The 55,601-nt window shown below is 66.0% G+C and carries 55 protein-coding genes and 1 pseudogene (1 of these 56 cut by a window edge); 15 read left to right on the forward strand and 41 right to left on the reverse strand.

What is annotated here, in order from left to right; genetic code table 11:
* Positions 1-393 (reverse strand): c-type cytochrome (locus tag F3K02_RS01720; RefSeq protein WP_425485554.1); only part of this gene is annotated, 393 nt, incomplete at its 3' end.
* A 60-nt stretch (positions 394-453) separates the two neighbouring features.
* Between F3K02_RS01720 and F3K02_RS01725 the strand changes: the two genes are divergently transcribed.
* On the forward strand, positions 454-693 hold the full coding sequence (locus tag F3K02_RS01725) for a cysteine-rich CWC family protein (protein ID WP_177132609.1): 240 nt from the start codon (positions 454-456) through the stop codon (positions 691-693).
* Positions 693-917 carry a hypothetical protein gene (locus F3K02_RS01730; RefSeq protein WP_177132612.1) on the forward strand — a complete coding sequence of 75 codons (225 nt, stop codon included), beginning with the start codon at positions 693-695 and terminating at the stop codon, positions 915-917. Before F3K02_RS01725 ends, F3K02_RS01730 begins: the two co-directional genes overlap by 1 nt.
* A gap of 112 nt (positions 918-1,029) precedes the next feature.
* Here the strand turns inward: F3K02_RS01730 and F3K02_RS01735 are convergent, their stop codons facing one another.
* The 4 genes from F3K02_RS01735 to F3K02_RS01750 form a co-directional block, all read right to left on the reverse strand.
* Complete coding sequence (locus tag F3K02_RS01735) at positions 1,030-1,368, reverse strand: hypothetical protein (RefSeq protein ID WP_177132614.1); 339 nt, start codon at positions 1,366-1,368, stop codon at positions 1,030-1,032.
* Complete coding sequence (locus tag F3K02_RS01740; protein ID WP_177132616.1) at positions 1,365-2,864, reverse strand: DegQ family serine endoprotease; 1,500 nt, start codon at positions 2,862-2,864, stop codon at positions 1,365-1,367. The genes F3K02_RS01735 and F3K02_RS01740 overlap by 4 nt, the downstream gene beginning before the upstream one ends.
* A 513-nt stretch (positions 2,865-3,377) precedes the next feature.
* On the reverse strand, positions 3,378-4,715 hold the full coding sequence (locus F3K02_RS01745) for an ATP-binding protein (RefSeq protein ID WP_177132618.1): 1,338 nt from the start codon (positions 4,713-4,715) through the stop codon (positions 3,378-3,380).
* Positions 4,716-4,842: 127 nt separating this feature from the next.
* Positions 4,843-5,502 (reverse strand): response regulator, encoded by a 660-nt coding sequence (locus F3K02_RS01750; protein WP_177132620.1) that lies wholly within the window; start codon positions 5,500-5,502, stop codon positions 4,843-4,845.
* Between the two features lie 148 nt (positions 5,503-5,650).
* Between F3K02_RS01750 and F3K02_RS01755 the strand changes: the two genes are divergently transcribed.
* The 3 genes from F3K02_RS01755 to F3K02_RS01765 all read left to right on the forward strand — a co-directional run bounded on the left by F3K02_RS01755 (position 5,651) and on the right by F3K02_RS01765 (position 8,482).
* Entirely contained in the window at positions 5,651-7,144 is a 1,494-nt protein-coding gene (locus tag F3K02_RS01755; RefSeq protein ID WP_177132622.1) for a DHA2 family efflux MFS transporter permease subunit, read from the forward strand.
* 232 nt (positions 7,145-7,376) lie between these two features.
* Positions 7,377-8,153, forward strand: coding sequence for a class II glutamine amidotransferase (locus F3K02_RS01760; protein ID WP_177132624.1), 777 nt, complete (start codon positions 7,377-7,379; stop codon positions 8,151-8,153).
* Positions 8,150-8,482 carry a DMT family transporter gene (locus F3K02_RS01765; protein WP_177132627.1) on the forward strand — a complete coding sequence of 111 codons (333 nt, stop codon included), beginning with the start codon at positions 8,150-8,152 and terminating at the stop codon, positions 8,480-8,482. Before F3K02_RS01760 ends, F3K02_RS01765 begins: the two co-directional genes overlap by 4 nt.
* 28 nt (positions 8,483-8,510) lie before the next feature.
* Here F3K02_RS01765 and F3K02_RS01770 read toward each other — a convergent pair whose 3' ends face one another.
* From F3K02_RS01770 to F3K02_RS01800, 7 genes are all read right to left on the reverse strand, one after another.
* Positions 8,511-9,086 carry a hypothetical protein gene (locus F3K02_RS01770; RefSeq protein WP_177132629.1) on the reverse strand — a complete coding sequence of 192 codons (576 nt, stop codon included), beginning with the start codon at positions 9,084-9,086 and terminating at the stop codon, positions 8,511-8,513.
* Positions 9,087-9,290: 204 nt separating this feature from the next.
* Positions 9,291-9,578, reverse strand: coding sequence for a VF530 family protein (locus F3K02_RS27375; protein ID WP_343066948.1), 288 nt, complete (start codon positions 9,576-9,578; stop codon positions 9,291-9,293).
* Positions 9,579-9,673: 95 nt separating this feature from the next.
* Positions 9,674-10,618 (reverse strand): glutathione synthase, encoded by a 945-nt coding sequence (gene gshB / locus F3K02_RS01780; RefSeq protein ID WP_177132633.1) that lies wholly within the window; start codon positions 10,616-10,618, stop codon positions 9,674-9,676.
* Positions 10,615-11,802 (reverse strand): benzoate/H(+) symporter BenE family transporter, encoded by a 1,188-nt coding sequence (locus tag F3K02_RS01785; RefSeq protein ID WP_177132635.1) that lies wholly within the window; start codon positions 11,800-11,802, stop codon positions 10,615-10,617. The genes gshB and F3K02_RS01785 overlap by 4 nt, the downstream gene beginning before the upstream one ends.
* A gap of 156 nt (positions 11,803-11,958) precedes the next feature.
* A complete protein-coding gene (locus F3K02_RS01790; RefSeq protein ID WP_177132637.1) occupies positions 11,959-13,827 on the reverse strand; it encodes a KUP/HAK/KT family potassium transporter in 1,869 nt (622 codons plus the stop codon).
* A 286-nt stretch (positions 13,828-14,113) separates the two neighbouring features.
* Positions 14,114-15,406 carry a glutamate--cysteine ligase gene (gene gshA / locus F3K02_RS01795; RefSeq protein WP_177132640.1) on the reverse strand — a complete coding sequence of 431 codons (1,293 nt, stop codon included), beginning with the start codon at positions 15,404-15,406 and terminating at the stop codon, positions 14,114-14,116.
* A 104-nt stretch (positions 15,407-15,510) separates the two neighbouring features.
* On the reverse strand, positions 15,511-16,791 hold the full coding sequence (locus F3K02_RS01800) for a glutamate-5-semialdehyde dehydrogenase (RefSeq protein ID WP_177132642.1): 1,281 nt from the start codon (positions 16,789-16,791) through the stop codon (positions 15,511-15,513).
* Positions 16,792-16,927: 136 nt separating this feature from the next.
* Between F3K02_RS01800 and F3K02_RS01805 the strand changes: the two genes are divergently transcribed.
* Complete coding sequence (locus F3K02_RS01805) at positions 16,928-18,055, forward strand: DUF2855 family protein (RefSeq protein WP_177132644.1); 1,128 nt, start codon at positions 16,928-16,930, stop codon at positions 18,053-18,055.
* Between the two features lie 32 nt (positions 18,056-18,087).
* On the opposite strand, the gene F3K02_RS01810 is transcribed toward F3K02_RS01805, so the two are convergent.
* From F3K02_RS01810 to F3K02_RS01840, 7 genes and pseudogenes are all read right to left on the reverse strand, one after another.
* Positions 18,088-18,558 (reverse strand): CreA family protein, encoded by a 471-nt coding sequence (locus F3K02_RS01810; protein WP_177132646.1) that lies wholly within the window; start codon positions 18,556-18,558, stop codon positions 18,088-18,090.
* A gap of 141 nt (positions 18,559-18,699) precedes the next feature.
* The gene (locus F3K02_RS01815) at positions 18,700-20,154 is read right to left on the reverse strand and encodes an aldehyde dehydrogenase (RefSeq protein WP_177132648.1); all 1,455 of its coding nucleotides are present in this window, start codon (positions 20,152-20,154) and stop codon (positions 18,700-18,702) included.
* 31 nt (positions 20,155-20,185) lie between these two features.
* Positions 20,186-20,887: pseudogene (locus F3K02_RS01820) on the reverse strand (ABC transporter ATP-binding protein); the annotation flags it as partial.
* A 110-nt stretch (positions 20,888-20,997) separates the two neighbouring features.
* Complete coding sequence (locus F3K02_RS01825; RefSeq protein ID WP_177132651.1) at positions 20,998-21,810, reverse strand: ABC transporter ATP-binding protein; 813 nt, start codon at positions 21,808-21,810, stop codon at positions 20,998-21,000.
* A complete protein-coding gene (locus F3K02_RS01830) occupies positions 21,800-22,828 on the reverse strand; it encodes a branched-chain amino acid ABC transporter permease (RefSeq protein ID WP_177132653.1) in 1,029 nt (342 codons plus the stop codon). The genes F3K02_RS01825 and F3K02_RS01830 overlap by 11 nt, the downstream gene beginning before the upstream one ends.
* Entirely contained in the window at positions 22,825-23,727 is a 903-nt protein-coding gene (locus tag F3K02_RS01835) for a branched-chain amino acid ABC transporter permease (protein ID WP_177132655.1), read from the reverse strand. Before F3K02_RS01835 ends, F3K02_RS01830 begins: the two co-directional genes overlap by 4 nt.
* Before the next feature lie 113 nt (positions 23,728-23,840).
* Entirely contained in the window at positions 23,841-25,037 is a 1,197-nt protein-coding gene (locus F3K02_RS01840) for an amino acid ABC transporter substrate-binding protein (protein ID WP_177132657.1), read from the reverse strand.
* Positions 25,038-25,227: 190 nt separating this feature from the next.
* Here F3K02_RS01840 and F3K02_RS01845 point away from each other — a divergent pair, with 190 nt between their 5' ends.
* On the forward strand, positions 25,228-26,214 hold the full coding sequence (locus tag F3K02_RS01845; RefSeq protein WP_177132659.1) for an AraC-like ligand-binding domain-containing protein: 987 nt from the start codon (positions 25,228-25,230) through the stop codon (positions 26,212-26,214).
* 68 nt (positions 26,215-26,282) lie between these two features.
* Here the strand turns inward: F3K02_RS01845 and holA are convergent, their stop codons facing one another.
* The 7 genes from holA to F3K02_RS01880 all read right to left on the reverse strand — a co-directional run bounded on the left by holA (position 26,283) and on the right by F3K02_RS01880 (position 33,571).
* Positions 26,283-27,335 (reverse strand): DNA polymerase III subunit delta, encoded by a 1,053-nt coding sequence (holA, locus tag F3K02_RS01850; RefSeq protein WP_177132661.1) that lies wholly within the window; start codon positions 27,333-27,335, stop codon positions 26,283-26,285.
* Positions 27,336-27,342: 7 nt separating this feature from the next.
* Positions 27,343-27,909 (reverse strand): LPS-assembly lipoprotein LptE, encoded by a 567-nt coding sequence (locus F3K02_RS01855; protein WP_246309062.1) that lies wholly within the window; start codon positions 27,907-27,909, stop codon positions 27,343-27,345.
* A gap of 38 nt (positions 27,910-27,947) precedes the next feature.
* On the reverse strand, positions 27,948-30,626 hold the full coding sequence (gene leuS / locus F3K02_RS01860) for a leucine--tRNA ligase (protein WP_177132663.1): 2,679 nt from the start codon (positions 30,624-30,626) through the stop codon (positions 27,948-27,950).
* A 141-nt stretch (positions 30,627-30,767) separates the two neighbouring features.
* Positions 30,768-31,217 (reverse strand): ExbD/TolR family protein, encoded by a 450-nt coding sequence (locus F3K02_RS01865; protein ID WP_177132666.1) that lies wholly within the window; start codon positions 31,215-31,217, stop codon positions 30,768-30,770.
* A 55-nt stretch (positions 31,218-31,272) separates the two neighbouring features.
* Entirely contained in the window at positions 31,273-31,932 is a 660-nt protein-coding gene (locus F3K02_RS01870; RefSeq protein ID WP_177132668.1) for a MotA/TolQ/ExbB proton channel family protein, read from the reverse strand.
* Between the two features lie 26 nt (positions 31,933-31,958).
* Positions 31,959-32,780 (reverse strand): 4-hydroxy-tetrahydrodipicolinate reductase, encoded by an 822-nt coding sequence (dapB, locus tag F3K02_RS01875; protein WP_177132670.1) that lies wholly within the window; start codon positions 32,778-32,780, stop codon positions 31,959-31,961.
* Positions 32,777-33,571 carry an outer membrane protein assembly factor BamE gene (locus F3K02_RS01880; RefSeq protein ID WP_343066940.1) on the reverse strand — a complete coding sequence of 265 codons (795 nt, stop codon included), beginning with the start codon at positions 33,569-33,571 and terminating at the stop codon, positions 32,777-32,779. Before F3K02_RS01880 ends, dapB begins: the two co-directional genes overlap by 4 nt.
* Here F3K02_RS01880 and fur point away from each other — a divergent pair.
* Entirely contained in the window at positions 33,570-34,010 is a 441-nt protein-coding gene (gene fur / locus F3K02_RS01885; RefSeq protein ID WP_177132672.1) for a ferric iron uptake transcriptional regulator, read from the forward strand. The two genes, F3K02_RS01880 and fur, sit on opposite strands and share 2 nt — an antisense overlap.
* 62 nt (positions 34,011-34,072) lie before the next feature.
* On the opposite strand, the gene hprK is transcribed toward fur, so the two are convergent.
* The 4 genes from hprK to F3K02_RS01905 all read right to left on the reverse strand — a co-directional run bounded on the left by hprK (position 34,073) and on the right by F3K02_RS01905 (position 37,367).
* Complete coding sequence (gene hprK / locus F3K02_RS01890) at positions 34,073-35,023, reverse strand: HPr(Ser) kinase/phosphatase (protein WP_177132675.1); 951 nt, start codon at positions 35,021-35,023, stop codon at positions 34,073-34,075.
* On the reverse strand, positions 35,020-35,490 hold the full coding sequence (locus tag F3K02_RS01895) for a PTS sugar transporter subunit IIA (protein WP_177132677.1): 471 nt from the start codon (positions 35,488-35,490) through the stop codon (positions 35,020-35,022). The genes hprK and F3K02_RS01895 overlap by 4 nt, the downstream gene beginning before the upstream one ends.
* 141 nt (positions 35,491-35,631) lie before the next feature.
* Entirely contained in the window at positions 35,632-35,961 is a 330-nt protein-coding gene (hpf, locus tag F3K02_RS01900; RefSeq protein ID WP_177132680.1) for a ribosome hibernation-promoting factor, HPF/YfiA family, read from the reverse strand.
* Between the two features lie 152 nt (positions 35,962-36,113).
* Positions 36,114-37,367, reverse strand: coding sequence for an MFS transporter (locus F3K02_RS01905; RefSeq protein ID WP_177132682.1), 1,254 nt, complete (start codon positions 37,365-37,367; stop codon positions 36,114-36,116).
* A gap of 67 nt (positions 37,368-37,434) precedes the next feature.
* Between F3K02_RS01905 and F3K02_RS01910 the strand changes: the two genes are divergently transcribed.
* Together F3K02_RS01910 and corA are read left to right on the forward strand one after the other, a co-directional pair.
* Complete coding sequence (locus F3K02_RS01910; RefSeq protein ID WP_343066941.1) at positions 37,435-38,703, forward strand: patatin-like phospholipase family protein; 1,269 nt, start codon at positions 37,435-37,437, stop codon at positions 38,701-38,703.
* A 205-nt stretch (positions 38,704-38,908) separates the two neighbouring features.
* Entirely contained in the window at positions 38,909-39,895 is a 987-nt protein-coding gene (gene corA / locus F3K02_RS01915; protein ID WP_177132688.1) for a magnesium/cobalt transporter CorA, read from the forward strand.
* A 160-nt stretch (positions 39,896-40,055) separates the two neighbouring features.
* On the opposite strand, the gene F3K02_RS01920 is transcribed toward corA, so the two are convergent.
* The 5 genes from F3K02_RS01920 to F3K02_RS01940 all read right to left on the reverse strand — a co-directional run bounded on the left by F3K02_RS01920 (position 40,056) and on the right by F3K02_RS01940 (position 46,834).
* Positions 40,056-40,805: a 5'-methylthioadenosine/adenosylhomocysteine nucleosidase gene (locus F3K02_RS01920; RefSeq protein ID WP_177132690.1), complete on the reverse strand. Its 750-nt coding sequence runs from the start codon at positions 40,803-40,805 to the stop codon at positions 40,056-40,058.
* 64 nt (positions 40,806-40,869) lie between these two features.
* Positions 40,870-42,558, reverse strand: a complete 1,689-nt coding sequence (locus F3K02_RS01925; RefSeq protein ID WP_177132692.1) for a long-chain-fatty-acid--CoA ligase — start codon at positions 42,556-42,558, stop codon at positions 40,870-40,872.
* Positions 42,559-42,773: 215 nt separating this feature from the next.
* Complete coding sequence (pntB, locus tag F3K02_RS01930) at positions 42,774-44,195, reverse strand: Re/Si-specific NAD(P)(+) transhydrogenase subunit beta (protein WP_177132694.1); 1,422 nt, start codon at positions 44,193-44,195, stop codon at positions 42,774-42,776.
* Positions 44,196-44,209: 14 nt separating this feature from the next.
* A complete protein-coding gene (locus F3K02_RS01935; RefSeq protein WP_177132696.1) occupies positions 44,210-45,820 on the reverse strand; it encodes a Re/Si-specific NAD(P)(+) transhydrogenase subunit alpha in 1,611 nt (536 codons plus the stop codon).
* Between the two features lie 261 nt (positions 45,821-46,081).
* A complete protein-coding gene (locus tag F3K02_RS01940; protein ID WP_177132699.1) occupies positions 46,082-46,834 on the reverse strand; it encodes a hypothetical protein in 753 nt (250 codons plus the stop codon).
* 271 nt (positions 46,835-47,105) lie between these two features.
* On the opposite strand from F3K02_RS01940, the gene F3K02_RS01945 reads away from it, so the two are divergent.
* From F3K02_RS01945 to F3K02_RS01955, 3 genes are all read left to right on the forward strand, one after another.
* A complete protein-coding gene (locus tag F3K02_RS01945; protein ID WP_177132701.1) occupies positions 47,106-47,591 on the forward strand; it encodes an NUDIX hydrolase in 486 nt (161 codons plus the stop codon).
* Positions 47,592-47,664: 73 nt separating this feature from the next.
* On the forward strand, positions 47,665-48,165 hold the full coding sequence (locus F3K02_RS01950) for a pyridoxamine 5'-phosphate oxidase family protein (protein WP_343066943.1): 501 nt from the start codon (positions 47,665-47,667) through the stop codon (positions 48,163-48,165).
* Between the two features lie 61 nt (positions 48,166-48,226).
* Positions 48,227-49,576, forward strand: coding sequence for a GAF domain-containing protein (locus tag F3K02_RS01955; protein ID WP_177132703.1), 1,350 nt, complete (start codon positions 48,227-48,229; stop codon positions 49,574-49,576).
* 18 nt (positions 49,577-49,594) lie between these two features.
* Here the strand turns inward: F3K02_RS01955 and F3K02_RS01960 are convergent, their stop codons facing one another.
* The 4 genes from F3K02_RS01960 to F3K02_RS01975 form a co-directional block, all read right to left on the reverse strand.
* On the reverse strand, positions 49,595-50,338 hold the full coding sequence (locus tag F3K02_RS01960) for a hemerythrin domain-containing protein (protein WP_177132705.1): 744 nt from the start codon (positions 50,336-50,338) through the stop codon (positions 49,595-49,597).
* Positions 50,339-50,497: 159 nt separating this feature from the next.
* Complete coding sequence (gene arfB, locus F3K02_RS01965; protein ID WP_177132707.1) at positions 50,498-50,902, reverse strand: alternative ribosome rescue aminoacyl-tRNA hydrolase ArfB; 405 nt, start codon at positions 50,900-50,902, stop codon at positions 50,498-50,500.
* Between the two features lie 170 nt (positions 50,903-51,072).
* On the reverse strand, positions 51,073-51,612 hold the full coding sequence (locus tag F3K02_RS01970) for a cytochrome b/b6 domain-containing protein (RefSeq protein WP_177132709.1): 540 nt from the start codon (positions 51,610-51,612) through the stop codon (positions 51,073-51,075).
* A 30-nt stretch (positions 51,613-51,642) separates the two neighbouring features.
* The gene (locus F3K02_RS01975; RefSeq protein ID WP_177132712.1) at positions 51,643-51,900 is read right to left on the reverse strand and encodes a PepSY domain-containing protein; all 258 of its coding nucleotides are present in this window, start codon (positions 51,898-51,900) and stop codon (positions 51,643-51,645) included.
* Between the two features lie 562 nt (positions 51,901-52,462).
* Between F3K02_RS01975 and F3K02_RS01980 the strand changes: the two genes are divergently transcribed.
* The gene (locus F3K02_RS01980) at positions 52,463-53,896 is read left to right on the forward strand and encodes an ethylbenzene dehydrogenase-related protein (RefSeq protein ID WP_177132714.1); all 1,434 of its coding nucleotides are present in this window, start codon (positions 52,463-52,465) and stop codon (positions 53,894-53,896) included.
* A 2-nt stretch (positions 53,897-53,898) separates the two neighbouring features.
* Positions 53,899-54,447: a DUF2231 domain-containing protein gene (locus tag F3K02_RS01985; protein ID WP_177132716.1), complete on the forward strand. Its 549-nt coding sequence runs from the start codon at positions 53,899-53,901 to the stop codon at positions 54,445-54,447.
* 36 nt (positions 54,448-54,483) lie between these two features.
* Here F3K02_RS01985 and F3K02_RS01990 read toward each other — a convergent pair whose 3' ends face one another.
* Both F3K02_RS01990 and F3K02_RS01995 read right to left on the reverse strand, forming a co-directional pair.
* Complete coding sequence (locus tag F3K02_RS01990; protein ID WP_177132718.1) at positions 54,484-55,338, reverse strand: ABC transporter permease; 855 nt, start codon at positions 55,336-55,338, stop codon at positions 54,484-54,486.
* Positions 55,335-55,601 carry the 3' portion of an ABC transporter permease gene (locus tag F3K02_RS01995; RefSeq protein WP_177132720.1) on the reverse strand. 606 nt of this gene lie beyond the right edge of the window, so 267 of the gene's 873 nt are visible here — the last part of the coding sequence; its start codon lies beyond the right edge, outside the window; the stop codon is at positions 55,335-55,337. Before F3K02_RS01995 ends, F3K02_RS01990 begins: the two co-directional genes overlap by 4 nt.

Raw genomic sequence — 55,601 nt, forward strand, 5'->3', positions numbered from 1 at the left:
CACCAGGGCTTCGCCCCGCGCCAGTTCGGCCGGCGGCGCGGAGGCTGGCTGCGGCGGCGGGTAAGGCAGATCCAGACCGGCGAAGTGGCCCGCGATGTCGCGCAGGTAGGCGTCATTCAGGTGGTCGAGCAGGTAGCTCATGCCGGCGTTGTTGCGCCGGCCCTCGCGAAAGTGCAGCAACTGGTGGTACAGGTATTCCGCCGGCTTGCCGGCGATGCGAGGAAAGTAGCCTGCGTTGGTGGCACGGCCCTCCTGGCCGTGGCACAGGGTGCAGGCCATCACGCGCTGGGCCAGGGTGTCGGGCACCGCGCGCAGCGGTTCGGCGGCGATCGCGGCGCCGTGCCAGAGCAGTGACGCGAGGACGAGGGAAATGGGGCTTCGAAGGAGGGGCATGGGCGCTATGAAAGTACCACAGCCATTCGGTCGGTACACTGATCAGATCGCGCCATTTCCATGCAGACCACCGCCTTGTCCATCGACCCGACCCGTTGCCCGCTGTGTGGCGGCGACAACCGCTGCGCGATGGAGGTCGAAAAGGCCACGGGCGAACCCCAGCCGCCGTGCTGGTGTGTCACCGCAACCTTCACGCCCGACCTGCTGGCGCGCTTGCCCGCAGAGGCGCAGGGTCAGGCCTGCATCTGCGCACGCTGCCTTGCCCGCTTCAACGCCAACACCCAAGAAAGCACCCCCTGATGGCCTGGCTCGACCGCTTCCCCCTGGGTCTTCTGATCGCCGTCGCGCTCTGGCTGACGGTGGCACCCATCGTTCCGGAGCCGCACCTGATCGAGAAGCTGCGCATGCTCAGCGAGGGCACGCTGGTAAAGCCCATCGACATCTTCGACCTGCTGCTGCACAGCGTGCCGCTGGTGCTGCTGGCGGTGCGCCTGTGGCGTGACGCCAGGCGCGGCCGAGGCTGAACGACAACGCTCGCAAGCAGCGGCTCGGCACAGGGCACCGCCGGGCCGGCTTTGCCGGACGGCCAGTGCCGTCCCCTTGAGGGGGTCGCGCGCAGCGCGGCGGGGGTGGTCACTAATTCACGACAAACGCCAGCACCAGGGCGCCCAGGGCCAGCAGGCCCAGCGCGCCGATGAACACGTTTTCGCCCAGCGCCTCGAAACGTGAGCCCCCGTCGTGCACGCGCATCGAGGCGAACGAGAGCACCGCGCTGACGAGGAACACCAGCGCGTCCACCGCCAGCAGCTTGTCAACCACCACCCGCCCGGCGCTGAAGGGGCTCAGCAGGCTGATGTAGAGCGCCGTCAGGCAGACCCCGATCATGGTGGCCGAGGTCGGCAGGATGTGGGCCGACAGCCCGCTCTGGCGCCGAGGCCCGCCAACGCTCGCCTCGGCGTGCGGCGCGGCACTCATCCGAGGCGCACCGGCACGAAGATGGTGTCGCCGTCGCGCCGGATCAGCAGCGCCACCGACTTGGCCGACTTCGCCACCGCGGCCCGGACCTGGTCCACGCTCTGCACCGGCGTGCCGTTGACCGCCATCAGCAGGTCACCCGGCTGCACGCCGGCGAGCGCCGCCGGCCCGCCCACGTCCTCCACCACCAAGCCTGTGCTCACGCCCGACTGGCGTTTTTCCTGCGGCTGCAGCGGACGAAGCGCCAGACCAAGCTTGCCCTGGCCCACGCCATCAGGGGCCTGGGCCACCTGGGCCTTCTTGTCGCTCGCGTCACCCAGCTTCGCGGTCAGCGTCTCAGTCTGGCCCTGGCGCCAGACCTCCAGTGTCATCTGGCTGCCCGGGGCGGATTGACCGATCAGCGCCGGCAGGTCGCCCGAGGCCACGATGCGCTGGCCGTTCGCCTGGCGGATCACGTCGCCCGGCTTCAGCCCCGCCTTGTCGGCCGGGCCACCGGCCTCCACGCTGGAAACCAGCGCACCTTCGGGCTTGTCGAGCTGGAAGGAGTCGGCCAGGGTCTGGTTCACCTCCTGCACCGACACACCCAGGCGCGCGTGGCTGGCCTTGCCGGTGGCCACGATCTGGTCCTTGACCTGCGTGGCCAGCTCGATGGGGATGGCGAACGACAGGCCCTGGTAGCCACCGGACTGGCTGTAGATCTGCGAGTTGATGCCCACCACCTCGCCGCGGCTGTTGAACAGCGGCCCACCCGAATTGCCCGGGTTGACCGCCACGTCGGTCTGGATGAACGGCACGAAGCTGTCGTCGGGCAGCGAGCGGCCCTTGGCGCTGACCACGCCGGCGCTCACGCTGTTCTCGAAGCCGAAGGGCGAGCCGATGGCCAGCACCCACTCGCCCACCTTGAGGTCGCGCGCGCTGCCCAGTGGCACGGTGGGCAGGTCTTTGGCATCGATCTTCAGCACGGCCACATCGGTCTTCGGGTCCGAACCCAGCACCCTGGCCTTGAACTCGCGCCGGTCGGTGAGCTTGACGATCACTTCGCTGGCGTCGCGCACCACGTGGGCGTTGGTGAGGATCAGGCCGTCGGCACTGACCACGAAGCCCGAGCCCTGGCCACGCACCGGCTGCGAGCGCTCAGGACGGCCGCCGCCCTGGCCCTGGAAGCGGCGGAAGAATTCAAAGAACGGATCGTCGGGGTCGATGCCGGGTGGCAGGCCACGCGCCGCGGCGACCTCTTCGCCCTCGGCGGAGGTGTGGCGCACGCCGCTGACACTGATGTTGACCACGGCCGGCCCGTAGCGGTCGGTGATTTTTGAGAAATCGGGCGTGCCCTGCAGGATGAGCGGCTGCGCGGTGCTGCCGGCCACCGTGGCGCTGACAGGCGCCTCGGCCCGCGCGGAGCCACCGGCCACGTAGGTGGCGCCGGCGCCACCCAGCAGACCGGCGGTGAGCAGAGCCAGAACGAGGCGGGTGGGGGAGAGAGTTCGGGTGTTCATGTGTGCTCCTTGTGAAGCCATGGGTTGGACAAGGGTTCACTGTCGAAGCAAACACTTAGACCGGGCTTAAAGACCACTGCGGGCGGGGTCCTGGCCGATCACTGTGGGTGGAACACCCGTTTCGTTCGCGGCACCTCGCGTGCCAAGGCGTGGGTTCTCCACCGGTAGAGAGCCACTTCATTTCTTGCTGCGGCAGGTGCTGTCCGGTGGGGGCGATTTCCGGGGCGGCTGTGACCGCCAGACTGGGGCCGGGCGCGCCAGTGCGCGCATCGTTTCTGACTCGCGGCCATTGTCTGAGCGGAGAGAGCGCAGCGAACGCAGCGAGTTTGGCCGCGCTGGCCCCAGGCTGGTGGACGCAGCGAAGTCGGCGCATCGCGCCGACCGCCCCGGTATGAGCCCCCGCCGGGCAGCGCCTGCCGCAGCCGCGAGGTGCTGCCTCTTCGGGACGCGCACCAGCGAACACGCCCGTCAGAAGAAGAGAAGCACCTCAAAAGGCCGGCCCCAAAGCCCCACTCACCCCATGGCACCCGGCGGGAAAACCACCCGCACGCGCAGGCCTCCCAACGTGGGCGAGGCATCCAGGTGCAGCGTGGCGCCGTGCAGATCGGCCACCGCCTTGACGATGGCCAGCCCCAGGCCACTGCCCGCCGAGGCCGCCTCCGGCACACGGTAGAAGCGGTCCAGCACACGCCCGCGTTCGGCCTCGGGAATGCCCGGACCGCTGTCTTCCACGCTGAGCTCCAGTGTGCCCGCGCCGGCGCGCAAGGCCACATCGACTTGGCCACCCGCCGGGGTGTACTTGACCGCGTTCTCCAGCAGGTTGCGCACGAGGATGCGCAAGGCCTCGGCGTGGCCGCTCACCCGTGCAGCGTCGGCCTGGGCGAGGCCGAGGTCGATGCTGCGCACCTGGGCCGCAGGCGCCATGTCGGCCACGGCCAGACGCACCAGCTGGTCCAGCGCCACCGGCTCGGGCCGCACGCCCGACGCCGCGCTGGCCTGCTGGCGCGCCAGCACCAGCAGTTGCTCGATCAGCCGCGTGGCGCGGTCGATGCCCGAGCCCAGACGCTCCATCGCGCGCTCGCGCGTGGCGTCATCGGGCGCGCGCTGCAGGCCCTGCACCTGCAGCTTGAGCGCGGCCAGCGGCGAGCGCAGCTCGTGCGCGGCGTCGGCCACGAAGCGCTGCTGCGCGTCAAAGGCCTGCGCCACGCGCCGCAGCAGGCCGTTGAACTCGTGCACCAGCGGGCGCACCTCGTCGGGCAGGTCGGTTTCGGTGAGCTCGGTCAGGTCGTCGGCCTGGCGCTGTGCCACCTGGCGCTGCGCGCGCGCCACCGGCGCCAGCGAGGTGCTGACCACCCAGCCCACCAGCAGCATGAGCAGCGGCGCCAGCAGCAGGATCGGCACCGCCGTGCGCAGCGCGAGCGAGCCGGCCATGCGCTGGCGCACCGCCAGGTCCTGCGCCACCTGGATCACGAAGCTGCGCGCCTGCACCGAAAACACGCGGTAGCGCGTGCCGTGCGCGAGCACGTCGGTGAAGCCCAGCACCGCGCGCTGCGGCAGCTCGGCGCGCGCGGCCGACTCGAACACCAGCTCGCCATCGAGCGTCCAGATCTGCAGCACGAAGTCGAAGTCCTGCCCCTCGGCGGGCACGGGGATCACCCCGGTGACGAGGCCCTGTGGCAGGCCGGCGCGCAACGACAGCGCGGTCTGCTGCATGTGGTAGTCGAAAATCTCGTCGGTCTCGGCGCGCGCAGCCCGCCAGGCCAGCCCCGCCTGCAACAGCGCGGTGGCCAGGATGGCCAGCAGCACGAACACCAGCAGCCGGGCGCGCAAGGATGAGAGGTAACGCTTCACGTCAGCACTCCCCGCCCGAGCGCCGGTACGACGTTGCTTGGCCCAGGGATGCCGTGGAACCGGCTCCGCCGGGCCACAGGCACCTTCCCCCCAGCGGGGGGAAGCCGCGAAGCGGCGCAGGGGGGATTCATATCTTCTTCACCATGTAGCCCACGCCGCGCACGTTCTGGATCAGTTCGGCCCCGAGCTTCTTGCGCAGACCGTGGATGTAGACCTCCACCGCGTTGGAGCTGACCTCGTCCTTCCAGCCGTAGAGTTTTTCCTCCAGCTGCGCGCGTGAGAGCACCAGACCGGGCCGCGCCAGCAGGGGTTCGAGCACCGCCCATTCGCGCGCCGACAGCACCACCGGCTGGCCATGCACGGACACCTCGCGCGTGGCCGGGTCGATGCTCACGCCATGGTGCTCGTACACCGGCTCGGCGCGCCCGGCGGCGCGGCGCAGCAGGGCGCGGATGCGCGCGAGCAGTTCGTCCATGTCGTAGGGCTTGAGCACGTAGTCGTCGGCCCCGGCGTCCAGCCCCTCGATGCGCTGCTGCACCGAATCGCGGGCGGTGGCGATCAGCACCGGCAGGCGGTTCTTGCGCGCGCGCAGCGCCCGCAGCACCGACAGGCCATCGCGCCGGGGCAGGCCCAGGTCAAGCAGCAGCAGGTCGTAGGTTTGGGTGCACAACGCCGTGTCGGCCAGCTCGCCATCTTTCACCCAGTCCACCGCGTAGTGTTCGGCGCGCAGCAGATCGAGCACGGACTCGCCGATCATGGTGTCGTCTTCAACCAGCAGCAGCCGCATGGAGGGTTCCTTCGGAGGTCCGGGGCCGAACGGCCCACACGGTCATTCTGCCAGCGCTCCCCGCGCCAGACTTAGGCGAAACTGAGGCCGCACCCGGTGCCGGGGATTGCGCGGGCGGTTATCGTTGCGGCGTCCCATCCTCCCCGCCATGACACAGCCCACCGACCACTCCATCACCGCACTGCGCGAGCGCTACGGCGCGCGCTACCGCTGGTTGCTGCTGCTCTCGGTGATGGTGGGCACCATGGCGTCGATCATGTCGTCCACCATCATCAACGTGGCGATCCCCGACATGAGCCAGCACTTCACGCTCGGCCAGGAGCGCGCGCAGTGGGTCACCTCGGGCTTCATGGCCGCCATGACGGTGTCGATGCTCACCACGCCCTGGCTGCTGGCGCGCTACGGCTACCGGCGCACGTACTCGGGCTGCATGTGGCTGCTGATGGCCGGCGGCGTGGCCGGCGGTTTTGCCCATCACTTCCCGCTGGTGCTGGCGGCGCGTGTGGCCGAGGGCCTGGCGGCGGGCGTGGTGCAACCCATTCCCGCGATCATCATCCTGCGGGCTTTCGAGCCGAACGAACAGGGCCGCGCCAGCGGCATCTTCGGCATGGGCGTGGTGCTGGCGCCGGCCATCGGCCCCAGCATCGGCGGCCTGCTGGTGGACGGCTTCGGCTGGCGCTCGATCTTCTTCATGGTGGTGCCGTTCTGCATCGCGTCGCTCTGGCTGGCGCAACGCTTCGTGCCCGGCACGGCACCGGGGGGTGGCGCTGCCAACTCCCAGGGTGCCGGGCTTGACTGGCGCGGCCTGCTGCTCGCCACAGTGGGCACGCTGTGCCTGCTCAACGGCCTGGTCGACCTGCAGGGCGGCACGGTCGCCAGCGCCGCCGGCCTGCTCGGTGGCGCGGCGCTGGCGCTGCTGTTGTTCGTGTGGCTGCAGCGGCGCACGCTCAAGCGCCGGCTGCGGCGGCCCGACGAAGGCACCGACCCGCTGATGAACCTCTCGCTGTTTGCCGACCGCCGCTTCGCCATGGGCAGCATCGTGGCCTTCATCTACGGCATCGCACTGTTCGGCTCCACCTACCTGCTGCCGGTCTACATGCAGATGGGGCTGGGGCTCTCGCCGTCCTACGTGGGCAGCATCCTGCTGCCGGCGGGCCTGGTGCTGGCGGTCACCATCGCCATCGTCGGGCGCCTCGCCGACCGCCAGCCCACGCACCGGCTGGTCACCATCGGGCTGGTGTTGCTGGCGGCCTCGTTCGCGCTCATGTTCACAATCGACCTGCGCCGCCCCAGCCACATCATTCCGCTGCTGGTGACCTGGGCGATCCTGGGCCGCATCGGGCTCGGTTTCATCCTGCCCTCGCTCAACATCGGCGCCATGCGCGGCCTGGAGCGCACCCACATCCCGCAGGGGTCGAGCGTGATCAACTTCCTGCGCATGCTGGGCGGCGCCGCGGGCGTCAGCCTGTGCGGCATCGTGCTCGAATGGCGCGTCGCCGCCCACGGCTTCCGGCTCGACACAGCCAACCCCAGCCCGGAGCGGCTGGCCGCGTTTGACGAGACCTTTGGGCTGCTCGCCGCGATCTGCGCCCTGGCGATCGTCGCCGCATGGCGGCTGCGTACGGAGCGCACGACAGACTGAACCCTGAACACGCGGTGGACCTGCGTGCCTCGACGCAAGCGGCCCCGCCCCATCGCGGGCAGACCGCCGCACAATACAGGCTTCACCACCAAAATGCCTCCGACCGAGGCGCAGCGCCGGAGCGGGGGTTCCCCAATCCAGCACGCACCGTGGAACCGGCTTCGCCGGGCCACTGGTGCGGTCCCCCCTTCCAGGGGGGAAGCCGCGCAGCGGCGCAGGGGGGTCACTCCAGATGTGCCAACTGCTCGGACTCAACTGCGCCACCCCCACAGATGCCTCGTTCAGCTTCACCGGTTTCTGCCAGCGCGGTGGCAACACGGGAGAACACGCCGACGGCTGGGGCATTGCCTTCTTTGAGGGTCGTGGCCTGCGGCTGTTTGTGGACCACCAGAGTGCGGCCCGGTCGCCGATGGCGGAGTTTCTGCAGAAGTACCCGCTCAAGAGCAAGAACATCATCGCCCACGTGCGCAAGGCCACCATCGGCGAAGTGGCGCTGGAAAATGCCCACCCCTTCACACGCGAACTCTGGGGACGGCACTGGGTGTTTGCCCACAACGGCGACCTGAAGGACTATTTCCCCCCGCTGCACAGCCACTTCCGTCCCATCGGCAGCACCGACAGCGAGCGCGCGTTTTGCTGGCTGATGCAGGAACTGTCCAAATCCCACGCCAGCCTGCCCAGCACCGAAGAGCTCACGCTCACGCTGCGCGAGCTCGTGCCCCAGGTGCGCCACTTCGGCAGCTTCAACTTTCTGCTCTCCAACGGCGAAGCGCTGTGGGCGCACTGCAGCACCAAGCTGCACTACCTCGTGCGCCAGCACCCATTCGCGCTGGCCACCCTGATGGACCATGACTGGACCGTCAACTTCGCCGATCTCAACCATCCCGGTGACCGCGCCGCCGTGATCGTCACCACGCCCCTCACCCACAACGAGACCTGGACCGCCTTCGAGCCCGACGAGCTCAAGGTGTTCGTGGACGGTCTGCCCGTGCTGGAGAAGACCGCTTGAACGCCTGGCTGACACTGGGGATCGCGATCGTGGCCGAGGTCATCGGCACGACCGCGCTCAAGGCCAGCGAAGGGTTCACGCGGCTCGGTCCTTCGGCCATCGTGGTGGCGGGTTATGCGGTGGCGTTCTACTGCCTATCGCTGGTGCTCAAGACCATCCCGGTGGGCGTGACCTATGCCATCTGGTCGGGCCTGGGCATCGTGCTCATCACGCTGGTGGCCTATGTGGTCTATGGGCAGAAGATCGACCTGGCCGGCCTGCTCGGCATGGGCCTGATCATCGCGGGCGTGGCCGTGCTCAACATCTTCTCAAAAACCGCCGCGCATTGAAGCCTGCGCGCGGTGCGCTCTCAGCCCGTCAGAGCACCTTGAACAGCTTCTCGCGCAGCTCCGGCAGGCGCTTGGCGCCCATGCCGTGGTTGGACATGCTGCTCGCCCAAGCGTGATAGACCACGCGCAGCTGCTCGGTGGTCCCGGCATGGAAGATGTCCTCCACCAGCGAAATGCGCGTGTTCTGGCCAATGATGGAGTTGACGGAGTTGATCATGAAGTTGCGCGCCATCTCGTTGTCTTTGGCGCTGCGTGATCCGGCGCTCGGCAGGCCCGGTATCTCGCTGGACGACGACTCGACCCCCTCATTTGTCGCCGTCGACGTTGCCGCCGCTGCAGGGGCAGCCGCGGCCTGCGAGGCCATGGGTTTGGTGCGCGCCTGCGCCTCGACGCAATCCAGTGTCAGCAACTGACCCAGGATCTCTTCAATGTCGCCGTTGCCGCTCAGAAAAGGGGCGAGTTCGCTGCCCGAGCGTTTGCCATCGACCAGCACGAGGATGCGGCGCACCAGCGGCGACAGGCCGAGCGATCGGGTCTGGATTTCCTGTTGCCCAACGGCCGTCTTGGCATAGACAGCGGTGGTCAGATCAAAGGTTTCGGGCATGGAACGTGTGGTGTGTCGGTATGGGCAGGGCTCCCTGAACACCCGCTTTTACTGCACCCGTTCGCGCGCAACAAGGCGGGAATGCCATGACATCGCACGAAAGCACTTCTTTTGACTGACAAATCCGGACCCGAAGTCCGGTGCCAACGGGGCACCCGTGGTGCAGGCACGACACGCGCCCGTTCAAGGTGTGTTGCTATGCAATTAGGTGCGGCCCCGTGCACCGCCGGCCCGCCGCTCTTCGCGCAGCATGAAAAGGTACAGGCCTTCGACCTTCTCGCGCGCCCACGGTGTCTTGCGCAGGAAGCGCAGGCTGGAACCCACGCTCGGGTCCACGTTGAAGCAGCGCACCGGGATGCGCTGGCCCAATTCTTCCCAGCCGTAGTGGTCGGCCAGCGCGGTGACTATTGTTTCCAGCGTCAGGCCGTGCAGCGGGTTGCGCGCCTGGAATGCATCGGCGCCCCCAAGCGTCTTCCCGCTTTGCGCGGGAATCCGGGGCTCCGCCGCTTCGCGGGTCGCTGCCCCCCGAGGGGGCTGGCCTTGCTTGGGGCGGCCCGGCGCTGCGGCCGCGGCGTCGTCTTCTTCCGTCATCTCAGCGCAGCCTCCAGCGCATCGACGAACATCGCCGGCACGTCGAACCCGGTCTGGTCGGTGATCTCCTGGAAGCAGGTCGGGCTGGTGACGTTGATCTCGGTCACGCTGTTGCCGATCATGTCCAGCCCCACCAGCAGCAGGCCGCGCGCGGCCAGCACGGGCGCGATGGCTTCGGCCACGGCGCGGTTCTCGTCCGACAGCGGCTGGGCCACGCCCTTGCCGCCGGCCGCGAGGTTGCCGCGCACCTCGTTGCCTTGGGGAATGCGCGCCAGCACGAAGGGCGCCACCTGCCCGCCGATCAGCAGCAGGCGCTTGTCACCCAGTGCGATCTCGGGCAGGTAGGCCTGCGCCATCACGCTCGTGGCCCCGCCCTCGTTGAGGGTTTCCACGATCGACCCCAGGTTCATGCCATCGGCACCGACGCGGAAAATGCCCGCGCCGCCCATGCCGTCGAGCGGCTTCAGGATGATGTCGCGGTGCTCGGCGTGGAACGCCCGCAGTTCGTTCGCGTTGCGCGTCACCAGGGTCGGCGGCGCGAAGGTCGCGAACTCCATCAAGGCGAGTTTTTCAGGGTGATCGCGCAGCGCACGCGGGCTGTTGAACACCTTCGCGCCTTCGCGCTCGGCCTGTTCGAGCAGGTGCGTGGTGTAGAAGAACTCGCTGTCAAACGGCGGGTCCTTGCGCATGAGCACGGCATCAAAGCTGTGCACAGGCTCCAGCGCCTCGCTGGTCACGGTGTACCAGTCGTCGGCGTGGTTGTTGAGCTGCAGATGGCGCACCTGCGCGATCACGGACTGGCCGCTGCGCCAGCTCATGAAGCGCGGCTCGGTGCTGGCCACGCGGTGACCGCGCTTTTGCAGCTCGCGCATCATGGCAAAGGTGGTGTCCTTGTAGATCTTGAAGGACTCGATGGGATCGGCAACGAAGAGGATGTTCATGGCGTGTCGGTTTTCTGAGCCCTGTACTGTTGCACAAACAGCGCGAGCGCGCCGGCGACCACGCCCCAGAAGGCCGAGCCGATGCCGGCAATGACCACACCGCTGAGTGTGACAAGGAAGGTGATGAGCGCGGCTTCGCGGTGGCTGTCGTCGCGCAGAGCGGCGTGCAGGCCGCCGCCGATGCTGCCCAGCAGCGCCAGACCGGCGATCGCCAGCACCAGCTCTTTGGGGAACGCGATCAGCAGACCGGTGACGGCCGCGCCGAACAGGCCGATCAGCACGTAGATGGCGCCGCAGGCCACCGCCGCGGTGTAGCGCTTCTTCTTGTCCGGGTGCGCCTCTTCGCCCATGCAGATGGCGGCGGTGATGGCGCTCAGGTTGAGCGCGAAGGCACCGAAGGGCGCGAGCACCAGCGTGACCACGCCGGTCATGGTGATGATCTTCGAGATCGGCATGTCGTAGCCCGCCGCGCGGATGGCCACCATCCCCGGCAGGTTTTGCGAGGCCATGGTGACGATGAACAGCGGCAGCGCCAGGCTCACGAAAGCGCTGAGGGTGAACTCGGGCGCGGTGAACACCGGCCTGGCCCATTCCAGCGTCAGCGCGCCCGCGTTGAACTGGCCCCGGACCAGCACATACACCACCGCCACGCCCAGCGAGAGCGGCACCGCATAACGCGGCAGCAGGCGCCGGCCCAGCAGGTAGGCCAGCAGCATGAGCAACACCAGCGGCAGCGCGGTCTGCGCCGCCGCAAACGCCTGCAGGCCAAATCGCGCCAGCACACCGGCCAGCAGCGCCGAGGCGAGGGCCATGGGGATGCGGTTCATGATGCGCTCGAACCAGCCGGTGGCGCCCGCGAGCGCGATCAGCACGGCGGAGGCCATGAAGGCGCCGACAGCCTGCGGCATGGTGAAGCCTCCCGCCAGCCCGGCCGTGGCCAGCACGGCCGCGCCGGGCGTGCTCCAGGCCACCATCACCGGCTGCTTCCAGAGGAGCGAGGGAATGGCCGAACACAGCCCCATGCCCAGGCCGAGCGCCCACATCCAGGAGGTGATGAGTTCGGGCGTGGCGCCGAAGGCCTGTGCGGCCTGGAAAACGATGGCCACCGAACTGGTGAAACCCACCAGCACCGCCACGAAACCGGCCGTGGCGGCCGAGAGGTTGAGATCACGGAAGAACGACATGCGGCAATTGTGCAGGGCCAGCAGCAACCGCTGGACAACACCGGACACTCCGGAGCAAGTGACCGAGCCCAGGATGCGGTGGAACCGGCTTCGCCGGGCCACTCGCATCGCCCCCCAGTGGGGGGTGACGCGCCCTGAGGCGCGGCGCAGGGGGCGTCAAATCTCGATCTTGGACCCCAGCTCAATCACCGCATTGCTCGGCAAATTGAGAAACTCGGCCGCAGCGCCCGCGTTGTGGTGCATCTGGGCGAAGATCTTTTCGCGCCAGGGCGCCATGCCGCTGCCCAGTGTGGGCACAACCAGGTCGCGCGAGAGAAAGTAGCTGGTGGTCATGGGCTCCAGCTCGCAGCCTCGGGCACTCATGAGCCGCAGCGCCTTGGGCACATCCGGGTCGTCCTTGAAACCGTAGTGGATCACCACTTGCCAGCAGTCGTGCCCCAGCGGCTCGACTTCCAGCCGCTTGTCCAGAGCGATCCAGGGCACCTCGTGGCTGCGCACGGTGACGAACAGGTTCTGCACGTGCAGCACCTTGTTGTGCTTGAGGTTGTGCAGCAGCGCGTTGGGCACGGTGCCGGTATCGGCCGTCAGGAACACGGCCGTGCCTTCCACCCGCAACGGCGGGGCCATGAACACCGCTTCAAGGAAACTGTCGAGGTCCAGCGATTCGGCCTGCTGCTTGGCCGCCATCAGGGCGCGACCCTGCTTCCAGGTCATCATGAGCGCGAACACCACGCCGCCGATCAGCAGCGGGAACCAGCCGCCGGCGAACAGCTTGAGCAGGTTGGAGCTGAAAAAGGCCAGATCGACCACGAAGAAGAAGCCGGTCGCCAGCAGGCACAGCCACAGCGGGTACTTCCAGCCGTAGCGGATGACGAAGAAGGTCAGCACGGTGGTGATCAGCATGTCCAGCGTCACGGCGATGCCGTAGGCCGCGGCGAGGTTGGTCGACGACTTGAACATCACCACCGCGAGCACGATGGCGGCAAACAGGCCCCAGTTGACGACGGGCAGGTAGATCTGGCCGGTGTCGTGCACGCTGGTGTGATGCAGGTTCAGGCGCGGCAGGTAGCCGAGCTGCACCGCCTGCTTGGTCACGCTGAAGGCGCCAGAGATCAGCGCCTGGGAGGCGATCACCGTGGCCATGGTGGCCAGCCCCACCAGGGGCAGCAGCGCCCAGTCGGGCGCCATGTTGAAGAACGGGTTTTTCACCGCTTCGGGGTCGGCCAGCAGCAGCGCGCCCTGGCCGAAGTAGTTCAGCGTCAGGCAGGGCATGACGATGGCGAACCAGGCCACGCGGATCGGCTTCTTGCCGAAGTGCCCCAGGTCGGCGTAGAGCGCTTCGCCGCCGGTCACGCACAGCACCACCGCGCCGAGGATGATGAAGGTGGTGCCCGGCTGCTGCCAAATGAAACGCAGCGCGTGGTGCGGGCTCAGCGCCGCGAGGATTTCGGGGTGGCCGACGATGTGCGACACGCCGAGCACCGCGATCGACACGAACCACAACACGGTGATCGGGCCGAAGAACTTGCCGATGCCACCGGTGCCGCGCTTCTGCACGAAGAACAGGCCGAACAGCACCACCAGGGTGATCGGCACCACGTACTGCTTGAAAGCCGGGGAGACCACCTCCAGGCCCTCGACCGCCGAGAGCACCGAGATCGCTGGCGTGATCACGCCATCGCCATAAAACAGCGAGGTGCCGAAAATGCCGATGACCAGCAGCCATTTGCGCAGCTCCGGTTTGTCCTTCACCGCCTGCGACGCCAGCGCCAGCATGGCGATCAGGCCGCCCTCGCCCGCGTTGTCGGCCCGCAGCACCAGCACCACGTATTTCAGCGAGACGATGACCGTCAGGGTCCAGAAGACGATCGACAGCACACCGTAGACGTTTTCGTGTGTGAACGGAACGTGGCCCGACCCGAAGATTTCCTTGATGGCGTACAGCACGCTGGTGCCGATATCGCCATACACCACACCAATGGCCCCCAAGGTGAGCGCGGTGAGCGAAGATTTGTTGCTGGACACAAAAATACCCGGGACTTGTCGGCCCGGGTTTGGCTGTCAATATGGGGGCGATTCTGCGCTCAGGGCCAACGCGCCGCCAGTAGGGGGGATCGCTGAAAGGGCCATGGCGTGAAGAATGTTGCAACGCAGCAACCCCAACGGCGAGATGGGGGTCACCCAGAACGCAGCGGAACCCAACCTCAGTCGGAGCGACGTACCTGTCACCAGGATGCGGTGGAACCGGCTTCGCCGGGCCACTCGCATCGCCCCTTGGGGGGTGACGCGCCGCAGGCGCGGCGCAGAGGGGTCACTCGTATATTTCAGCGTTCGGGTCGGTGGCTTCCAGCTCGTAACTCGCGGCCAGCATGGCCAGGCGACCGATCACGCCGTACATGTAGAAGCGGTTGGGAACGCTGGCGCCCGGCTTCACACCCGGTTGCGGCAGCTGCGCGCTCTGCTCGAAGGCCAGCGGCACGAAGCTGGAGCCCGGTGCGTTGAGGTTTTCGTCCACACCCCGTTGCGCGTGCACGCGGTAGAAGCCGCCCACCACATAGCGGTCCATCATGTAGACCACCGGCTCGGCCACCGCCGCGTTGATGCGCTCGTTGGTGAGCACGCCCTCCTGGATGATGACCTCGTGAACCGGCTGGCCGGCCTGCACCGTCGCCATGCGCTCGCGTGTTCCCACCGACAGGGCATCGATGTCCTTCGCATCGCGCACGGTGAGGATGCCCATGCCGCCGGTGCCGTTGTCGGCCTTGACCACGACAAACGGTTTTTCGTTGATGCCGTATTCCTTGTATTTGCGGCGGATCTTGCCGAGCAGCGCGTCGGCATTGGTGCGCAGGCATTCCAGTCCGTGCTCTTCGGCAAAATTGACCTGGCCACACTGGTTGAACATCGGGTTGATGAGCCAGTGGTCCATGCCCAGCAGCTTGCCGAAGCGCTTGGACACCTCTTCATACGCCTTGAAGTGGTTGCTCTTGCGGCGCGTGCCCCAGCCCGCGTGCAGCGGCGGCAACAGGTACTGCTCGTGCAGGTCTTCCAGGATGCCGGGCACACCGGCGCTCAGGTCGTTGTTGAGCAGGATGGTGCAGGGGTCAAAATGTTTGAGGCCCAGGCGGCGCTTGCTGCGGATCAGCGGCTCCAGCGTGACCGACTCACCACCCGGCAGGTCGATCGTGGTGGGTGCCTTGATGTCGTTGGACAGCGAACCCAGGCGCACATTGAGGCCGGCCTGGTAGAAGATGCGCTGCAGTTGCCGCAGGTTGCTCAGGTAAAACACATCGGTGCTGTTCTCGGGCACCAGCAGCAGGTTCTTGGCCTCGGGACAGATCTTTTCGATCGCGGCCATGGCGGCCTGCACCGCCAGCGGCAACATCTCGGGCGTGAGGTGGTTCCAGCCGCCGGGGTAGAGGTTGGTGTCCACCGGCGCGAGCTTGAAGCCGGCGTTGCGCACGTCCACCGAGGTGTAGAACGGCGGCGTGTGCTCCATCCACTCCAGCCGGAACCAGCGCTCAATCACGGGCGTGGATTCCAGGATGCGCTGTTCCAGTTCGTTGATCGGACCGGTCAGGGCGGTGACGAGGTGGGGAACCATGAGAAAACCTTTTGCAGGGAAGGGGACGGCCAAACCATTGTAGGGACCGGCCAAGACAGCCAAAGGACAGAAGTGGGGCCGGGGGCCCGGCTTGCAAGCCCCGCTCAGCTGCGAACTTCGCCTTCGCCCAGCACAACGTACTTCAGGGACGTGAGCCCTTCGACGCCGACCGGCCCACGGGCGTGGAACTTGTCGGTGCTGATGCCGATTTCGGCGCCCAGGCCGTACTCGAAACCGTCGGCGAAGCGGGTGCTCGCATTCACCATGACGCTGGCCGAATCGACCTCACGCAGGAAACGCTGGGCGTGCATGTGGTCGGTGGTGAGGATAGCGTCGGTGTGGTGGCTGCTGTAGCGGTTGATGTGGGCGATGGCTTCGTCCAGGCCATCGACGATCTTCACGCTGATGACCGGCGCCAGGTATTCCTCGCTCCAGTCGGCCTCGCTGGCGGCCGTCACGGCAGCGCCCGGCACGGCCGCCAGGATCGCCATCGCCTCGGCGCAGCCGCGCATCTCCACCCCCTTGGCGGCGTACACGGCGCCGATTTTCGGCAGGAAGTCCGCCACCACGCCACGTGCCACCAGCAGGCTTTCGGTCGCGTTGCAGGGGCTGTACTTCTGCGTCTTGGCGTTGTCGGCCACCTTGACCGCCATGGCGATGTCACACGGCTGATCCACATAGGTGTGGCAGTTGCCGTCCAGGTGCTTGATGACCGGCACCTTGGCCTCGGCGCTGATGCGTTCGATCAGCCCCTTGCCGCCACGCGGGATGATCACGTCCACATACTGCGGCATGGTGATGAGCTGGCCGACCGCGGCGCGATCGGTGGTGGGCACCAGCTGCACCGCGTCGGCCGGCAGGTCGGCGGCCACCAGGGCCTGCTGCACCAGCGCGGCGAGAGCCCGGTTGGAATCGATGGCTTCGGAGCCACCGCGCAGGATGCAGGCGTTGCCGCTCTTGATGCTCAGGCTGGCGGCCTCGATGGTCACGTTCGGGCGGCTTTCGTAGATCATGCCGAACACGCCGATGGGCACGCGCATCTGGCCGACGCGGATGCCGCTGGGCATCTGCTTCAGGCCCGAGATTTCACCAATGATGTCGGCCATGGCGGCGAGCTGCTCGCAGCCTTCGGCGCAGGTCTCGATGACTTTGGGCGTGAGTTTGAGGCGGTCCACCATCGGCTCGGCCAGACCTGCGGCGCGGGCACGCTCCAGGTCCTTGGCGTTCTCCGCCTGCAAGCCGTCCACATTGGCGCGCAGCAGCGTGGCCAGCTTGCGCAGTGCCTTGAGCTTGGTCGCCGCGCTGGCCTTGGCCATCAGGGCCGAAGCGGCCTTGGCCTGGCTGCCCAGGGTGTTCATGAGTTCGGTGGTGTTGCTCGCGTTCATGCATCGATTTTCGCAGAGCGGCCCGCACTTGGGGAAGGGAGGGCATTCGGGGGCTGGCCCCGCAACGCGCGTGACAACCGGGCACGCTGAACCGGTACACCATCCTGGCACCCGCTTCCTCATCGTGTAACGCCCCATGACCACCACCCTGTTCCTGGTCCGCAAGGACCAACTCGACACCACACGAACCGTGCAGTTGCCCGAAGCGCCCCTGTCCGACGGCCAGGTGCGGGTGCGCATCGAGCAGTTCGCCTACACGTCCAACAACATCACTTACGCCGCATTCGGCGAGTCCATGGACTACTGGCGGTTTTTCCCGGTGGTGCCACAGGGCGACGAAGCCCCCTGGGGAATCGTTCCAGTCTGGGGTTTCGGCGTGGTGGTGGAGACGAAATGCGCCGGGGTGGCCGAAGGTGAGCGCCTGTATGGGTATTGGCCGATGGCCTCGGACGCCGTGCTGCAGCCTGCGCGCGTGTCGCCCGAAGGCTTCTTTGACGCCGCTCCGCACCGCGCGGCGCTGCACCCGGTCTACAACCACTACCTGCGCTGCGCGGTCGACCCGCTGCACGATCCCGCCAGCGAACCGCTGCAGGCGCTGCTGCGGCCCTTGTTCCTCACCGCCTGGCTGATCGACGACTTCCTGGCCGACAACGCCTTCTTCGGCACCAGCCAGCCGGGCCGGCGCGGCGCGATGCTGCTCTCGTCGGCCAGCAGCAAGACGGCATATGCCACCGCGGCCCAGCTGGCCCACCGGCCGGAAGTGGAGGTGATCGGCCTGACCTCGGCGGCCAACGTGGCGTTCTGCCAGAGCCTGGGTGTGTACAGCCGCGTGCTCACCTACGACCAGCTCGACGCGCTACCCACCGATACACCCTGCGTGTACGTCGACTTCGCGGGCAACGGTGCGCTGCGCAAGGCCGTCCACAGCCGCTTTACTGCCCTCGCCTACAGCTGCTCCATCGGGGGCACCCACGTGGACCAGCTGTCCGGCGCACGCGACTTGCCCGGGCCACGCCCGGTGCTGTTCTTTGCGCCGGCGCAGGTCAAGAAGCGCCATGCCGACTGGGGTGCCGCAGGCTTCAACGAAAGGATGGCGCGCGCCTGGCATGCGTTCACGCGGCAGGTGAGCCAGCCGCCGGCGCCCTGGCTGGTGGTGCAGCACCACAGCGGGCCCGAGGCGGTGCAGGCGGCCCACGCGCTGGTGCTGGGCGGACGTGGTGACCCGCGCCTGGGGCACATGCTGTCGCTGTCAGGCGGCGTTTAGGCCGCAGGCCCCCCCGCACAGGTCAACGCCCTTCAGCGCACCGGAATCGCGGTGGCACGGTCCACCGGCACCGCCGTCACCGAGTTCTGCGGCGAGCCTTCGATCACCCGATCGGAGTAGGTGAGATAAACCAGCGTGTGCCGCTTGGGATCGACCATGCGCACGATGCGCAGGCGCTTGAAGATGAGGCTGGTGCGCTCGCTGAAGATTTCTTCCTGCGGCTGAATGGGCCTGGGAATCGAGATCGGGCCGACCTGCCGGCAGGCGATGGACGCCTCGGATTTGTCCTCGGCGAGGCCGAACGCGCCCTTGAGGCCACCGGTCCTGGCGCGCGACAGGAAGCAGGTGACGCCGGCCACCCCGGGGTCGTCGAACGCCTCGACCACGATCTTGTGGTCGGGCCCGATGAACTTGAACACCGTATCGACAGAGCCGATCTCTTCAGCGTGGGTGGCGGTGGTGGCGAACAGCAGCAGCGTGAGGGAGAGTGCGAGGTGGCGCATGGTGGGCCTTTGCAGGGGGGTTGCGAATGGACACACGGTAGCAGCACCCCGCAGGTCAGCCCGTCCGGCTCCCAGACAAAGGCTGCCACCTGATATCCCCTTTTTCTCGCTGCCGACGTCAATTCCCACGCTGACCACCGCTCAGAACGGGTAATGGCGCGGCGTCGTCTGCAACGTGATCCAGCGCAGCTCGGTGAATTCGGCAATGCCGGCCTTGCCGCCAAAGCGCCCGATGCCGCTGCCCTTGACGCCGCCGAAGGGCATCTGCGCCTCGTCGTGCACGGTGGGGCCGTTGACATGGCAAATGCCACTGTCGATCTTGCGCGCCACGTTGAAGGCGCGGGCGATGTCGCCACCGAACACGGCGGACGACAGGCCGTATTCGTTGTCGTTTGCACAGGCGATGGCTTCCTCCACGCCATTGACGCGCACCACGCACTTCACCGGGCCGAAGGTTTCTTCGTGGTAGATGCGCATGGCCGGCGTCACGTGGTCGAGCACAGTGGCGGGCATCAGCGTGGTGTCGGCCTTGCCGCCGCACACCAGTTTGGCGCCCTTGGCCAGCGCATCATCGATCAGGTCGTTGCAGTGGTGGACCGTGCCCATGCCGATCACCGAGCCCAGCACCACCGGCTCGGGCTTGCGCGGGTCGCCCACGGGCAGGGCCTTGGCCTTGTCGCTGAACTTCTTCACGAACTCGTCGGCGATTTTCTGGTCGACGATGATGCGTTCGGTGCTCATGCAGATCTGGCCGCTGTTGGCGAAGGCGCCGAAGGCCGCGCCGTTGACCGCGTCGTCGATGTTGGCGTCGTCCAGCACCACCAGCGGCGCCTTGCCGCCCAGTTCGAGCACCACGGGTTTGAGGTACTTCGCGCAGGTCATGGCGATGATCTTGCCGATCTTGGTGGAGCCGGTGAAGTTCACGCGCCGCACCGCCGGGTGGGCCACCATGGCTTCGACCACCGCGCCCGCATCGGCCGGCGCGTTGGTGATGTAGTTCACCACTCCGGGGGGAAAGCCGGCATCCTGAAACGCTTCGATGATGAGCTGGTGGGTGCGCGGACAGTTTTCACTGCCCTTCAGAATCACGGTGTTGCCGCAGGCCAGCGGCACGCAGATGGCACGCACGCCGAGGATGATGGGCGCGTTCCAGGGCGCGATGCCCAGCACCACGCCGGCCGGCTGGCGCACGCCCATGGCGAGCGAGCCAGGCACGTCGGAAGGAATCACTTCGCCCGCCACCTGGGTGGTGAGCGATGCGGCTTCGCGGATCATGCCGGCGGCCAGAAACACGTTGAAGCCGCCCCACATGCCGGTGGCGCCGGTTTCGGCCGACACGGCTTCAATGAACGCGGGCGTTTTGGCTTCGAGCGCATCGGCCGCCTTGAGCAGCAGCGCGCGGCGCTCGCCGGGCCCGGTTTCGCTCCAGGTTTTGAAGGCCTCGGCAGCGGCTTCCACCGCCATCACCGCATCGGCGGGCGAAGCGGCGGGTGCACGTGTGGCCACGCTGCCGTCGAGCGGGTTGCGGCGTTCGAAGGTGGCGCCTTTTTCGGCGGTGACTTTGAGGCCGTTGATGAGCATGGACATGTCGGACATGGGGTTCTCCTAGGTAAACAATTTCGCGGTTTCAGGGGGTGGCCACGGCTTTGCGGCGCTGCACCGCGTCAGCCGCACTGGTGGTGCCGGTAGCAGGGTCCTTGTCTGCGCCCAGGTAGGCCTCGCGGATCACGGTGGAGCGCGCGAGCAGCTTGGCCGGTCCACTGGCCACCAGGGTGCCGCGCTCCATCACGTAGCCCCGGTCGGCCACGGCCAGCGCCTTCTTCACGTTCTGCTCCACCATCAGCACGGTGGTGCCGGCGTCGGCAATGCGGCGCACGATGGTGAGCAGTTCATCCACCATCTTCGGCGCTAGGCCGAGCGAGGGTTCGTCGAGCATGAGCAGGCGCGGCGCGCACATCATGGCTCGCGCCACCGCCACCATCTGCTGCTCGCCACCGCTCATGGTGCCGGCCAGTTGGGTGGCCCGCTCCTTGAGCTTGGGAAAGTCCACGAAAGCTTGCGCCAGCCGTTCGGCGCGTTGTGCCTTGGGCACCAGCCAGCCACCGAGCTCCAGGTTTTCAGTGACGGTCATTTGCGGAAACAGCTGGCGGCCCTCGGGCACCAAGGCAACGCCAGTCTGCACGATCTCGTGCGTCTTCTCGGGCATCTCTGCGCCGTCGAGCAACACCGAACCGCCGCGCGGGATCAAGCCGTTGAGCGCCTTGAGCAGCGTGGTCTTGCCCGCGCCGTTGGGGCCGAGCACCACGGTGAGGCCGGGCTGGATGTCGAGCTTGAGGTCGCGCAGCACGAGAAAGGCACCGTAGCCGGCCGAGAGGCCGCTCACTTTCAGACGCGCGCGCCCGCCGCCGCCCAGCTCGAAGGGGGTTGTGCGGTACCACATCATGCGGTGGTCTCCTCGGCAACATGTTCCGTGGTGGGCTCGTTCATTTCGTCACCCAGATAGGCCTCGATCACCTCGGCGTTGCGCACCACCTCGGCGGGCGTGCCGTCTGCAATTTTTTTGCCCTGGTGCAGCACAATCACACGTTCCACATGGCGCAGCAATGTGGTCACCGCGTGTTCGATCCACACCACCGTGAGGTCGAGCTCGTCGCGCAGGCGGCGGATCAGGCGAGCCATTTCCTCCACCTCGTTTTCGGTCAGGCCAGCGGCCACCTCGTCGAGCAACAACATGCGCGGGCGCGTGGCCAGCGCCATGCCGATCTCCAGCAGGCGCTGCTGCGACGGCGTGATGGCCGCGGCCGGCAGATCGGCCTGGTCGCGCAGGCCGATCAGGCCCAAGATGCTTTCGGGCGTGCGCAGCACCCAGGGCACCGTCGTCTCTTCACCCCACCAGATGTACTTGCGCGGCCGCCGGCCGGCGAACTTCAGCCCGAAGGCGATGTTGTCGCGCACCCGCATGTCGGGAAACGTGCGCGGGGTCTGGAAGGTGCGCGCCAGGCCGTTGGCGGCAAAGCGGTGCGGGCCTTTGCCGCCAAGTTCGCGGCCCTGCACCGTGAGCGTGCCGCTGGTGGGTTTGGTGACGCCGGAGATGGCATTGAAGAAGGTGGTCTTGCCCGCCCCGTTGGGGCCGATGATGCCGACCAGCTCGCCGGGCATGAAGCGCGCACTCACGGAGTCGACCGCCACGAGGCCGCCGAAGCGCACGGTGATGTCGCGGGCGTCGAGAAGTGGCTGGCGATCAGAAGACATCGCGGCGCTCCCTCAGGCTCTTTTCGAGTTGCTTGCGGCGTTTCGTCTCGCCGCTCAGGTCGTCGCGCGTCTCCTGCCACCAAGCCTTGGCGCCATCGCGCCAACCCCGGAAGGTCTCGGTGCGCAGCGAGGCCAGGCCACCCGGCAGGTACAGCACCGACAAGATGAGCAGCAGGCCCAGCGACATCATGTAGATCTGCGGCAACTGCAGGCGCAGCGTTTCGGCCAGCACGCTGAACACAATGGCCGCGATCAGTGGCCCCCACAGCGTGGCCGCTCCACCGATGAGCGCGATCAGCACGGTCTGGAAGCCGATGAAGGGGTTGAACACGGTGTGGGGGTCGATGTATGTCCAGCGCACCGACATGGCCGACCCCACCGCGCCGGCCACAGCGGCGGTGAGCGCGAAGCCGGCGATCTTGATCCAGCGCGTGTTCACGCCCAGGGTCTGCGCGCGTTGCTCGTCGGCCCCGATGCCGAGCATGGCCAGACCGAAACGCGTGCGCCGGATGGTGATGGACAGTGCCACCGTGATCACGGCCAGCGCGAGCACGGTGAAGTAGATGGTGTCGCGCTCGGGCACTACCATGAGTACGCGGCCCACGGTGCCGGTCACACTCTTTTCAAAGTAGCTGATGGCATGGCGGATGAGTTCGGTCATGCCGAAGGTGAGCACCGCGAAGTAGGTGCCACGCAGGTGCAGCACCGCCGCACCCATCACCACGGCCACCGCCGCCGCAATCAATGAACCCAGCGCAATGGCCTGCATCCACGACAGTTGCTCCAGCAGGATGGCGCTGGTGTAGGCGCCGATGCCGAAGAAGGCCGAGGTGGCGAGCGACAGGTAGCGCGTGGTGCCACAGAACAGCGCCCAGCTCGACGAGAGCGCGATGTACATCAGGCAGGTGAGCGCCATGGACACGGCGAACTCGCTGGCGAAGCTGGGCAACGCCAAGGCCCAGCCGGTGAGGCCGAAAAGGACCAGCAAGTCGCGGATGAGGAATTGGCGGGAGTTCATGCTTTGCGTGACTTGCGGGAAAACAGACCTTCGGGGCGCAGCAACAGCACACTGATGAAGACCACGTAGCTCAACAGAGCTTTGAGCGAGGGGTTGGTGAAGTGCATGCCCAAGGCTTCGATCACGCCCAGCAGCAGGCCACCGGCCAGCGCACCGCCCATGCTGCCGAAGCCGCCGAGCGTGATGACAATGAGCGCGGTGACGGTGTAGGGCTCGCCCATGGACGGGCTGATGGTGTATGACATGGACAGGAGCGCGCCGGCCACGCCCGAGAGGCCCAGGCCGATGCCGAACATGAGCGGGTGCAGGCGCTGCGTGTTGATGCCCATGAGCTGCGCCCCGGTGGGCGACTGCATGAGCGCGCGCACACCCTTGCCCAGCAACGTGGTGCGCATCAGCACGATGAGCGCGCCAGAGAACAGGAGGGCCAGCGCGAACACCAGCAGCTTGTTGCCGGCAAACTGCGCCGTTCCGTCGGGCAGCGGAATCTGCACCGGCTCGGTCAAAAAGTCGTAGCCGCGCAGGTCACCGCCCCACATCCACGACGCAAAGTTCTGCACCAGGAACATCAGGCCAAAGGCCACCATGAGGCCACGCGCTTCAAAAATGTCGATGTTCGGCGAAGTGGCGGTGAGACGGCGGAAACACAGGCGGTGGATCACCCAGCCCAGCACGAAGAGCATGCCGAACGACACCGGCACCATGAACAGCGGGTTCAAGCCGAGCGAGGTCTGCGCCATCCAGGTGAGGTAGGCCCCCACCATGAGGAACTCGCCGTGCGCGATGTTTAGGATGCGCATCAGCCCGTACTGCAGGTTCAGCCCGAGCGCGACAAGCGCGTAGATGCCCCCAGTGATGAGACCGGAGGCGAGGAGTTCGAGCCAGGCGGAGAAAGACATGCGGTGGCGCTCAAAGGTGGTTGACCAGAATGCCGCGGATCTGGCTTCGCCAGTCCGCAGGCATTGCCCCCTTGAGGGGGTGACGCGCCGCAGGCGCGGCGCGGGGGTGATCTCTACTTCCAGGCCGCCTTGGCCGGATTGAGCGCAGCGGTGGCTACCGACTTCGGCCACACCACCTCGAACTCACCGTTCTGCCACTGAGACACGGTGCCCGGCGTGCCCACGTTCTCGCTGCCGTTGAACTTGATGTCGCCGATGATGGTCTTGTGGGTGGTTCCAGCCACGTAGTCGCGAATGGCCTTGCGATCCAGGCCCTGGGCCTTCACCGCGTTGGTGAGGATCTCCAGTCCCGCCCAGCAGGCGCCGCTGGCCCAGCGATCGGGTTCCTTCTTCTGGCTGGCCACGTGGGCATCGAAGTAGGCCTTGGCGCCGGGGCTGGTCTTGCTGTTCCAGGAACCCATGCCCAGCACGCCCTCGGCACCCGCAGGCGTCATCACGTTCTTGTAGAGCGGGAACGCGGTGCCCACCGACGCATAGAAGAATTTCGGGTTGAAGCCGATCTCCTTGCTCTGCCGGCTGGCCAGGATGGTGTCGGGCGGGTAGGTGAAGCCCACGAACGCGTCGGGGTTCTTGTCTTTCATCGAACGCAGCACGGGCGAGAGGTCCTTCACGCCACCGGGGTAGCTCTTGTCTTCCACCATGGTGATGCCGCTCCCCTGCAGCGCCACCTTGAAGGCGGCGAAGTTCTCCAGGCCGAACAGGTCGTCTACATAGATCAGCGCCACGGTCTTCACGCCGTTGGCCTTGAGCATGTCCACCAGCGCGCTGGTCATGGCCCCGGGCTGCTGCAGCAGCAGGAAGAAGTACGGCAGCTTCATTTCCACCAGGCGCTTGCTCAGTGCGGTGGGTGCGAGAAAGGGGTACTGGAAGCGGTTGGCCAGTGGGGCCACGGCGAAGTTGGCGTTGCTGCCCCAGGGCGGCAGCACCAGGTCGACCTTGTCGCTGCCCATGAGTTTTTCGTAAGTGCGCACCACGGTTTCGGTGTCGCTGCGATCGTCGCTGCTGATGAGCTGGATCTGGCGCTTGACCCCCTTCACGTCCAGGCCGCCCGCGGCGTTCTGCTGTTCGGCCCAAAGCAGGTAATTGGGCTCCTGGCTCACCTGTGCACCGCCGGTCCAGGGGCCGGTTCGCGACATGGAATACCCGATGCGCACCGGCGCCGACTGCGCCATGAGCCGGGGTGCGAAGGACATGGCGCCCACCGCAGCGGCGGCGCCCTTGATGACCAGACGGCGATTGGGATGAACCATGGTGTGTCTCCTGTTGTGGGTATCGAGCCATCAGCATCGTAGGTCGCAACCCGCTGGGAGGCTGTGCTCTGCGTGCAAAAGCCACTTGCCCAAACGTGCACATCGCCGCGGGTTAACCCTCAATGCCACCGCTCGCACAGCGCCACGCCGGGACACATAATTTCTGTCCCAGCCACCCGACGGAGCCCCCATGACCCCATCCTCCGTGATGAGCACCGACACGGTCGCGCCGCGCGACCGCGCCGCGATCTGGCGCGACTGGGTGTGGACCCACTTTGGCGGACTCGAGTCCGACCTGTACGGCGACACGGTCTTCGACGGCCACATGGCGGCCACACAAGCCGGCTCGGTGGTGCTGACCAAGCTTGAAGCCAACCGCCACCGCGTGCTGCGCAGTCCCCGCCTGGCCCGCGCCAGCGAACGCAGCTACCTGAAGATCGTCGCGCCCTGGCGCGGCAGTGCCACGGTGGAACAGCAGGGCCGGCAGGCCTGGGTGCGCCCGGGCGGATGGGCCATCTACGACACCACCGGCAGCTACGAGATCGACAACCCCGAACGCGTTGAACACCTCATCGTGATGCTGCCCAAGGAACAACTGGTCGAGCGCGGTTTGAAACTGGAGCCGCTCATGGCCCGGCATGTGGGTGGCGTCAGCGGCATTGCGCGCGTGGCGCTGGAGACCATGCGCAGCACCTACCAGGAACTGCCCAGCATGAGCGAAACGGCCGCCCGTGGCGCGGGCGAACTCATCGTGGAGCTGGTGCGCCTGTCGCTGCAGGAGCTCGCTGGCCGCGAGAGCGCCGCCACCCAGCTCGAAGCCTTTCGCGACCGCATCCGCGAACACATAGCCCGTCACCTGCGTGACCCTTCGCTCACTCTGGATCACATCGCGCAGGCACTCAACTGCAGCAAGCGCCACCTGCACAACGCCTTCAGTGCAGAAGACGACACGCCGGCGCACTACATTCTGCGCAGGCGGCTACAGGCTTGCATGCACGACCTGCAGAACCCCACCCATGCCCAGCGCACCATCACCGACATCGCCTTCGCCTGGGGCTTCAACAACGGCGCCCATTTCAGCCGCGTGTTCCGCGAACACACCGGTCAGACACCCAGCGACTTCCGGGAAGCGATGCGCAGACGACCGCTGGCAAGGGAAACGGTACGCAGTGCCTGAGCCCGGCCAGCCTGCCAGGCCACGGGTATCGCCCCCTTCAGGGGGTCGCGCGAAGCGCGGCGGGGGTGTTACCTCGTGCCACAGGCCAACGTCACCTTCATCGCCATCTGTTGCAGCGCCTGCCAGGGATCGGCCGGCCAGCCGGGCGCTTTCAACCCCTTCACGATCCCGTCCACCAGGTGGGCGTCTTCCAGCCATCGGCTGAGTTGTGCCATGGAGAGCAAAGGCAATGCGCGCTCCATGAGTTTTTCCTTCAGCCCCCAGACGCGGTTCTCGCGCAAGGCCATCGGCAGCGGACGCCCGGCGTCCATGGCGCTCCGAATGCGGTGCAGGGTACGGATGTCTTCAGACAGCGCCCAGTGCACGAGCACGGCTGCCTCGCCTTCGGCCTGCAGGCCATCGAGCATGCGCTGCACGCGCAGCACCTGCCCGCCCAGCACCGCCTCGGCGAGCTTGAACGGGGTGTAGCGCGCCACGTTCAGCACGGCATTTTCAACCTGCTCCAGCGACAGCTCACCCGCCGGATGCAGCAGGCCGAGCTTCTGGATTTCCTGGTGTGCGGCCAAGAGGTTGCCCTCGACCCGGTCGGCAAAAAACTGCAGCGTGCGCTGGCCCTCTTCGCCCGCCGCCACGCGCTGGCCCTGCTGCTGCAGGCGCTGCGCGATCCAGGCGGGCAGCGCCTGACGCTCCACCGGGTCCACCTTCACCGTCGCGCCAAAACTGTCCAGCGCGGCAAACCAGGCGCCCTTCTGGGTGGCGGCATCGAGCCGGGGCAGGATCACCAGCGTGAGCGTGCTGTCGTTGTCCCGCGCGGCCTCGGCCATCTGCTGCAGCACCTGCGAACCGTCCTTGCCCGGCTTTCCCGAGGGCACACGGATTTCGATCAGCTGCTTGTCGGCAAACAGGCTCATGGAGCCGCCGCTGGCCAGCACCTCGCCCCAGTCGAAGTGGGCGCCTGCCACCGTGTGCACGGTGCGTTCGGTGTAGCCCTGATCGCGGGCGGTGGCGCGGATGGCGTCGGCCGCTTCCTGTACCAGCAGGGGTTCGTCACCATGCAGGGTGTACAGGCTCTTGAGCCCTCGCTGCAGCTGACTGGCAAGCTGCGTCGCAGGAACCTGCATGACGCCCTTACAGCGACTTCACCGCCGCCAGGCGGCGCATGATCTGCTGCACGATATCGTTCTGCATGTCGTTGAACATCAGTTGCTCTTCGGCCGCTTTGGCCAAAGCACCGGTTTCGGTGAAGCTGATGTCGCGCTCCTGCAGCATTTCGGTTTCGTCGATCAGGTATTTGCCACTCAATGTGCTCAGGCGAAAGCGAAAGCGCGTGCGCAACTGCAGCTCACGCACCTGGCCCGAGGTGGTCTGCCCCACGACCACACGCTCGCGCTGATCGGTGAGGACTGCCAGGACCACCTGGACGGGTGGCTGGCCCGCCACCGCAGCGGTGTTCACGACCTGAATCCCGGCAGCAGCGAGTTCGCGCTGCAGGGCCCGCGACACCGGGGTGGCGACGTAATTGGTAAACCGCAGCGACGTGAACGCAAAGCTGGGCGCCTGACGCAGAGCAAAACCGCAACCGCTCAACCCTCCGGTCGCCAGCAGGATACCCGCGCCGGCCAGTCCGGCCCACACCACGCGCCGACGGGCATCAGCGGGCAGATCCCTTGACATGGAGGCAGAACGTGGGGTCATGGCAGATGGATTTGAAATGGGATTCATGGCGCAAGGTTTTATACCACCACGTTGACCAGCCGGCCCGGCACCACCACCACCTTCTTGGGCGCAGCGCCATTGGCCTGCTTGACAAAGGCCTCGCTGGCCAGCGCCGCGGCTTCGATGGCGGCCTTGTCGGCGGCGGCCGGCACCGTGATGCTGCCACGCAGCTTGCCGTTGATCTGCAGCATGAGTTCGATTTCGTCGCGCTGCAGCGCGGCCTCGTCGGCCTGCGGCCAGGGGGCGTCAAGCAGATCGCCCAGCGTGGCGGCGTAGCCGAGCTCAACCCAGAGGCTGTGCGCTATGTGCGGCGTGGCGGGGTAGATGCAGCGCAGCAGCATGCCGAAGCCTTCGGCCAATGCGGCGTTGTCACCCACCGAACCGTCACCCTTGAAATCATCGAGGGCGTTGAGCATCTTCATCGCGCCCGAGACCACCGTGTTGTATTGCATGCGCTGGTAGTCGTAGTCCACCTGCTTGAGCACGGTGTGCACCTCCAGGCGCAGCGCCTTGGCCGCCTTGGACAGCGTTTGCTGGCCCACATTGGCCGCCAGCGCACCCAGGCCCGCCGTGGCACAGAGCTTGTTGCCAAAGCCCCAGACGCGGCGCAGGAAGCGGTAGCTGCCTTCCACCGCCGCGTCGTTCCACTCCAATGTGGCTTCGGGCGGCGCGGTGAACATGGTGTACAGGCGCGCGGTGTCGGCGCCGTACTTCTCGATCAGGTCCTGCGGGTCGACGCCGTTGTTCTTGGACTTGGACATGGTGCCCACGCCCTCGTAGTCGATGGCGGTGCCCACCGGCAAATCGCCCACGGCCTTGATCAGCTTGGCGCCGACCACCTTGCCGGCCTCGTCCAGCACATGCTCCACGTCCTGCGGCCAGAAATAGTCCTTGCCGCCCTTCTCGGTGCGGCGCGAGTAGATGTGGTTGAGAACCATGCCCTGGGTCAGCAGCTTGCTGAAGGGCTCGTCCACTTTCACCAGGCCCAGGTCGCGCATGACCTTGGTCCAGAAACGTGCGTACAGCAGGTGCAGGATGGCGTGTTCGATGCCGCCGATGTACTGGTCCATCGGCATCCAGTAGTCGGCACCGTCAGCGACCATTTTTTCGCTGTTGGTGGGATCGCAGTAGCGCATGAAGTACCAGGACGAATCCACGAAGGTGTCCATGGTGTCGGTCTCACGACGCGCTGCCTTGCCGCAGATGGGGCAAACCACGCCGGCGTGGAAGCCTTCGTGTTTGTGCAGCGGGTTGCCCGAGCCGTCGGGGATGCAGTCCTGCGGCAGCACCACCGGCAGGTCTTTCTCGGGCACCGGCACCGCGCCGTGTTCGGCGCAGTGGATGATGGGGATGGGCGTACCCCAGTAGCGCTGGCGGCTGATGCCCCAGTCGCGCAGGCGGAAGGTGGTCTTCTTCTCGCCCAGGCCTTGGGCGGCCAGCAGCTCGGCGACCTTGTCCACGGCGGCTTTCTGGGACAGACCATCCAGCACGCCGGAATTGACGCACACACCGCGCTGCTTGTCGGCGTAGCTGTCGGCCCAGGCGGTGTTGCTGAACGCCTCGCCGTCCACGGCCACCACCTGCTGGATCTTCAGGTCGTATTTCAACGCAAACGCAAAGTCACGCTCATCGTGCGCAGGCACGCCCATCACGGCACCGTCGCCGTAGCTCATGAGCACGTAGTTGCCGACCCAGACCTCGACCTGTGCGCCGGTCAGCGGGTGCGTGACGAACAGGCCGGTGGCCATGCCCTTCTTTTCCTGCGTGGCGAGCTCGGCTTCGGTGGTGCCGCCGGTCTTGCACTCTTCGATGAAGGCGGCCAGGGCGGGGTTGCTCAATGCGGCGTGGTGGGCCAGCGGGTGTTCGGCGGCCACGGCGCAGAAGGTCACGCCCATGATGGTGTCGGCGCGCGTGGTGAACACGTACATCCGGCCGTCGCCGATCAGCGCACCGTCCGCAGCTTTGATGTCATGGGGGAAGGCGAAGCGCACGCCCTCGCTCTTGCCGATCCAGTTCTCCTGCATCAGGCGCACCTTGTCGGGCCAGCCGTTCAGCGTGGCCTTGGGGTTGCCCAGCTGCACGTGGTCGAGCAGCTCGTCGGCGTACGCCGTGATGTTCAGGTAGTAGCCAGGGATCTCGCGTTTTTCCACCGTGGCACCGGTGCGCCAGCCCTTGCCGTCGATCACCTGTTCATTGGCCAGCACGGTCTGGTCCACCGGGTCCCAGTTGACGATCTGGGTCTTGCGGTAGGCGATGCCTTTTTCCAGCATCTTCAGGAACAGCCACTGGTTCCATTTGTAGTAGCTCGGGTCGCAGGTCGCGACTTCGCGGCTCCAGTCGATGGCCAGGCCCATCGCCTGCATCTGCTGCTTCATGTAGGCGATGTTCTCGTACGTCCACTTCGCCGGCGGCACACCGTTCTTCAGCGCCGCGTTTTCCGCCGGCAGACCGAAGGCATCCCAGCCCATGGGCATCAGCACGTTGTGACCGTTCATGCGCAGGTAGCGCGTGAGCATGTCGTTGATGGTGTAGTTGCGCACGTGGCCCATGTGCAGCTTGCCGCTGGGGTAGGGCAGCATGGAGCAGGCGTAGAACTTCTTCTTGCCGGCGACCTCGGTCACGCGGTAGGCGTCGTTGGCGTTCCAGTGGGCGTGCGCGGCGCGCTCGACATCCTTGTGGGCGTATTTTTCTTGCATGAAGCAGAGACCGGGAGTTCGGGAACAGTAAAAAGGAAAATGGGTTGAGATGCGCATTCAGATCCAGGACCGCTACGCATCATTGTCTGGAAGCGAATTTTAGGCCTTGGCCCTCAGCTGGCCAGAAGTCTGAAGCGCGCCTCAACGGGCTGGGGACTGTGCACCACCTGTGGCCGGGTCGGCCACAAAACCAATCCGCGAGAGCCCTGCCGCCTGACTCATGCCGATCAACTGGACGACCCGCCCATAAGGCACTGCCGTGTCTGCCCGGAGCTGCAACTCAGTGGCCGGGTTGATCCGTGCGGTCTGTTGGAGGCGCAGAAACAAGGCTTCGTTATCAATGGGTTGTTCGTCCCAGAAAATCTGGCCTTTGGCATCGACACTGAGGGACACAAAGGCTTCGGGTTCCGACGCAGCCCCGGCGGCCGGACTGGTGGTCTGGGGTAGCTCCAGCTCAAGACGGCTGGCCATGAGAGGCGCCGTGATGATGAAGATCACCAGCAGCACCAGCATCACGTCCACCAAAGGTGTGACGTTGATGTCGCTCATGGGCTGGTGCCCGGCGGGCTTTTCCAGACGACCAAAGCTCATGACGGACGGTCTCCGAGATGAGGCCGGAACGCACACCAAGCGTGGACCCGGCGGCTCATACCGCGGATTCCTTGTAGGCCAGCAGTTCACGCAGGTCGCGCGCAAAACCTTCCAGGTCGGCCTCGATGCGGGCCACCTGACGGCCGAGCACGTTGTAGGCCAGCACCGCGGGAATGGCGACCGCCAGCCCAGCAGCGGTCATGACCAGCGCCTCACCCACCGGGCCGGACACCTGTTCGATCCGGAACTTGCCGTCTTGTCCAATTTCGGTGAGGGCGTGGTAGATGCCCCAGACCGTTCCCAGCAGGCCCACAAACGGCGCGGTGGATCCCACCGTGGCCAGCAGGACCTGCCCGAACTGCAGACGGTGCAGCACCAGGTGCAAGGCGTCGCGCAGCACACGGGTGAGTTGCTGGGAGCGGTCGCCAGCAGCAGCCAGCGTCTGGGGCGCAGCCTGCTCGATGGTGCGTGCGGCCTGCAACAGGGGCAACACCAGCCGGCGCGGGTCAAAAGCCTGCAAGCGCAGCTGCGCATCGTCAAGGTGTGCCGCCTGCCAGAAGGCCGCCGTGGACAGCTGCACATCCTTCACGGCCCTGCGCAGCATCCAGCTTTTCCAGAAGATCACCACCCAGCTGGCCACCGACATCGCGAACAGCAACAGGGCCACACTGCGGCTGATCGCATCCCCCTGCAGCACCGTTTGCCACACACCCATAAAACGTCCTTCTGGTTGGCTCGCGCTCAGTGCAGTCCGAGCACGTCGTACATGTCGTACAGCCCGCTCGTCTTGTCCGCCAGGAAACGCACGGCGCGCAGGCTGCCCTGTGCATAGGTCACGCGGCTGCTGGATTTGTGCGTGATCTCGATGCGCTCGCCGGTTCCGGCGAACAACACGGTGTGATCACCCACGATATCCCCGCCGCGGATGGCGGCGAAACCGATGCTGGACGGGTCCCGCTCGCCGGTCACGCCTTCGCGGGCGTAGACCGCGCAGTCCTTCAGATCCCGGCCCAGCGCCTCGGCAATCACCTCACCCATCTTGAGCGCGGTGCCGCTGGGCGCATCCACCTTGTGGCGGTGGTGCGCCTCGATGATCTCGATGTCGTAGCCTGTGGACAGCGCCTTGGCCGCCATTTCCAGCAGCTTGAACGTGACGTTCACGCCCACACTCATGTTGGGGGCCATCATGATGGCGATGGACTTCGACGCCTCAGCGATCTCTGCCTTTTGTTCGTCGGTAAACCCGGTCGTGCCGATCACCACATTCACCCCGTGCTTCACGCATTCGCGGATATGGCCCAGGGTGCCCTCGGGTCGTGTGAAATCGATCAACACCTGGCTGGCCGCGAGACCCGCGCCTACATCGGCGGTGATGGCGACACCCGTCGTCTGCCCGGCATAGGCGCCGGCATCCAGGCCGAGGGCGGGGCTGGCCGGGATGTCGAGCGCACCGGTCAGAACGCAGTCGCCGCTGGCGCGCACCGCCTCCACCAGCATCTGCCCCATGCGGCCGCTGGCACCGGCCACACACACACGGTGCGGATTACGGGGCACGGCGCTCATCGGACAGACCCCGGGTTTTCCAGAGGTGGATAGCTGGTGGATGCCGGTGGCGCGTCGGGCACCGGTGCTTGCGAGCCGGCTGGCGCGGCGTTGCGTTCCTGGAAAGTCTTGAGCTGCTCGTCAGTGGCTTGCATCGCAGGAGCCTTGCCGGACTTGCGCTTCACATCCAGCGATGACACGAACTCCTCTTCACTGGGCAGTTCATCGGCTTCAAACCGTTCCAGAGCCTCGGCCTTGAAATACACGGTCAGCTTGCGTTGCTGGGTCGCCTGCCCCTGGCGGCGGAACGTGAACACATAGTCCCAGCGGTCGGCGTGAAACACGCTGGCCAACAAGGGCGAACCCAACAATTCGCGAACCTGCTGGCGCGACATGCCCACCTGCAAAGCCTGGGCCTGTTCGCGCGTGACCACATTGCCCTGGACAATGTCAATTTTGTAAGGCGTCACCAGCCCGCCGAGGGTGGATACATCGGGCAGTTTGTCACCCCAGCCGGAGCAGGCTGAGAGCAGGCCTGCGACAGCCAGCACACCCAGGGCACGCCCCACACGACGCGGACGCACGGTCAGACAGGAAGAAAAACGGGACATTGACTGGCGCATGAAGGCAACCCATGTAAGGCACGCGTTACCGCCTTGGGCCGCAGGGACATGCAGCAGGCAACACGCTGGCGATATGATCGCTTCATTGTAGCCCCGGGGTCCGGCCTGCCGTGCCGCCTGGGCACCCTGTGCAGCGGCGACCATGGCCGAGGTCCCGCCGTTCCACTCCTTGCAAACAGCCTCGCCCATGACCAACATCGATGAACTGAAAAGCACGGGGCTCAAAGCCACGCTGCCGCGACTGAAGATTCTGGAGGTGTTCCAGAACGCCAAGCAGCGCCACATGACGGCCGAAGATGTCTACCGTGTGCTGCTTGAAGAGCATTCCGACATTGGACTGGCCACGGTGTACCGCGTGTTGATGCAGTTCGAGCAGGCCAGCCTGCTCACGCGCAGCAATTTCGAGTCGGGCAAAGCCGTGTTCGAGCTCAACGAGGGCCAGCACCACGACCACCTGGTCTGCCTGGACTGCGGACGGGTGGAAGAGTTTTACGATCCGGAAATTGAAAAACGCCAGCAGATGGTCGCCAAAACGCGCGGCTTCATCCTGCAGGAACACGCGCTGTCGCTCTACGCGAACTGCAACAAGGTGAACTGTCCCCACCGCAACGAGCCCGGCCACCGCTGACCTGGACGGCTGCATCGCAAGCCGATCCGCGCTGAAACGGCGCCACACACCGCCAGCAGCGATCACTCGCTGTGCAACATGGCCGCCCGGTGGCGTGCAACAAACTCCTGGTAAGTATCGATACCGCGCAACTGCAGGATCGTGTTGCGCACCGCCGCCTCCACCAGAACGGCGATGTTGCGACCCGCCACCACCTGGATCACGGCCTTGCGCACCGGCACCCCGAGCACGTCCTGGTACAGCGGCTCGTGCGGCATGCGGTCGTAATCGCGCTCCATGGTTTCCTTGCGCACCAGGTGCACGATCAGGGTCAACCGCATCTTGCGCCGCACCGCGGTCTCGCCAAAGATGGCCTTGATGTCGAGCAGGCCGATGCCGCGCACTTCGAGCAGGTTCTGCAGCAGTTCGGGGCACCGGCCCTCGATGCTGGTCTGATTGATGCGGTAGAGATCCACCGCATCGTCGGCCACCAGACCATGGCCTCGTGAAATCAGTTCCAGCCCCAGCTCGCTCTTGCCGAGGCCGGATTCACCGGTGATCATCACGCCCATGCCCAGGATGTCCATGAACACGCCGTGCATCGAGGCGCGGTCGGCAAAATGGCGCGAGAGGTAGGCGCGCAGCACATCGATCACGAACGCCGCCGGCTCGGGCGTGGCAAACATGGGGATCTGGGCCCGTTCACACATGGCCATGAGCGCATCGGGCGCGGTCTGCCCATCAGCCACCACCAGCACGGGAGGCTCCAGCGTCACGATGCGGGCCACGCGGCGGCGGTTGTCATCTTCGCTCGGGCTCGTCAGGTAAGCGACCTCTCGCTCGCCGAACACCTGTACGCGATAGGGGTGAATGTAGTTGAGATAACCAACCAGATCGGCCCCGGAACGGGCCTCCCGGATGGCCACCTCATCAAACCGCCGCTCTGAAGCCCCCAGCCCCGCCACCCACTGCCACTTCAGGGCATCGCGGTGGTCTTCAAACAGGACGTCGGCGCTGACGACGGTGGGTTTCATGCAGCCGCATGGGCCGACTGCCAACCGGTGATCAGGCCATGCAGTGCACCCGACTCCACCGAGGTCTTCATCTGCTCGCGCAGAACACTGTCGCTCAACAGTTCAGCGATTTCCGAGAGGATTTCCAGATGCTTCTGGGTTGCGGCTTCAGGCACCAGCAGAAAGATCATGAGCTGCACAGGCTGCTCATCGGGTGCATCAAAACCGATCGGGCTGGCCAGCTGGAACACCGCGGCCAGCGGTTGTTTCAGGCCTTTGATGCGACCATGTGGAATGGCCACACCGTGACCCAGGCCCGTGGAGCCCAGACGTTCGCGGGCAAACAGACTGTCGGTGATCAGGGCCCGGTTGAGACCGTGCAGGGTTTCGAAAAGCAAACCCGCTTCTTCAAACGCACGTTTTTTGCTGGTCGCGTCCACGCTGACGAGCACTTGCGCAGCGGGCAATATGGCAGATAGTCGGTTCATGGGGGCCTCTTGGACCGCAAATTATGCCGAGTTGGGCGGCGTTGGCTAGACTGCAGGCACAAAAAAGCCGCTTGACTTTTGAAGCGGCTTGTTGCTTTGCAACATTGTGGCCGGGCAGCGTTGCGCAACCCGGTTCACACATCACATCAGGCGCTTGGCCGAATCGTGGTGGTGGTCCTGGCTTTTGTCCTTGTAGCGCAGGACCTGGCGATCGAGCTTGTCTGCCAGCTCGTCCACGGCAGCATACAAATCGGCGTGTGCACTTTCGGCAAACAAATCCCTACCTTTCACATGGATGTTGCATTCGGCCTTCTGGCGCAAGTCTTTCTCCTTCAGGTTGTCCACTGTCAGCAGCACCTTGATATCGACCACCTGGTCAAAATGTCGGGAAATGCGTTCGAGCTTGGTCGTGACGTAACCGCGCAAGGCGGGCGTGACTTCGAGATGGTGACCGCTGATCGTAAGGTTCATAAAAGAGCCTCCTTATGCTCCGGGTTGACACAAGCCGCCGGAAGGGCAGACCTCCCGGCGGCCACGGGGATGTCTTGAGCCCACTATGCCCATGAATCCGCAGGGACGCAAGCCTGCATTGCAACAAAGCGGTAAAACACGAACCTTGTCATTCACCTCGGCCGCACCAGGTCGCCTGTCGAGGGATGCACCACGGCAGCCGAACCGTGTACCCGCAGACGGCGTGCCATCAGGATCGCCGCCACGCTGACGCAGGCACCGAGCAGACCCGACATCCAGTAGTTCTGCACCAGGCCTGCGGCATCACGGCTGATGATGAGCCCGCCCAGAAAGGACGCCAGCCCCATGGCGGCCGATTGCACCGACGCGTTGAGCGCCATGAAGGTGCCGCGCAAGGCCGGGTTGGCAGCACCGGTGACCAGCGCCATGCCGGGAATCATGCGGCCGCTCATGAAAATGAACAGGCCGGTGGACACGACGAGCACGGCCCACAACGGCCACCGCGGCATGAGCGTGGTCGCCAGCAGCGGCACGATCACGGCCAGTGCGAGGATCGTGAACGTGCGCTGCTTGCCCCACCGGTCGGCCAGACGGCCGAACAGCCGTGCCGTGAACAGGGTGGCCACACCGCCACACAGATAGAGGTAGGGCACCTCTTCGGGCAACACGCCCACGTTCGCCTGCAGATAAATGGTGAGGTAGGGCAAAACGGTGAAGCCGGTGAACATCAACAAGGCCGAGAAGGCGAAGGCCCGCTGGTGGTTGGGTTCCGCCAGCACCATGCCGATGCCACGCCAGGCGGACGGCCGGTCCGCAGCGCGCAGGTGGTGATCCAGCGCAGGCAGGGTCAAGGCCGCTCCAATGGCGAAAGCCCCGCTCAGCAGGGCGATGCCGATGAAGGGCGCCTGCCAGCTCAGGTGGCTCGCCAGAAACAGGCCCAGGGGCACGCCCGCCACCGTGGACACCGAGAACGACGACATCACGATGCCCATGGCGCGCCCCCGCCGTTCGAACGGGATCACGTCGGCCACGATGGTCTGCGACAACGCCGACAGCACACCGCCAAACATGCCAGCGGCCACGCGCGCCACCATCAGGAACCCGTAGCCCGGGGCCAGCCCGCAGCCGAGTGTGGCCAGCGCAAACAGCCCATACAGCACCAGCAACAGGCGTTTGCGGTCAAAGCGGTCGACGTAGGTGGCGGCCGCCAGACCCGACACGCCTGCGGCGAGCGTATAGGCCGACACGAGCAGACCGAACTGCGCGTCCGTGATGCCAAAGAGCCGCGTGAACTGCGGCCCCAGGGGCATCATGATCATGAAGTCGAGGATGTGGGTGAACTGGATGCCGGCAATGGTCAGCAACAGCCCGAGTTCGCGGCGGGGGGAGAGTCGGGGATGTGTCATGATTTTGGTGAACGGCACACTGTATCTGCACACACCACGCGCCCGCCCGGAAAGGTTTTTTCATCCCGTGTCCCTCGATACGCTGATCGTCCAGAACCTGCTGGGTGCCGACCAGTCCGAGCCTTCGTGCGATGCCTGCGCCCTGGTGCTCCTGGGCGGTGGCGCGCGCACCGCCTACCAGGTCGGCGTGCTCAAGGCCCTCGCCGCCATGCTGGCAGCCAACAGCCCCGCGGCGGACAACACGGCGCCCGCGTTCCCGTTCAAGTGGCTGTTTGGCACCTCGGCGGGCGCACTCAACGCCAGCTACCTGGCCAGCCGGGCTTCGCTCGGACTGCAGGCGCTGCCCCAGTTGGCGACGTTCTGGAGCCAGCTGAGATCAAGCCACATCTACCGGCTGGAGGCCCCGGGCTGGGTCCGCGCCAACCGGGTGTTTGCCGGCTGGACGCTGGCGCGCCAGGTCAAGCGACACCGCGCACTGCTGGACACCCTACCCCTGGTGGACACGTTGCACCATGCGATCGACCTGCCCGGGCTTGAGCACGCGCTGCACCAGCAGGACATCGATGTGCTGGGCGTCACCGCCTCCAGCTACACCACCGGCGAACACTGGACGTTCTGCCAGACCCGGCCCGATCCGGCCACCCGGCCCTGGAGCCGTCCCGGACGGCGCGCGTCCTTCCAGCCCATCACCATCGAACACCTGATGGCGTCCAGCGCCATCCCGTTCCTGTTCCCGGCGGTGCCGCTGTGGGTCGAAGGCCACAAGGAACATTTCGGCGACGGCTCCATGCGCCAGCTCTCTCCGCTCTCGCCCGCCATCCAGTTCGGTGCGCGGCGCATCCTGGTGATTGGCGTCGGACAACCCCAGCGCTCCGGTCTGGGTGGCCACAGCAACGGCGAACCCACCGCCGGCACCATCGCCGGTCACGCCATGGCCAGCGTGTTTCACGACACGCTGCAGGCCGACGTGGAGCAGGCCCAGCGGGTCAGCCAGACGCTGAGCCGACTGCCGCCGGAGCTCGCAGCGGCCCTGCCCTACAAACCGCTGGAAGTGCTGGCGCTGCAACCCAGCTTTTCGCTCGACGAACTGGCCAGGAAACACATCGGCTCCCTGCCCGCCCCCACGCGCAACACCCTGACCGGCCTGGGGGCGCTCGACACGGGTCGGGGCTCGGCCGGCAGTGCGGCCGCGCTCGCCAGCTACCTGTTGTTTGAACCCGATTTTGTCCACGCCCTGATCGAGCTGGGCGAACACGATGCTTGGCGCCGCAAAGACGAATTGATCGCCTTTTTTGGGGCGTCACAAATGGTCGGGGCATCGTTGGCGATGCCATAATCGGCCGCAGTTCCCTCATGGAGTTCCCTATGGAAAGCACACCCCCCAGTTGTGTGCTTTCAGCCATCCCCGCTCCCGTCTGAGCGCCGCGCCCTGCGCGGTGGTCAAGGCCAGGCGGCAGGACGGCTGAAAGCGCCGTCCGCCCCGCCCGCCGCTGCGGCTTTCGCACGCACCGGCCTCACAGACACCCCGCCCGGGAGCACCCATGCTCAACGTATTCACCCTGGCCAATGGCCGCCTGTTCCAGGAAGAAATCGAGTCGCTCGAAGAGCTGGCCCAGTTCAAGCCGATCTGGGTCGACCTCGAAGACCCCACGCCCGAAGAGCGCCGCTGGGTCAAACAGCATTTCGGGCTGTCGATTCCCGAAGACGCGATGGACGACGATATCGAGGAGTCGGCCCGTTTCTTCGAGGAAGACAACGGCGAGCTGCATGTGCGCAGCGACTTTCTGATCGATGACGACGAAGATCCACGCGCCATCCGCGTGGCTTTCATCCTCAACGAACACAACGCCGAGCTCAGGAGCCAGGGCGTGCTGTTCTCCATCCACGACGAAGACGTGCCTGTGTTCCGCCTGCTGCGCATGCGCGCGCGGCGCATGCCCGGCCTGATCGAAAACGCCAAAGATGTGCTGCTGATGCTGTTCGATGCCGACGCCGAGTACTGCGCCGACACGCTGGAGAACATCTACGACGACCTGGAAAAAGTCAGTCGCCAGGTGCTGGCGGGCGCCGTGACGGACGACACCGCCGGGCAGGTGCTCTCGGCCATCGCACGCCACGAAGACATGTCGGGTCGCATCCGCCGCAACGTGATGGACACGCGCCGCGCCGTCAGCTTCATGATGCGCACGCGCATGCTGAGTGCCGAACAGTTTGAAGATGCTCGGCAGATCCTGCGCGACCTCGATTCGCTCGACAGCCACACCGCCTTCCTGTTCGACAAGATCAACTTCCTGATGGACGCCACCGTCGGTTTCATCAACATCAACCAGAACAAGATCATCAAGCTCTTCTCGGTGGCCAGCGTCGCGCTGCTGCCCCCGACCATGATCGCCAGCCTCTACGGCATGAACTTCGAGTACATGCCGGAACTGAGCCAGCGGTGGGGCTACCCGTTTGCGCTCGGGCTGATGGTGCTCTCGGCCGTGGGGCCCATGCTCTATTTCCGCAAGCGCGGCTGGTTGAAATAGAAACACCCCCATCGCCCGCTCACGGCGTGTAGCGGGCTCCGCCCCTCAAGGGGCAACGCGAGCGGCCTGGCAGAGCCAGATCCGCCGCGTTCTTGGCGAAAGCACTTCTCCGGCCAGCCCCCCGGCACGCTCCGCACTCCGGCACTTCGCGCCGGATTGTTCAGTGGTTGAACAAGGACTCGATCACGGCGCCGCTGTAACGGCTGGCCACTTCGCGCAGAAACTTCGGGAAGTCCACGTGTGCCGCGTCGTCGGCGCGGTCGGAGATGGTGCGCACCACGGCCAGGGGGATACCGAAATCGTGGCAGACCTGCGCGAACGCCGCGCCTTCCATTTCCACCGCCAACGCCTCAGGCAGCTCGCGCTGCAGCGCCTGGCTCTCAGCCGTGGTGGCGACGAAGCGGTCGCCGCTGATGAGCAGGCCCTGGTGCAGGCGCGGGACCTGCAGACCGAAGGCGGCAGCGGTCTCGGCACCCAGTTGCTGCGGCAGCTGGTGCAGCATGCGGTCGCAGGCCAGCTCCAACGCATCGGTCAGCGCCGCATCGGCCTCAAAGCGCGCGCGGCCGTAGCCGGGCACCTCGTGGCGCGGGAACAGGGGCGATGCGTCCATGTCGTGCTGCAGGAACTGGCGCGCGAGCACCATGTCGCCCACGTTGACACCCGCGCCCAGGCCGCCAGCCACGCCGGTGAAGACGATGCGGTTCACACCGAAGTGCTGGATCAGCAGCGTGGCGGTCGTGGCCGCAGCCACCTTGCCGATGCCCGAGAGCACCGCGACCACGTCCTGTCCATGCAAATGCCCGACCCAGAACTCGCGCCCGCCGATCACCTGTTTGTGTTCGTCGGGCATCAGTTCCAACACGCTGGCAAGTTCGTCGTGCAAGGCCGAGACAATGGCGGTGCGGGGCATGCATGGGCTCCAGAAATGACAAAGGCGGCCAAAGCCGCCCCGTCATTGTGTCGCAGTCACTGCGTCACTTCTTGTCTCTGAGTTCGCGGCGCAGGATCTTGCCCACCGGCGTCTTGGGCAGCTCGGTGCGGAACTCCACCACCTTGGGCTGCTTGTAGCCGGTGAGGTTGCTCTTGCAGAAGTCGCGCACCTGGGCTTCGGTGAGCGCGGCATCCTTCTTCACGATCACCAGCTTGACCGCCTCGCCCGACTTGTCATCGGGCACGCCGACCACGGCGCACTCCATCACGCCGGGCAACTGCGCCACCACGTCCTCCACCTCGTTCGGGTAGACGTTGAAGCCGCTGACCAGCACCATGTCTTTCTTGCGATCGACTATTCTGAAATAGCCGCGCTCGTCCATCACACCCACGTCGCCGCTCTTGAAGTAACCGTCGGGCGTCATGACCTTGGCGGTTTCATCCGGCCGCTGCCAGTAACCGGCCATCACCTGCGGGCCTTTGATGGCGATCTCGCCGGCCTGGCCCTGCGGCACTTCGTTGCCCTCGTCGTCCAGGCATTTCATGAAGGTGTTGGGCAGGGGCACGCCGATGGTCGCGGTGAACTCGGTGTTGGTCACCGGGTTGCAGCTCGCCGAGGGGCTGGTTTCGGACAAGCCATAACCTTCGCAGATCGGGCAGCCGGTCTTCTCCAGCCAGAGCTTGGCCACCGCGCCCTGCACCGCCATGCCACCACCCACCGACACCTTGAGGTTCTTCCAGTTGACGGTGTTGAAGTCCGGGTGGTTGGCCAGGCCGTTGAACAGCGTGTTCACCGCCGGGAAGTTGTGGAAGGTGTGCTTGGAGAGCTCCTTGAGCACAGCGGGCAGGTCGCGCGGATTGGGGATGAGGATCACTTTTCCGCCGGTGCGCATGCCCAGCATCATGTTCACCGTGAAGGCGAAGATGTGGTACAGCGGCAGGGCGCAGACACTGGTGGGCTGCTCGCTGGCCGGCACCTGCTTCATCACGGGGTCGTTCCAGGCCTCGGACTGCAGCACATTGGCGATCACGTTGCGGTGCAGCAGCACAGCGCCCTTGCTCACGCCGGTGGTACCGCCGGTGTACTGCAGCACGGCCACGTCCTCCGGCCCGATCTCGGGGCGCTTGAGCGTGCCGCGTGTGCCCTTGGCAATGGCATCGTTGAAACGCACCGCCTGTGGCAGGCTGAAGGTGGGCACCATCTTCTTCACGTTGCGCACCACGTAGTTGACGATGGCGCCCTTGAGCAGGCCCAGCAGGTCGCCCATCGCGGCCAGCACCACGTGCTTGACCGGCGTGTTCGCGATGCACTGCTCCAGCGTGCTGGCGAAGTTCTCGATGATGACGATCACCTTGGCGCCCGAATCCTTGAGCTGGTGCTCCAGCTCGCGCGGCGTGTACAGCGGGTTCACATTGACCACCACAAAGCCCGCACGCAGGATGCCGGCCACCGCCGCCGGGTACTGCGGCACGTTGGGCATCATGATGGCCACACGGTCGCCCTTGACCAGGCCCAGGCCCTGCAGGTAGGCCGCAAAGGCCTGTGAGAGGCTGTCGGTCTGGGCAAAGCTGACGTCTTTGCCCATGAAGCTGTAGGCCGTGCGGGGCGCGTTTTTCTGGAAGCTCTCCTCCAGCAGGTGCACCAGCGACGGATACTGCGCCACATGGATGTCGGCGGGCACACCCGCGGGGTAGGCGCCCAGCCAGGGTCGATCGGCCGTCGGTTCGGTCATGCGGTATCTCCAGATATCTTGTGGGTCATCGGCAACTGCGCATTGTCGTCCGGGCCGAGGCCTTTCGGCCTCGTGTTTTTCCCTTACGAACGACTGACAGGCTACTCTAAAACCTGTGGCGCCCATGCCTCGGTGCTACAAAAACAAAGAGCCGGTGGGGGCACCGGCTCTTTGCTCATTCTGTCGCCGAGGCGACCTCATCGATCAACCCGCGCTCAGCTCTTCAGCGCGACCAGCACCTCATCGAGCATCTTCTTCGCGTCGCCGAACAGCATGCGGTTGTTGTCTTTGTAGAACAAGGGGTTGTCGACGCCGGCGTAGCCGCTGGCCATGCTGCGCTTCATCACGATGGAGGTGCGCGCCTTCCAGACCTCCAGCACCGGCATGCCGGCGATGGGGCTGGTCGGGTCGTCTTGCGCCGCCGGGTTCACGATGTCGTTGGCACCGATAACCATGGTCACATCGGTGTCCGGGAAGTCGTCGTTCAACTCGTCCATCTCGAACACGATGTCGTAGGGCACCCTGGCCTCGGCCAGCAGCACGTTCATGTGGCCCGGCATGCGACCGGCCACCGGGTGGATGCCGAAGCGCACGTTCACACCCTTCTCGCGCAGGTGTTTGGTGATCTCGTACACCGTGTGCTGGGCCTGTGCCACCGCCATGCCGTAGCCGGGCACGATGATCACGTTCTTGGCCTCGCGCAGCATCTCGGCGGTCTCCAGCGCGAGGATGGGCGTCACCTCGCCGGCGGGCTCGACCGCCGCACCACCGGCCGCTTTGGGCGCGGCGGCGGTGGTGCCGAAGCCGCCGGCGATCACGCTGATGAAGCTGCGGTTCATCGCGTTGCACATGATGTAGGACAGGATGGCGCCGCTGGAGCCGACCAGCGCACCGGTCACGATCAGCAGGTCGTTGCTCAGCATGAAGCCGGTGGCCGCGGCAGCCCAGCCCGAATAGCTGTTGAGCATGGACACCACCACCGGCATGTCGGCGCCGCCAATGGCCATCACCATGTGCACGCCAAACAGCAGCGCGATGGCGGTCATGACAAACAGCGGGAGCATGCCGTCCTGCAGCGTCTCGGCCTGCAGGAACAGGCGGCCGAAAACGATCACCGCGATCAGACCGGCCAGGTTCATCCAGTGGCGGCCGGGCAACAGCATGGGCTTGCCGCCGACGCGGCCCGAGAGTTTGCCGAAGGCGATGACCGAGCCCGAGAAGGTGACCGCGCCGATGAAGATGCCGACGTAGATCTCCATCGCATGGATGGTGTGCTCCGCGCCCTCAAAGCCCTTGGTGGCCTCCGGATCGACGTAGGTGGCGTAACCGACCAGCACGGCGGCCATGCCGACCATGCTGTGCATCAGCGCCACCAGCTCGGGCATCTGCGTCATCTGCACGGTGCGCGCGGCGTACAGGCCGATGGCCCCGCCGACCACCATGGCGCCGACGATCCAGGGGATGCCGGCGGCGGTGACCTGCGGGCCGAACACCGTGGCCGCCACGGCCAGCGCCATGCCGACCATGCCGAACAGGTTGCCGCGGCGCGACGTCTCCTGGTTGGACAGGCCGCCCAGGCTGAGGATGAAGAGAATGGTCGCTCCGATGTAGGAGACCGTGGCCAGACTTGCAGACATTCAGGGTCTCCTTCTTATTTGCGGAACATCGCCAGCATGCGCTGGGTGACGGCAAAGCCGCCGAACATGTTGATGGCGGTCAGCACCAGCGCCACTGCGGCCAGGGCAACGATCAGGGTGTTGGGTCGTTCGGTCGCGTTGGCCATGGGCGAGATCTGCACCAGGGCCCCGATGGCGATGATGGAGCTGATGGCGTTGGTCACGCTCATCAGCGGCGTGTGCAGCGCAGGCTTGACGTTCCACACCACCATGTAGCCCACGAAGCAGGCCAGCACGAACACCGTGAAGTGCGACAGGAACGCGGCCGGCGCGTAGGCCCCCACCAGCGCGAACAGCACGGCGGTGACACCGGCCACGATCGCCAGCTTGCCCGCCGGCATCGGCCCCGATGGCTCGCCATGGCCTTTCTTTGCCACCGGCGCGGCGGCGGGCTTGGGCGCCGGTTTGGGCGCGGCCACCAGGGCGGGCGCGGGCCAGGTGATCTCGCCGTTCTTGATCACCGTCAGGCCGCGGATCGCGTCGTCGTCCATGTTGACGTTGATCACACCGTCCTTGGTCTTGCACAGCTCTTCGCTCAAACGGAACAGGTTGGTCGCGTACAGCGTGGACGACTGCTGGGCCATGCGCGAGGCCAGGTCGGTGTAGCCGACGATGGTCACGCCGTGGCGCACCACCGCCTCACCCGGCACGGTCAGCTCGCAGTTGCCACCCTGCTCGGCCGCCATGTCGACGATCACGCTGCCCGGCTTCATGCTCTTCACCATCTCGGCGGTGATCAGCTTGGGCGCCGGTTTGCCGGGAATCAGGGCGGTGGTGATGATGATGTCGACTTCGCGCGCCTGCTTCGCGTACATCTCGCGCTGCGCCTGCTGGAAGCCCTCGCTCATCACCTTGGCGTACCCGCCACCGCCCGAGCCCTCTTCCTCGTAGTCGACCTTGACGAATTCACCACCCAGCGAGACCACCTGGTCGGCCACCTCGGCGCGCGTGTCGTTGGCGCGCACGATGGCGCCCAGGCTGGCGGCAGCGCCGATGGCGGCCAGACCGGCCACGCCCGCGCCCGCGATGAAGACCTTGGCCGGCGGCACCTTGCCCGCCGCCGTGATCTGGCCGCTGAAGAAGCGGCCGAAGGCATTGGCCGCCTCGACCACGGCGCGGTAGCCGCTGACGCCGGCCATCGAGGTCAGCGCGTCCATCTTCTGCGCACGGCTGAGCGTGCGCGGCAGCGCGTCGATGGACAGCACCGTGACCTGTTTCTCCGCCAGCTGCTGCATCAGTTCGGGGTTCTGGGCCGGCCAGATGAATCCGATCAGCGTCTGCCCTGCGTGCATCAGCGCCACCTCGTCGGGCGTCGGGGCGCGCACCTTGAAGACGATGTCGCTGCCACTCCACAGATCGGCCGCTGTGGGCGCGATGCTGGCGCCGGCTTCTCGGTAGTGCTCGTCACTGAGGTTGGCGAGTGCGCCCGCACCACTTTCCACCACGACACCAAAACCCAGCTTGATCAGCTTGACCACGGCCTCGGGCACGGTGGCCACCCGTTTCTCGCCAGGAAAGATCTCGCGCGGTACACCGATGCGCTGCGGTGTGGGAGCGGCTGTCTCGTTCGATGCGCCAGAAGTCATGGGAGAGTCCTCGATGCAGGGATGTTGGAAATCAGAAAAGGAAACAGGGGTGGCGCGCCCACCACGCATGGCAAGCTGACGGGCGATGGCGTTCGCATGGTCCGCAGCTGGTTCGCTGGCCAAGACAAACTTGGAGATTGTGCGGTGTGGCGCCGCAACCACCTATCAGGGTCTGCCCGCTGAGCACGCGCATCACCGCAGGCGACCAAAAGGCCTCGGGCGATCTTTGCAACGCCTGCGCGAGAACGCGACGGCCACCGCTCAACCCCCACCGACATGGGTATTCTGAACAGGTTGTGCCAGTCGGATCGGTGGGACGGCAAGGCGACCAGACAAGGAATGCACACTGCTCTTGACGGCATCTTTTAGTTGTCGACCCCAGGCCACCTGCTCGGGCAACACGCCTTCCGGCAGTGTCTCTGCCACCAAAGCACCCGCCGCTTCCATGGGTGACATCACGAAAACACGAACGTCCAGAAACGAGCCCGTGGAAATGGCATGGTGGCTCCACACGGTATAGACGGGGCGCTGGACAGACACCTCCCCAGAAGTCTGCAAATCCAGAACCTGGGGCGCCAAAGACTTGAATACGCTTTCGCTGCTGTACAGGGGCGTCACCATCAAGCACTGCATGAAGGACACCCTGAAGCCCTCATTGCCTTCACGGAAGATCTGGGCATCGGACTGACAGTTGGGCGAATAGCTCATGTAGGCGCCACGACCGCCACCCATACCTTCAGAGTGGGCACTCACTAGTACAAGCATCTGATCATCGCCGCCGGGCGCGCCCCGCACATACAGCTTCGACTGCACTGTCAACGCACCAGTCTTGTCGCCCCCGTAAGCACTCGCGGTATCAGGCAAGCGCACTTCTTTCCAGCCCTCTTCAGCGAACTCAACCTCCACGCGACCCACCGAAAAGTCGGCCGCCTGGGCGGCCAGCGCGCCCAGAGTCACCCACCCAAAGGCCAGCATCTTGAGCATCGATCCAAACATCCGCGGTTTTCTGTTCATCTGCGCTTGACCTCTCCACATTCGTTGTTCGTCAGACCCCAAGAATTCTCCATCCATCGGCAAGGATGCCATCCTCGCTGGTGGACACATGGGTTGCGCGCCAGCTTAACCGACGACATCTGAACCCCCTTATTGCGCAAACCTATGTCGCGCAAGGGTTTGCGCCGTATCGCGCGGCCGCTGCCAAAGCGCGTGCGTCTTGAGATTTCATAATGCGGTAAGGAATACCACTTCAAGGAACTTTCTACCGATCGGACGGGATAATGTCGGCATGAACACCCGATGGAAACCCAGCGTCACCGTGGCCGCGATCATCGAGCGCGACGGGCGCTATCTGCTGGTCGAAGAACACACCCCCGAGGGTCTGCGGCTGAACAACCCGGCCGGCCATCTGGACCCGGGCGAAAGCCCGCTGCAGGGGGTTGCACGTGAGGCGCTGGAGGAGACGGCCCACGCTTTCACGCCCACGGCGCTGGTCGGCGTGTACCTCTCGCGCTTCCAGCGCCCCGCCACCGGCGAGGACATCACCTACCTGCGTTTCGCCTACTGCGGTGAGCTGGGCGACTTGGACCCGCAACGCGAGCTGGACACCGGCATCGTGCGCACGCTGTGGATGACGCCGGACGAGATCCGCGCCAGCACCGGGCGGCACCGCAGCCCGCTGGTGCAACGCTGCATCGAAGACCACCTGACCGGGCAACGCTTCCCCCTGGACCTGGTGTTCACCGACCCTTCCGTGATGCACCCACCGGTCTGAGGACCGCGCCACGCTTGGCTGCGCGCGGTGGGCTGGCTATCATGCGGGGCTCCGACCTGGAGCACCACACACCGTGGAAACACCCGCCGCCCCACCGCTGCTGACACCGGACCACCTCGCCATGATGGCGCGCGGGGTGTCGGTGATCGTCAGCTCCTGCGGGCACGACCTCACACCCAGCCTGATGCGCGCGGTGGGCAGCCAGATCAGCCCGCAGGGCGACCGCATCACGGTGTTCCTCAACCGCCAGCAGTCCACCCAGCTGCTGCGCGACGTCGCCAGCACCGGGCGCGTCGCCGTCGTGTTCAGCGAACCGCACAGCCACCGCACGGTGCAGCTCAAGTCCCGCGAGGCGCGCCTGCGCGAGGTCACACCGGACGACGTGCCCGCCCTGCAGCGTTACCTGCGGGCGATGCAGGGCGAGCTGGGCCGCATCGGCCTAGGGCCCGACTTTGCCGCCGCCATGCTGGCGCACCGCTTCGAAGACCTGAGCGCGATCGAGTTCACGCCAGCGCAGGCCTTCGACCAGACGCCGGGCCCAAACGCCGGCCAGCCGCTGCGGGGAAAGCCGTGAGGGCCACACGGCCGCTCCAGAGGCACTCAGCCGCTCCGTGTGCGGCACGGAGGGCGGTCCCATGAACGCGGTCACGCTGGGCGAGGTGCGCCCCTGCCTGGAAGGCGCCATCCCGGCCATCATGGCCACCTGCGCCGCCGACGGCACGCCCAACGTGGCCTACATCTCGCAGGTGTTCTACGTGGACGAGCGGCACGTGGCGCTGTCGTTCCAGTTCTTCAACAAGACACGCCAGAACATCCTGGCCCACCCGCGCGCCACCGTGCTGCTGCTGCACCCGGTGACGGCGCAGTTCTACCGCCTGCACCTGGGCTACCTGCGCACCGAGAACGGCGGCCCGGTGTTCGAGAGCATGAAGGCCCAGCTCGCCGGCATCGCCTCGCACAGTGGCATGGCCAGCGTGTTCGTGCTGCGCGGCGCCGACGTCTACGAGGTGCTCGGAATCGAGCGCCTGGACGGCCAGCCCTTGCCGGCGGCCGCTCCGCGCTGCAGCCTGCTGGGCGCGCTGCGCCGCGGCAGCTCGCGGCTGGCCCAGGCCACCACGCTGGCCGCCGCGCTGGAGGCCACGCTGCAGACGCTGGAGCAGGACATGGACATTCCGCACGCCATGGTGCTGATCCTCGACCCCGCCACGCAGCGGCTCTACACCGTGGCCAGCCTCGGTTACGCCACCTCGGGCGTGGGTTCGGAGATCGCGCTGGGCGACGGCGTGATCGGCGTGGCCGCGCGCGAGGGCACGCCGGTGCGCATCATGCACATGACCAGCGCCTACCTCTACAGCCAGGCGGTGCGCAGCGGCCTGGAAGACCGGGGCCTGCTGGACGCGCCCGCCTGCACCGAGATCCCCTACCCCGGCCTGCCCGAGCCGCACAGCCAGCTCGCCGTGCCGCTGCGCTCGGCCGGCCGCGTTCTGGGTGTGCTGTTCGTGGAAAGTCCGCAGGACCTGCGTTTCAGCTTCGAAGACGAAGACCTGCTGGTCACGCTGGGCGGCCAGCTGGCCGCGGCGATCGACCTGATGCAGGAAGAGCCGGAAGCCGCCGCAGCCACCGGGGACGGCGAAGCCACGCTCGCCACCCTGCCCCAGGGACCGGCGCTGCAGGTGCGCTATTACCCAGCCAACGGCAGCGTCTTCATCGACAACGCCTACCTCATCAAGGGCGTGGCCGGCGCCATCTTGTGGAAGCTGCTGCAGGACCACCAGCGCAGCGGCCGCAGCGAGTTCTGCAACCGCGAGCTGCGGCTCGACACCTCGCTGGGCCTGCCCGACGTGGCCGACAACCTCGAAGCGCGCCTGCTGCTGCTCTCGCGCCGCCTGCAGGAGCAGTGTCCGAAGCTCTGCATTGAAAAGACCGGCCGCGGGCGCTTCCGCCTGTGCGTGGGCGGTCCGGTCGAACTCCAGGCTGTGGCCTGAAGTCCGAGCGCCCGCACCTTACACCGCCGCCACCAGCCCCGGCACCGCGGGCAGTCCCAGGCCCTGAGTGAGCTTGGCCCAGTCGCGCGGGCTCAGGTGCGGCTGCACGACGTCAAGCACGGCCTGAAACACCGGCGCCGGCGCGCCCTGGCGCATGCCACCGAGCACCTGCAGGCGCTCCAGCGCGTGCATCTGCGGCAGCATCCAGCGCATCACCTGCATCATCTCGCTCGGCGGGATGGTGGCCACCAATGCGTCGTGGATGGCGCGCAGCTCAGCGTCGGTGTAGGCGCTCCAGAGTGCGGCGTTGTGCCGCGTCTCTTCCACGTGCATGTGCTGCAGGTTGTCGGCGACGAAGAGCGAGAGCTCCAGGTACAGCGCGTGCAGGGCGCCCGCCTGCAACGGGTCGTCCAGCCCCGGCAGTTGCTGCGCCGCCGCCCGCAGTCGCTGAATGTGGTGCAGGTGCGCCACGTGGTCCTGCGCCACCTCGCCGCAGACGCCCGGGGTGCGCGCCTCGATCGCCGGGTGAACGAAGCTGTTTTCGTGCTGCACGTGCGCTTCGCACAGGTCCATCAGACCGATCACGCGCCCGCTGGCGTCGGCCACATCCTGCGGGTCCGACGGGTCGGCGCGACCGACCGCGAGCAGGGTGTCGGTCATCATGGCGCGCAGCGCCTTGTGGATGCCGGCGTAGAGGTTTTCGCGCGAACTGCTGGTGCTGGCCGCGGCCAGCTGGTTCATTTCCTGTTGGGTGAACTGCATGAAGACTTCCTTGGGCGGAACGGGTCCGCGTTTGCTGCCTGGCGGCGGCGCCCCATGCGTCACCTGCCATGGGAGAAAGTCTAAAAATCCGGACGCGGGAGCGCTGCTAAATAGCGCTTAAGAACATCCTAAAAAATGCTTAAACGGCGCACCGGGCGTTCAATCGACGCCGCGCACGCGTCCACGCTGCTGCTTCACCTGCGAGCGCGTGGCCTTGCCTTCGAGCCGGCGCTGTTTGGAACCGAAAGTGGGCTTGGTGGGTTTGCGCGCTTTGGGCTGCGTGGCCACGCTGTCCACCAGCGCCTGCAGCCGCTCCAGCGCCTCGGCCTTGTTCTGTTCCAGGCTGCGACTGGTTTGCGCCTTGATCACCACCACGCCCTCGGTGGTGATGCGCTGGTCGCTCAGGGCCAGCAGGCGTTCCTTGATGGCCTCGGGCAGGGACGAGGCGTGGATGGCGAAACGCAGGTGCACCGCGTTGGACACCTTGTTGACGTTCTGCCCGCCCGCGCCTTGCGCGCGGATGGCGGTGAAATCCACTTCGGCGGGGTTGACGGTGGCGGGCATGGCGGCAGTGTGCCATGTGCCCAGCGACCCAGGCACAGGCTGAGATGTGGGGCTCAAGCGATCCACCGCCGGGCTACCCCAAAGCGTATCAGCCCACGCATGGGCTGATCTCTGTGCAGCGGCGGAGCCCCGGTCCACGCCGATGAAGGCGTGGGACGCAAGGGGGCATTTCAGTACGTTTCCTTGATCCCCGTGACCATGGCTTTGACCAGGCGCGTGCGTTCCAGCCGCCCCATCACGATCGCCGCGGCGCCGTGCAGGCCGGCCGAGAGCAGCAGCAGATCACCGGCCTGTTCGTGCAGATCCTGCAGCCACTCTTCACCCCAGAAAGCGTCGAGCGACTGCATCCATCCCGTGACGCCCAGCGTGAGCACCAGTGCCATCAGCACCAGCATCATCACGGCGCCCAGCGGGTTGTGACCCCAGTGCATCTCGGGCTGGCCCGAGAGCATCCCGCGCAGGTGCCGCATCAGGCGGCCCGGCGTGGGAAAGAAGTCGGCAAACCGGGCGTGCTTCGAACCGATGAAGCCCCAGACGATGCGGGTCACGACCAGCGCGCTGGCGAGGTAACCCAGCCACTGGTGCAGGTTTTCGCCATCGTCCACCACAAAGCTGTTGAGCAGCACACAGGACACCAGCGTCCAGTGAAAGACCCGCACGAAGCGGTCCCACACGGGGCGCGCCGTGGCCGGCGATGCTGAGAGGTTCATCGTTGCATGCATACGGTCTGCCTCGCAGGCTTATTTGGTTTCCAGAACGGCCGCAGTGACCGGGTCGAAATAGATCTCGACCTTCTTGCCGGTCTTGTCAAAGCCGTAGATCTCGTAGCACTGGCCCTTGCTGACCTTGAAAGTCTTGATCTGGTAGCCCTGGTCTTCCAGGCCCTTTTTGAAGCTGGCTTCGGGCATCCATTTTTCCTTGGGGGCATTGCACGCAGGACCGGCCAGCGCCACACCAGAAACAGCCAGAAGAACAGCAGAGAGAACAACCGATTTCATGAAAGTGATCCTTTTTCAATAGCAACCCAGCAAGTGCTGGTGTGTGTATTGAAAGGGCTCAAGATGAAGTGGAACTTAAGAGGCCCGGTAACAAACGTGAGCTCGCGTGGTTCACCGTAACCGGTTGTGCTGCCCTTTTCACAGACAGCCAAGAGGCCGATTCAGACCAGGACCCGGCGCAGCAGGCGCGCGACCACACGATGCGGTTCAGAACCGGGTGCTGGACTGGTGGGCTTGGGCGTCTTGGGTCGTGTAGCCACATGAACGTTTGCAAACATCCAACAGGCCACAGCCCCACTGAAAAGTGGTGTGACGGGCTAGGTTCTGACGTTCAACAGATTGAATTTGCCCGGATGCTCGGAAGCATGTCCGGCACAACCTCGCAAAAATCCACGTCTTTTCCCCGGTCAATTGTTAGGTCAGCCTTAAATCGAAAGCCCATTTTCAAGACTGTTGCCCGATGGTCGGCAGCTCGCTGTCACGCACGGCAATTGTTGACAAATATCAACCGATACCCGCCTGTGAGGCCTAGGCTGGGTGTTCATCTTCACAGGAGCCACCCATGAAAAAACCCACTGCGCAAGGCGGCCTGCTGGTCGCCGTCGCGCTGTTCAGCGGAGCCTTGCTGCTCTCCTGGATCACGCACGGGACCGGCGTCGTCCGCGACGACCCCAAGCGAAACATCAGCGTGCCCCAGCAGTTGACCGTGCCCCTGCAGGTGCAGGCCGCCTACAACGGCAGCGACATGTTCTTCCGCTACCGCTGGCCCGCCGAGAAGCCGGGCATCTTTCACGACGTCGTCATGTTCGAGGACGGCAAGTGGGTCACCAAAGGCAAGGCGGTGCCGGGCTCTGAACCCGATGGCCTGCACGAGGACCGGGTGGCCATGATGCTCGACGACGGCAGCGTGCCCGAGTTCGCGCGCTACGGTGGCTACCTGGCCATCGGCCCGGGCATCGCCACCTTCACAGAACATGCTGCAGGCGACGAGGTCAAGGCACATCCCTACCTGGGCAAGAAGCTCAAACAGGAAGAGGTCAGCAAGCACCTGCCGCAGACGCGCACCGACATCACGGACTGGGCCAGCGTGCAACCCGAAGACACCTTGAAGGCGCAGCGGGCCGCCGGCTATTTTCTGGATCTGTGGCACTGGCGCGGTCATCGCTCGAACCCGATCAACATGTCCGACGACCAGGTGGTCGCCGAAGCGCGGTTGGGCGATGCCGGCAAGAGCAGCGCGGCGTCCAACTGGGACGGTGAACTCAAGCAACCCAAGCTGATGTTCAACAGCGCCACCACCGGTTACAAGGCCCTGAAGTGGGACGACGTGGTGGGCGGCAAGCTGTCGCAGGACGGCACCTACTTCCTGCGCGACGGCGAGGCGGTGCCTTTTGATCCCGCCGCCGGCTGGCAGAACGGCGACACCCTGCCGCGGCGCATCCTGCGCACGCCCGAAGAATCGATGGCCGACATCGCCGTGCAAGGCAAGGGGCGCTGGGCCGATGGTTTCTGGGACGTGACGCTCACGCGCAAGCTCGACACCGGGCACCCGCTGGACGACAAGATCCTGAAAGACCAGGGCGCCTACGCGGTGGCGTTCGCCATCCACCGCAACGCCACCGGTGGGCGCTGGCACTACGTGTCCCTGCCCGCCACGCTGGGCCTGGGCCGTGACGCCCACATCGTGGCGCAGAAGTTCGATGGGGCCGCGCCCGTCTGGAAAGACCAGTGGACCACGGTGGAGCTCTTCTACCCCGGCCAGGTGAGCTGGCCGCACCTCAACAGCACCCGGCACGCGGGCGCGAAGTTCATCAAACAGGGTCAGCCGGTGACCACGCACCACAGCGTGAGCCAGCTCAAGCACTACGGCATCGAAGCGGAATTCGCGAGCGACATCTACAACCAGTGGCGCTGGACGCTGCTCGCCGGTCTGGCGCTGATCGTGGCGTTCGGCTTTGCCCTCAACCAGTTGCTCAAGCGCAATACAGGAGTTTGATCATGGATGCCTATCACGTCTTGATGGTTCACTTTCCCATCGCGCTTTGGATGACCGCCACGCTGGCGATCTTCCTGCGCGTATTCTCCGACGGCCCGCTGGCCAAGTCCGTGGACCACGCGCTGGTGCCGCTGCTCAGCGCCAGCCTGGTGTTCGGCATCATCGCGTTTGCCATCGGCCTGATGGTGTGGCCCTGGGAAACGATCTCCGCGTCGGCCCTGGGCCGCAACCACGTGCTGCTTGCCAGCTGGACCGTGGCCTTCTGGGCCGTGATCCTGTTCGTGCGCTGGCGCCGTGGCGAGAGCGTGTGGCAGGGCATGTCTCGCTGGGTCATGGCCGGTCTGGCCTTCCTGGGCAGCGCCCTGCTGGGCATCACCGGCACGCTGGGCGGTCACCTCGTGGGAATCTACACCGAGGTGTCCGATCTGCTGCGCCTGCTGGGCTGGGAAGTGTACACCACCTACTACGTGCCCAACACCACACTGATCGCCTTGGGCGTGATTTCGCTGTTGCTGCTGGTCATGGCTTTCTGGGGTCGCAAAGCCGCCTGATCCCGGCCCGCGCGCACCGCAACCGTCTGGCGCAGTTCACTGCGCCTGCGGCTTGCGCCAGAGCAGCATCAGCGCCAGCAGGGCCGAGGCCACCATGAGGAAGAGGCTGATCGCGTTGAGCACCGGCGTGGCGCCCTCGCGCATGCGGCTGTACATCAGCACGGTGAGCGGGGAATCCGAACCCACCAGCATCAGCGTGGTGTTGAAGTTCTCGAACGACATCAGGAAGGCCATGGCCGCGGCGCCGATCATGCTCGGCCGCAGGTAGGGCAAGGTGATGGTCCAGAGCACCGCGAGGCGGCTCGCGCCGAGGTTGTAGGCGGCTTCTTCGAGCGTGCGGTCGAAGCGGCGCAGGCTGGCCGAGATGGTGAGCGTGGCGATGGTCACGATGTAGCAGAACTGCCCGAGGATCACCAGCGGCAGGCCGGGTCGCAAGAAGTCCAGCTCCAGGCCCCAGGTTTCGTCGGCGAAGTTGGCGATGCGGCTGGCAAAGGCGAGGATGGAAATGCCCAGGATCACACCCGGAATCACCAGCGGCAGCATGGCCAGCAGCGCGATCGCGTTCTTGCCCGGAAATTCAAAACGCTCAAGCAGGAAGGCGTTGCAGGTGCCCACACCCACCGACAACAGCGTGACCCACAGCGCCACCCAGGCGCTCACGCCCATGCTCTGCAGCAGCTCGCCGTCGGCCAGCAACCCCGTGCGCGCATCGCTGTTCGCGGTGAACCAGTCGAGCGTGAAACCCATCCAGGGCGGCGTCGGGTAGTCGGCGTTGTTGAACGCGAACACCGCCACCACCAGCAGCGGCACGAACAGGAACACGAAGAAGCAGGCCACGAAAGTGCCGAGGCCGAAGCGCTGGATGGCCGGGCGAGGCAGTGACGGAATCATGTCTTCATCACCGCGCCAAAGCGCTGGCCCGTGAGTTTCAGCCCGGCCCACACCAGCAGGCTGGAGAGGAACAGCAGCAGGAAACCGAAGGCCGCGCCCTGGTTCCAGTTGAAGCGGGTGATGAACTGGGTGTAGATCTGCTCGGTGAACCACAGCGAGTTCTTGCCGCCCAGCAGCGTGGGCGTGAGGTAGTTGCCCAGGCAGAGCATGAAGACGACGATGCTGCCGGCGGCGATGCCGGGCGCGGCGTGCGGGATGACGAT

It is taken from the genome of Hydrogenophaga aromaticivorans (assembly GCF_013387465.1).
Lineage (GTDB): Bacteria > Pseudomonadota > Gammaproteobacteria > Burkholderiales > Burkholderiaceae_C > Hydrogenophaga > Hydrogenophaga aromaticivorans.

What these genes read in the sequence shown, in the direction of transcription:
- F3K02_RS01750 (WP_177132620.1), bottom strand. Translation starts at nt 5,502, where the DNA reads ATGCGGCTGCTGCTGGTTGAAGACGACACCATGATCGGCGAGTCCGTG.
- F3K02_RS01815 (WP_177132648.1), bottom strand. Translation starts at nt 20,154, where the DNA reads ATGTCCGACATGTCCATGCTCATCAACGGCCTCAAAGTCACCGCCGAA.
- F3K02_RS01945 (WP_177132701.1), top strand. Translation starts at nt 47,106, where the DNA reads ATGAACACCCGATGGAAACCCAGCGTCACCGTGGCCGCGATCATCGAG.
- F3K02_RS01725 (WP_177132609.1), top strand. Translation starts at nt 454, where the DNA reads ATGCAGACCACCGCCTTGTCCATCGACCCGACCCGTTGCCCGCTGTGT.
- F3K02_RS01975 (WP_177132712.1), bottom strand. Translation starts at nt 51,900, where the DNA reads ATGAAATCGGTTGTTCTCTCTGCTGTTCTTCTGGCTGTTTCTGGTGTG.
- F3K02_RS01905 (WP_177132682.1), bottom strand. Translation starts at nt 37,367, where the DNA reads ATGACACATCCCCGACTCTCCCCCCGCCGCGAACTCGGGCTGTTGCTG.
- F3K02_RS01970 (WP_177132709.1), bottom strand. Translation starts at nt 51,612, where the DNA reads ATGAACCTCTCAGCATCGCCGGCCACGGCGCGCCCCGTGTGGGACCGC.
- F3K02_RS01935 (WP_177132696.1), bottom strand. Translation starts at nt 45,820, where the DNA reads ATGACTTCTGGCGCATCGAACGAGACAGCCGCTCCCACACCGCAGCGC.
- F3K02_RS01845 (WP_177132659.1), top strand. Translation starts at nt 25,228, where the DNA reads ATGACCCCATCCTCCGTGATGAGCACCGACACGGTCGCGCCGCGCGAC.
- F3K02_RS01805 (WP_177132644.1), top strand. Translation starts at nt 16,928, where the DNA reads ATGACCACCACCCTGTTCCTGGTCCGCAAGGACCAACTCGACACCACA.
- F3K02_RS01730 (WP_177132612.1), top strand. Translation starts at nt 693, where the DNA reads ATGGCCTGGCTCGACCGCTTCCCCCTGGGTCTTCTGATCGCCGTCGCG.
- gshB (WP_177132633.1), bottom strand. Translation starts at nt 10,618, where the DNA reads ATGAACATCCTCTTCGTTGCCGATCCCATCGAGTCCTTCAAGATCTAC.
- dapB (WP_177132670.1), bottom strand. Translation starts at nt 32,780, where the DNA reads ATGAGCGCCGTGCCCCGTAATCCGCACCGTGTGTGTGTGGCCGGTGCC.
- F3K02_RS01830 (WP_177132653.1), bottom strand. Translation starts at nt 22,828, where the DNA reads ATGAACTCCCGCCAATTCCTCATCCGCGACTTGCTGGTCCTTTTCGGC.
- F3K02_RS01980 (WP_177132714.1), top strand. Translation starts at nt 52,463, where the DNA reads ATGAAAAAACCCACTGCGCAAGGCGGCCTGCTGGTCGCCGTCGCGCTG.
- F3K02_RS01940 (WP_177132699.1), bottom strand. Translation starts at nt 46,834, where the DNA reads ATGAACAGAAAACCGCGGATGTTTGGATCGATGCTCAAGATGCTGGCC.
- F3K02_RS01920 (WP_177132690.1), bottom strand. Translation starts at nt 40,805, where the DNA reads ATGCCCCGCACCGCCATTGTCTCGGCCTTGCACGACGAACTTGCCAGC.
- F3K02_RS01760 (WP_177132624.1), top strand. Translation starts at nt 7,377, where the DNA reads ATGTGCCAACTGCTCGGACTCAACTGCGCCACCCCCACAGATGCCTCG.
- F3K02_RS01785 (WP_177132635.1), bottom strand. Translation starts at nt 11,802, where the DNA reads ATGTCGTTCTTCCGTGATCTCAACCTCTCGGCCGCCACGGCCGGTTTC.
- F3K02_RS01840 (WP_177132657.1), bottom strand. Translation starts at nt 25,037, where the DNA reads ATGGTTCATCCCAATCGCCGTCTGGTCATCAAGGGCGCCGCCGCTGCG.
- F3K02_RS01835 (WP_177132655.1), bottom strand. Translation starts at nt 23,727, where the DNA reads ATGTCTTTCTCCGCCTGGCTCGAACTCCTCGCCTCCGGTCTCATCACT.
- F3K02_RS01810 (WP_177132646.1), bottom strand. Translation starts at nt 18,558, where the DNA reads ATGCGCCACCTCGCACTCTCCCTCACGCTGCTGCTGTTCGCCACCACC.
- corA (WP_177132688.1), top strand. Translation starts at nt 38,909, where the DNA reads ATGCTCAACGTATTCACCCTGGCCAATGGCCGCCTGTTCCAGGAAGAA.
- F3K02_RS01925 (WP_177132692.1), bottom strand. Translation starts at nt 42,558, where the DNA reads ATGACCGAACCGACGGCCGATCGACCCTGGCTGGGCGCCTACCCCGCG.
- F3K02_RS01735 (WP_177132614.1), bottom strand. Translation starts at nt 1,368, where the DNA reads ATGAGTGCCGCGCCGCACGCCGAGGCGAGCGTTGGCGGGCCTCGGCGC.
- F3K02_RS01960 (WP_177132705.1), bottom strand. Translation starts at nt 50,338, where the DNA reads ATGCAGTTCACCCAACAGGAAATGAACCAGCTGGCCGCGGCCAGCACC.
- hprK (WP_177132675.1), bottom strand. Translation starts at nt 35,023, where the DNA reads ATGAAACCCACCGTCGTCAGCGCCGACGTCCTGTTTGAAGACCACCGC.
- F3K02_RS01855 (WP_246309062.1), bottom strand. Translation starts at nt 27,909, where the DNA reads ATGACCCCACGTTCTGCCTCCATGTCAAGGGATCTGCCCGCTGATGCC.
- gshA (WP_177132640.1), bottom strand. Translation starts at nt 15,406, where the DNA reads ATGGTTCCCCACCTCGTCACCGCCCTGACCGGTCCGATCAACGAACTG.
- F3K02_RS01955 (WP_177132703.1), top strand. Translation starts at nt 48,227, where the DNA reads ATGAACGCGGTCACGCTGGGCGAGGTGCGCCCCTGCCTGGAAGGCGCC.
- F3K02_RS01740 (WP_177132616.1), bottom strand. Translation starts at nt 2,864, where the DNA reads ATGAACACCCGAACTCTCTCCCCCACCCGCCTCGTTCTGGCTCTGCTC.
- F3K02_RS01800 (WP_177132642.1), bottom strand. Translation starts at nt 16,791, where the DNA reads ATGAACGCGAGCAACACCACCGAACTCATGAACACCCTGGGCAGCCAG.
- F3K02_RS01990 (WP_177132718.1), bottom strand. Translation starts at nt 55,338, where the DNA reads ATGATTCCGTCACTGCCTCGCCCGGCCATCCAGCGCTTCGGCCTCGGC.
- F3K02_RS01825 (WP_177132651.1), bottom strand. Translation starts at nt 21,810, where the DNA reads ATGTCTTCTGATCGCCAGCCACTTCTCGACGCCCGCGACATCACCGTG.
- F3K02_RS01870 (WP_177132668.1), bottom strand. Translation starts at nt 31,932, where the DNA reads ATGGGTGTGTGGCAAACGGTGCTGCAGGGGGATGCGATCAGCCGCAGT.
- arfB (WP_177132707.1), bottom strand. Translation starts at nt 50,902, where the DNA reads ATGCCCGCCACCGTCAACCCCGCCGAAGTGGATTTCACCGCCATCCGC.
- hpf (WP_177132680.1), bottom strand. Translation starts at nt 35,961, where the DNA reads ATGAACCTTACGATCAGCGGTCACCATCTCGAAGTCACGCCCGCCTTG.
- holA (WP_177132661.1), bottom strand. Translation starts at nt 27,335, where the DNA reads ATGCAGGTTCCTGCGACGCAGCTTGCCAGTCAGCTGCAGCGAGGGCTC.
- fur (WP_177132672.1), top strand. Translation starts at nt 33,570, where the DNA reads ATGACCAACATCGATGAACTGAAAAGCACGGGGCTCAAAGCCACGCTG.
- leuS (WP_177132663.1), bottom strand. Translation starts at nt 30,626, where the DNA reads ATGCAAGAAAAATACGCCCACAAGGATGTCGAGCGCGCCGCGCACGCC.
- F3K02_RS01865 (WP_177132666.1), bottom strand. Translation starts at nt 31,217, where the DNA reads ATGAGCTTTGGTCGTCTGGAAAAGCCCGCCGGGCACCAGCCCATGAGC.
- pntB (WP_177132694.1), bottom strand. Translation starts at nt 44,195, where the DNA reads ATGTCTGCAAGTCTGGCCACGGTCTCCTACATCGGAGCGACCATTCTC.
- F3K02_RS01880 (WP_343066940.1), bottom strand. Translation starts at nt 33,571, where the DNA reads ATGGGCGAGGCTGTTTGCAAGGAGTGGAACGGCGGGACCTCGGCCATG.
- F3K02_RS01770 (WP_177132629.1), bottom strand. Translation starts at nt 9,086, where the DNA reads ATGCCCGAAACCTTTGATCTGACCACCGCTGTCTATGCCAAGACGGCC.
- F3K02_RS01985 (WP_177132716.1), top strand. Translation starts at nt 53,899, where the DNA reads ATGGATGCCTATCACGTCTTGATGGTTCACTTTCCCATCGCGCTTTGG.
- F3K02_RS01755 (WP_177132622.1), top strand. Translation starts at nt 5,651, where the DNA reads ATGACACAGCCCACCGACCACTCCATCACCGCACTGCGCGAGCGCTAC.
- F3K02_RS01895 (WP_177132677.1), bottom strand. Translation starts at nt 35,490, where the DNA reads ATGAACCGACTATCTGCCATATTGCCCGCTGCGCAAGTGCTCGTCAGC.